A 42,154-nucleotide genomic window follows, 5' to 3' on the forward strand; every position below is an offset into this window, starting at 1 on the left:
AACCACGCTCGATCACCCACCGCTCACCCTCGACCAGACGAGAACCAGGCATACCCACCTCCAGTAGTCACATCGTCTTGCAACTACCGGTTGAGACCACCGTCGGTTTGACCGCGACTACTTCGGACAAGTGGAGCAACCTCCGACGACTGGTCGTGGAGCAGTCTGTCCGCAGCAAGTACGACGGAAAAATGGAGCCCTTGCTCGAAGCAACCGATCCCTATGCGGCTTTCAGCAGCGGAGAGTGGACCGCCCAAGTCCTAGCCCGTTCGGCGCGGGAGGCGATGGGGTTCGCAGATGCTATGACCCAGTTCGCCCAGAAGGAGGTCGGCAAATACCACACTCCCGCGGCGGAGTGGCTGCACCACATCTTGCGGCCTCACTTCCGAGATCTGCTTCCCGACGATGAAACTTACGACCAAGAATGGGACCGCGCCGAGGTCGTACTCGGTGTGCTCGCGCAGGACATCGTGTTGACTCGTCGAGCCACCGCCGAAGACGGACGCTACTACGGTCGGTCTCACTGGTTTGGTCGATCCGCTTGGCGCGGCGCCCACAGCCGAGGCAACGCGGTCGAGGACATCGCGCAGGAGCTGCGTGTCGAAGGTTCCTCGTGGGGCCCTCTGCGGGCGGGACTCTTCGGGGGGGTGACGCCGACCGCGCGCGAGTGGCGATCGAGGCCTACGCAGAATCGTTCGCCGGGATGTCCCGGAGCATGTGGTGATCCACAACAGCTCCAGCAAGGCCTTGCGGGTGTCATGCGGCGTCCTGCCTGGCGTACGCGACGAAACCCCTGCAGGAGGCGTGACGACGCCCGCCGGCCAGACTGCCCAATTCCGACGCTGCCGCGATCGTCCTGACGCTTGCCATGAGCGACCGCGTCGACTCTTCCAGGGCTTCTTGAGTCTGCCCGTGCGGGAATTCCTCGCGAGAGCTTTCTATGCTAAATGAGCGACGCCAGTGGATCTAGATGACAGGCTGTTGGCGTGGATCCTGCGACGGCGTTGAAGCCAAGATTCGAAGAGGGGGAGTATTCCTGCACATGGCTCATCCCCAACGGCGTGTCCGACGAATCGCCAGCCCGAGTCCCTGGAACGCTCACTCTCGAAGGCGGCCGGGTTCCGACTGGACACGGCTACGGACCAGAGGTTCCGACTTCAGTCTCAGCTAGCGGTCTGACGTCGCTTCCTCAAACGACTTATCACCCGGCGCTGAAGTGCGAACTTGCGATCGGCGCGGTAGCCACACTCTTGAACGCCCGCCTGCGCGTCTGGGCGCCGGAGCGCGTCAATATCTCGGCGTCGGCCGTCCTAGTTGGGCAGGGCTACCCGGCTGACTCTTCCGCGCGAATCTGCCAGATTAAAACACAGGTGACTGGCCTCGAATCGATCACTGCGACAGCCCCACTCGACCGCGCCATTCAGATACCTCGCAACGGGGAACGCGTCACCTTCGAGCTAGCCCCCAGTCCGTCAGCGCGACTCGCTTGGGAAGACGAGTCGGCCATTCTCATCGCCGATTATGCTTCTAGCGCAGCTTCTGCCGACTTGTACGGAACTCGTCATCTCTTTAGCCCCACTCTCCAGCTGGACATCGACGAGCCCCTGCCTTTCCTCGAATTCTCGGCGCTATGGATCGATCCGATCCATCGCCTGGCGGCTGTTTCCATTGGGCAACGTCAAGCGATCACGCACGTCACGGCGGTAGGTGAAGATGAGGACGGCAATGATGGAAAATGGGAGGTTTTCGCGAAGGGTGTCACACAGGCCCCGTATGCCTCAGTAGAGAAGGAGGTCAGGGAGACCAAATCGGCTCTTGCGCTAGGACCGGATGGCGACAGTCTCCTAGCAATCATTCGCAAGTGGAACGATCTTGACGCGATGCGACATCCCATCATTCACTCTTTCGGTCGCGAAGTTGGAAGCTTGACCGACCAGACCCCAAGAGCGCAGTTCCTTACACTGATCCAGGCCCTGGAAGGCACGCATCGGAGCGAAGAGGCAGCGAAGACAGCTGCCGAGGAAGACAAATTCACGCTGAAACGTGAGGACTTCTTGAACTCAACGCCGCTAACGTATCTCTCCACAGCGGAGCGCAAGTTTCTCAAGAAGAATCTCGCGCGCAAGCCACCTTCGGGATTAGATCGAGCGCTTCATTGGATCGACGAAGGGAGCACAGGTAGCCTTGGTGAGGCAGTCGGGTCACTTGACATCATCCAAGCGAAACTCGACGAAAAATCTGCTACCTCTTGGGCTGACGCAATACGCGTTATTCGGAATGACTATTCACACGCGAACAGGTCCTACGACCCTTACGAGCTCCATGAACTTGTCGAAGTGCTGAGGCGCTTCGCTACGGAGACATGCCTTCGATTACTCGGCGCAAGCATTGCATCCCGCACTCGAGCCATACGGCCTACCGTTTGAGTCCTGAGCGGGTATCGTCGGCAATATTCAAAGGATGGCAGCGCCGACCATCGGACACCACAGTGCTCCCGGTGGGGGTCGAACTCCGAACGCGGTCAGTCCTCTCCTTGCCCCCTCGCTCCCTGCGGTGCGGACTTGCAGTCCTGAGTGCGTCCCGACCGGGAGCCTCGTTCCCCTCGGTGTCCGTCGAGTGCTGTCAGTCGGTGACCGCATCCGTGACCAGGCCTCGCCCCGACCGCCCCGCTGATTGGGATAGGTTCCGAGCTCCCGCCACCCCCTGCCGGTGGCGCCGGCTCATCATCAGGAGGCCCTCGATGACCGATCTGCCTGTCCGACTGACGGTCGAGGAAGCCGCAGCGATCACACGCGAGTCCGCGTTCACCATCCGCAAGCGATGCCGCGACGGCGTCCTGCCCGCAGCCAAGCACGGCCGCTCCTGGTGGATCCTCCGCGCCGACCTCGACCGCTACATGCAGGCCACCAACACGCCGTCCAGCGAACCGGAGCGCGCGCCTTTCATGACAACCGAATTGCGTCGACAAACGCGACAGTCCGCTTCGCAGGCCTCCGTCTTCCGGACCGCTGACCAGAAGCGGCGCAGGAACGGGGGTGGGAAGCACTAAACGCAGGACGGCCCCGCCGCGTGTTCCAGCACAACGGCGAGGCCTTGACCCAACCAACCTTGGACTAGAAGGAGGACGGATCCATGAAGGACCGTACCCGTAACACCCGACAGCACGACGATGCGACGGTGGGGAAGCCGTCGACGCCGTCGGACCCCTTCGCCGACTTTACGATCGACGAGCTCAAGGCGGCGCTCGCCTGGCATCGCGGCGACCGCAGCGGTGAGCCGCCGACGCCCCTGCTCGCGTTCATCGAGTACCGTCTCGCCGCCCAGGAGCACCTGACCGAAGAGGAGGCCGCGCTCGTCGCCTCGACGACCGACCTCGAGCAGCGCTTCAAGATCCTCGACCGCGCCTACGCCAGGACAGCGTCATGAGCGCGTTGACGTGCCCGTTCTGGTGCCTCGTGCACGGCGACGGTGTCACTCTCGCCGACAGGCCTCATGAGGGCATGCGAACGGTGCTGAACGGGCTCGAGGGCGGGTCGCTCGCGGTAGTGCTCTTGCAGCACGAGCGGAGGGCAGCAGCGGAGCTTGAGTTCGACATCGACGGACGATCAGTGCTGCTCCGACCCGGAGAAGGGCAGCGGATCATCGATGCGATCCGGGACGCGGTCGGGGTCGCCATGCGGGCCGCACGATGAGCGTCCAGGCGACCGAGACGTCCGCAACGGGAAGGGGGCAGCTCCCTGTCGGTCCTCTCGTCGCGCGAATTGCGGCACGAGGCGGCATCGGGGCCTGTCTCGAGCGGGAGCCGGACCTCGACCGGGTTCGTCTGGAGCGGAAGTTGAACCGCGGCATCGTCCGAGGGCATCTGTCTTTCCGCACTGCTGACACCCTCGCGATCAAGATGCTTGGACTGCATCCGATGTCTGTCTGGGGAGACGACTGGCTCGACTAGCAGGTCAGGGGGTGGTGAGGCGGGGGGGTCCGTTCGACCGGCTCCTCGCCTTCCTCGCCCGCATCACAGACGGAGACGGCGTCCCGAGCAACTCCCCCCGTCGCCGTCCTACGCAACCGCGTCATCAAGATGCGCGTCTCCGGCGGCAGGGTCAACGAGACCGAAGCCCTCGCTCTCGTCATCTACGCCTGGAACGCGCACCGAGCCGGCGAGACCAGGACCAAGCTTCAGATGCCTAAGGGCGGGCTGACGCCGGAGAACTTTACCGAGCCGCGCTAGACCTCGACGGCGAGCCTCGTCCAGTGCGCGACCCATTTCTGGTGGAAAAGGTCAACAGCTTCGGAGGTCAGACGCTGAGACCTATCAGAGTTGGTCGCACCCGTGAGCCGACGTTCCTCCCCTTGAAACTCTCTGAGGAAAGCTTGGAAAACCGACACCTCATGGGTTAGGGGCTGCCCGAGGTCCACAAAAGCTTCTCCGAAGCCGTCGACCTCCCCGAGGTACATCACGCGGTAGGGCTGGACATCGTCAGCCATGCGGCGCAGCATCGCCGCGCGCTCTTGCGGTTGCTTCGCCACATCGATCAGCCGCAGAAACGTCATGTGATCAGCCTGGGACTCACCACGTGCGTTCTGCTTGTCGAGCACGCACCCGTGCGTCACCAGGACCGCGTAGCCGCGCGGTAGGGCTGCCAGACCCACTCCCGGCCCGATCGCCGTGTCCACCAGCGGCATTGAACTAAAGATGTCGCCCTGGGAAAACCACCAGTCCGCCGATTCAAGCCGGCCGTTCGCAGTCACCAATCAATGTCGTCGACGGTGATTGGCACCAGCTTGACGTGCTTTACGCCAACTTCGGGTTCGCAGTCAAAGCGCGGCTGCTGCGAACGAGGATCTTGGAACAAGCGCGAAGCGGCGATCCGGCGAGCTCGGAATGCGTCTAACTCGAGACCACGGCGACCGGCCACCTGCCGCTGCGCGGTGGGAGCCGATCCGTCTTGCGAATACGCAAGAATGGAGAGCTGAGCGTGGTCGACCCGCGGGTTTACTGCCACCATTACTCGATCAACCTCCGTGTTGCGTCGGTGATGCTTGCTTCGAAGACATAGTTCTTGGCATTCCGGAGTGTTTCCAGTCTGCCACGCAGGTTTGCATCAAATTCAGGGTCCCGGACGTCGAGCGCAACGCTTGAGCGAGCCTCGATGTCGAGCAGGAGGGAGGTGTGCCCATCCAAGGCCTGGGGCGCCAGTGCAGAAACTATACCCACCACCGCCCCATGCTTGGGCAGCGGGACGTCGATTCGCATGAACAAACTAGTGACGGACTGGGGAAGGTAGGAAGACACATCCACGGAAGTCCGCAGGTAGTCCTTGAACTCGATGGACTCGCTTGGGACGTCAATGCGATTCACAAAGCGGACGGCAATCCCGCTGACAAACCGCGGTTCGGCGAGCTCCTTGTAGCGCGACCAGTACGCTTCCAAGTTGCTCGAAAACTTCTCCCACGTCTCATAGGTACTGAACGACGACCCGATGAATGCATCGCGCATCGTGCCGATTCGCACAGCTGAGTCATCCGATCGAAAAACGTAACCGTTCACCTCGCCGGTCGTCGTCCCAATGACCTGGTCGCCGATGACCTCAAACTCATTGGAGACGTCGAAAGCTGGTTCGCGAGTGAAGCCCTCGGTGAAAGCGCTCTCGAGCACGGACGCGTCGCTCAGTGTCTCGCTGATCGCGATCGCGATGGATGCTTCAACGATCGGCGCACGTGCGTATCGTCGCCCGCCCTCGGGCATAAGGGCGGCCAGGTCTCCCCAGTCGTGCTGAGCGTTCAGAGCGGCGCCTCCTATGCTGCTTACTGCGAGCGTACCAACACCCATGATGCGCGCGTCGCACGCCATCCGCTGAGCGTGTCCGGCTAGTGGACCGCGCTGCGCGCAGTCGTGTGGCGCCCGCCCACTGCACGCCGAGCCCGACCAGCGAACCCAGCCTCGAGCGTCCAGTCCGCGCCGGCTTCGAGCAGTAGCGCCGGGGCGTGCAGGTCCTGCGGGTGATAGATGCCTGGCTGAGCCAGGAACCCGCCCAGTGCCATCCCACACGCCTCAGAGAGGATGTCAGCTCTCCCGGCGGCGATCTCGCGAAGCTCAGCAACGGCCGCGGCCCGATTCGCACCCTCGCGAGCTAGCCGGCGAGCGGTCGTCGTCAGACGGATCTCGAGATGCCGGTCGGGGCTGAGTCGTTGGCGCGCCATGGGGGCAACCTACGGAGCCCCACCGACTCTTCCTCTCAGAGGCGCAGGCGGGACCTTGGTCAAGTCCGATTCCGCTGCGACCACTCTCGAAGTATCGCGGGGTCCATTCGGCCGACCTCGGGCCACCGCAGCTTCACTCCCGCGGCGACGCGCTGGCAGAGCTTGTACGCCTCAGCTGCGTCCTCTGGACGGCATCCCTTCTCCAACATGTGGGCCCGCACTTGCTCAGGCGGCATCGCAAGGCGCGCGTCGGCCAGGATCTTGATGGTGGACTTCACCATGCCGTAGCCCAGCGTCCCGCCTAAATTGCCAGCGAGACTCTCCAAGCCAGCTCTGACCGCCCTGTCTAGGCCTACGTTTCCGGACGGCACGAACGCCTCTCCCAGCAGTTCCGCCTTGGATCCGTTCGCCCATGCCGTCACCCACGGCAATGGCGACGTGGGCGCTTGCCAGGGCAGCAGGCACATCGCTCGGATGTCGTGATCGTGGGACAAGAGCTCTGTGAAAGCCTTCGCCGTGGGCCACACGGCCAGCACCGGTCCGTTCGGGAAACCGCGCCCACGCTTCGAAACTCTGACATTCGGCATCTTCGCTAGAGCGGAGACCCCCTGCCATTCGCTCAACACATAGGCGTTCGGAACGTCGAGCAAGATCTCCCCACCGAGTTCTCGCTGTTGCCGCAGGATCCATCGGACCCCAAGACGCACCGCGCCGGACTTGTCCTCGGCGCCAGGGGTGATTGCACACGGATACTGGCTCACTGGTCCAGGCTAAAGCGAAGATCTGACGAATTGTCGGGTCCGAACCCTACGATCGACTCATGCCCCCATCTCGCGACGCTCAGCGGAAGCACGTCGTCATCGGGCTCGCTCTCGGGGTGCTGCTCGAGGGCGTCGACGCAGTGTCGTCCGACAAGATGAAGTTCGCATTCGCCTTCAACCGTGCCTGGAGCGCATGGCCCAAAGCCAACAACTTTCGAGGAATCTCGGGTCCTTTTCCCGGCGACTTCATCTGGGGTGGACTCAGCAAGTCCGCCAACAGGCAGATGGCGTTCGCGGCCTGGGACGGCTCGCAGCGCGGTTGGTGGATCGCCTACTCGCCCATGGAAGGCATCACGCTTCAGGATGCCGTGGAGATTCACTCAGATGAGCGGGCGATTGAAGCCGACTGGCGCCACCTAGCTCGACTCTTCATCGAAGCGCTCGGTGATGAAGGCGTCGGCGTTATCGACGACTGAGCGCGAACCGTGCTCATCCGCGACCCGCCCTTCGGTTGCTGTCGTTGAATCGCTCACGAACCGCGATCCCGTAGAGGCCGATGCCGTAGTGCCCCAGACCGTAGGCCGTCATCCGAGCACCCCCACCCTCTGCTGACCGGCATCCAGGTTGTGCTGGACCAGGCGGGCGACCTCGCGAGCCAGGGACGTCTCGTCGAACTTCATCGTGACCGTCTGCTCGAGCTTCGTGACCTGCTGACGCTGCGCAGCCGACAGATTCCCCGACCAACCCCGAGCAGCCATCCACGCCGGATCCGTCGTCAACTGGCCGTAGGCGCCAGCCACCCCCTGCAGGGTCGGGACCTGAGCGTTCACACGCCGCAACGCGTTCGCGTCGGACAAGTAATGCCGGGCCAGCTTGATCGCCGACTTCGACGGACCCGCCGCCTGCAGCTGCTGCAGCAGCCACGGAGCCGCGCCATGCTTCTTCAACTGGAACAGCAGACTCGTCAGCGTCGCCATGTCCGCGATCGACCGGTCCAACGCCCGCTCCACCTGCTCAGGCGTAGACAGCCCCTCGATCGACGTGTTGCTACTGATGAACGAGTCGGTCGCCTGGCGGCGGTCCTCGCGCAGCTGACGGCGCTGCTCGGCGCGGTTGTCGCGGTACTCGTTGTACTGATCGGGGCTCATGCCCCGGCGACGGGCATCCCGCGACGCGCGCAGCGTGCCCGCGTACTCGCGGCGGGTCTCGATCAGATCCTGCCGCGCCTCCACCCGATCCAGGCCACGCAGCACGTACCGCGTCGGGCGGGTGTCCTTGCCCTTCGGCTTCTCGCCGTACTTCTCCCGCTCGTTCAACGACCGCTGCAGGTCCCGCATGCGGATCCGCAGCCGGGTCAGCTCGAGGGAGGAGACCGCGTCGACCTGTCCACCCGACGCGAACCCGGGGACGTCGCCCAGCAGGTCCGACAGGTTCAGGCCAGCGTTGATCGCGGCCAGCCACTCGTCGTTCTCGCGCGAGGACCGCTCGTTGATGATCCACTCACCAGAACGCACCATGAGCGTCTTCCCCGCGGGGCCACGAGCGATGACGTTGTCCAGCATCGGGTTCGACGGGGGCCGACCGGGCACCACTCCACCGGATGCGAAACCCTGCGGCACGACTCCGCCGGTGGCTGCAGCCGGCTGGATGGGGATGCTGATCCCAGGCAGGCTGTTCGCGAAGGACAGCAGCCCTCCTACGGCCTGCCGCGCGGCTTGCGTGTTCGCGTCGACCTTGAGCGTGGCCGAGTCGCCGTCGACGGAGTAGAGGTAGCCGATGGCCTCTTGGATGTCGCGTGTGGCGAAGTCCTTCGCCCGCATGATCGTCTCGACCTCTTCGGGCGTCAGACCGTACTGCCGCGACAGGGCGACCACGTCCTCGATCGACTTCACGGCGCCCGGCGTGGCGATCCTGGTCGTGACTTCGGCCGGCAGCTTGATCAGTTCGTCGGCGTACTTCCCCAGGCCAGCGGAGGCGAGCCTGGTCCGTTCGCCAAGGTCCTCGAACTGCCACAGCGCTCCACGGGTGCCTCCACCACCGCCGAGGTCCTCGCCGAAGATCTGGTTGCGGAGTTCGAGCGTCTCGCGTTGCTTCTCGTTCGCCGTCATCGCCGACTGGCGCAGATCCTCGTACCGCTTCGGCAGGGACTCGAGGAGCTTGTCGTTGTAGATCTCGCCCAGGATCCCGGCGATGCCGATCACCCCGGCGGACCGGCCCAGTGCGGTCTTGGAGACGGCACCCAGTGCGGTCCCTCGCGCTGCGCCTCCTGCGGCCGACCCGGCGGCGCTGGCGCCGGCTCCGGCAGCCGCGGCGCCGGCAGCTCCCGGCAGGACCTTCGGTACGGCGTAGCGCGCGAACGCCCCGGTCACGAGGGCGGTCTGAGCCCACTCCGGCATCGCGTTGAAGGCGTCGGCGACGGCTTTCACGGCTGGGGCGAGTGCTTCAGCTGCGTCGGCTGCGATGCCCATCGTCGTGGCGACAGCGGGCAGTGTGGACTCCGCGGCCGGTCCGAGCGTGTCGACGAGCCAGACCGCTGCGTCCCCGGCCTTGCGTCCCCATTCCTCGAAGTCTCCGTCGGCGGCCAAGTCCGAGAGCCGGTCCGCGACCTCGACGATCGCGGGCGCCAGACCCTTGCCGAACTGGATCTTCGCGGTCTCGATCTGCCCGGACAGATTCTCCAGCGCTCCCGAAGTGCCCGACATCGACGCATCCGCGAGACGCTGCGCCGCGCCCAGGTCCGACGTCTGCCGAATGTAGCCCTCAAGCCCTTCAGCGCCCTCCTGGATGAGGACGTTCGCCGCGCGGCGGGCATCAGCACCGAAGATGGTCGTCAACGCGGCCGTCCGCTCCTTCGCGGACATGCCGCCGAAGGTGCGCTGGAGCCGCTCGGCGATCTGCGTCGCGGACACGAACTCGCCGTTGCTGTCGGTGAACGTCAGCCCCAGCTCGGCCATCGCCTGAGCCTGTTCCTTCGTCTGCGGCACCAGACGCGTCAACATGGTCCGCAGCGACGTGCCCGCGTCCGAACCCTGGATGCCCGCGTTCCAGAAAGCCGCCAGGATGCCCGTGGTCTCCTGCACCGACAGGCTCGCCGAGTTGGCCTCCGTGCCGGCCTGAGCGAGCGCCTGCGTGATGTCCGAGACGTCCGCGCTCGAGGCGTTCGCGGCGCCCGCGAGAGCCGACACCGCCTCGTCGGTCTGCGACGCCTCCAACCGGAACGCGCCCATCGTGTTGACGACCGAGTTCGCCGCCACGTCCAGGTCCAGGCTACCCGCCGCCGCCAGGGTGAGCGAGTTCTTCAACGCGCCAGCCTGGATCTGCGCCGGCGACAGGCCACCCTTCGCAAGCTCGAGCATCGCCGACGCGGACTCCTGAGCGGAGAACACCGTGTCGGCGCCGAGCTTCATCGCCAGGTCGTCCAGTTCGGCCATCGCAGCCTTGGGCGCCTTCGTCTGCTGCGCGACCTGACGCATGGTCCGCGAGTACGCGGCCTCCAGCTGCACCGAGTCCTTGACGAGCTTCGCGATGCCGACCGTCGCGACCGACCCGGCTGCGATCTTGAGAGCACTGGAGACCTGTCCGCCGGACCTCTGTCCTTGGACACCGAGAGCTGCGGTGTCGCGCGAGGCTTGCTGCATCGCCGTCCGGTACTGCGACATGTCTGCCGTGACGAGCACGGTCACCTTGCGATCGCTCATGACCACCACTCCCCAGCGGACTGGGCCACTGCATCGGCAAACGGACCGACGTGGCGGTCGAACGCCGGCCCCATGAAGGGCTGCGGAGCCTGGGTGGAGGTTCCGTACTCGACGTAAACGCCGTAGTCCGCGTCCGCGCGGACCCGACAGGTGACTGCCCAAGCTCGGTCAATCGTCAAGCGATGGATTGACGACCGCAGGTTGCCGGTGTCGACCGGTGCAAGCGCCTGCGCGTCGCGCTTGATGTCATCGGAGGTCTTCTGCACGGCGACACGAACCCGCGCTCGCGCGGCCGCAGGGACCAGGACTGCGAGCTCGACCGCCAGCCGGTCGAGGTCGGAGGTGTCCACGTTCACCGACGCCATTGCTCAGCCCTCCCTCGCGTAAACGAAGAGAAGACGCGCCCGCAGAACCCCCACGACCGTGGCCTCCGTTTGACCGACAGCCGAAGCGAGTTCTCGGACCGCGACGGAAGCCATGCCTGCGAGCACGTAGGCCAGGTCGAGGCTGCTGTCGTCGCTGATCGCTTTCTCGAGCGGGGCACCCAGCGACCGAGTTCCCTCCGCGCCATCCGCGAGAGCGAGAAGCATCTCGGTCGCGCGCTCTATTGACACACGCGTCAGACCCACCACGCGCGCGGGTCTCCCCTCGAGGTCGGAGGTCGAGGTGTCGTTGAGGTCGTTCATCGCGCGCTCCGCCCTCGAGCGGCGGGCCTGGGCGACGTCATGAGACTGCTACTAGGTCAGGGCGCCGCGTTACCGCTTCGCCGACTGTCCAGATCGCGGCATCGCCGGCCACCGCCGGGGGCCAGAACTCGCTCGCAGGTACTCCGAAGACCTTCCCGTCAACCATGGATGCGACAGCGGAGACTTCCGGTCGAGGGTCGTCGCCCGCAATGAGCATCCTCAGCACCCGGGCGCGCAGATCGGTGCGTTGGAGGCGCTCGATGATCATGGACGACTTCGACCGCTTCTGGACGGAGTAGCGCGAGTCGAGGAACAGAGATTCTGTGGACGACGCGATGTCCTGGATCGTGCTGATGTGTTGCTCGACCGAGACGAACTCGCCCTCGTGCCGTCGCAGCTGCGCCAGCAGGCGCGTGGTCTTGGACTGGTGCGCTTCCAGCTCGACACGGATCGCGGAGGCTTCGGCCTCGTACGCGGCTGCGTCATGTTCGAGCACCGCGATCCGCGCGGCAACGAGCCGAGGGGCGACCGCCAGTCGGGATGCCTCGGCGACTTCACGGGATGCGCGAGCGGCAGCGAGCTTCGTGGCAAGCTCAGTGGCCCGCTCGGGTGCGTCGAGTACGTCACCACCCATCGACCGGCTCAGATCGTCGGCCTCAGCCTCTGCCTCGCGAACCTTCGACGCCCATTCGCGCTCGGCGGCGAGCCACCGCTGGACCCCGCTGAGGAGCGCCTCGCGCTCGACGCTCATCGTCCATCCACCAACTGACGCAGCGTCTTGAACGACTCGGCCACCTCGGCGCGCTTCTCCGCGGGCACCACAGCGGCTTCGCCACCTGGCGATTGGCCGAGCAGGGCCGCCTCGATCCTGCTCAGCAGCGACTGCGCCTGCGCAGCGGACTTGCCCTGCAGTGCCTCATGGATGTGGCGAGAGACGTCGTCGGAGACACGGCGGGCACGGCCCACGCTCTCGACCAGCTCGTGGTCCAGCGCCCCGGAAGTCGTCGAGAAAGCCGACGTCAGCGACGCAGCCTCCGCGAACGAGGAGTACACGCCTCGCTCCAGGCCACTCGCTGCCTTCGCAGCGTCCGCTTCGCTCAGACCGACACGACGGAAGTCCGCGGTCGCCCCCGCCGCAGGGGCCGCAACCGCCGGACTCTCGCGGCCGACCATGTGCGCGATCGCGCGATCGACCTCAGCTTCCGAGACCTTCCCCATCCGCTTGCTCCTTTGTGTGCTTCAGCTCAACGACCGACGCCGCGTCGATCAGCCACCGTCCCCCGACCCGTTGCCCCCTGAGGGCCCCGCGGTTGACCAGCTGCCCGATGTACTGCCGCGTGACCCCCAGGAGGTCGGCGGCCTCCGAACTCGACAGCGAGCCCGCAGGATCCGAGGAGGGACACTCCGACTTTCCCTCGTGATCGACCTGTTGCGCGCCCGGAGTTTCCTTCGGGAAACCGCCCCGCTGCTGCAGCATCGACATCCACTGATCCGCCGACGCCTGAAGCTGATCCCTGGCGCGTTCAAGGTCCCGCGACAACCCCGGCGGCGCATTCACCTGCGCAGCGACGATCGCCTCTCGCCACACCTGCGGCGGCACCTTCCCGAGAAGCCAGTTCGCGACGTAGGGAGGCACCGCGGCGTACCTCGTAGCCTCACGCACCCTCGCTCACCTCCACCGAAGCTACGAGCTTGGCGAACACTTCGTTGGTGAGCAGTCGCGAAGCCGACTCCCGGAACCCGTCACGCGATGAACCCCCCGACAGCGCCGCGATCACCGCAAGGTGCAAAGACGCGCGGACCGCAACATCGACACTCGTCCGCTCGAGCACCTCGTACGCAGCCTGGATCGCTGAGCCAGGGTCATCACCGCGAGTCGCGGCGATCACCATCCGCAACGCCACCTGCAACGGATCCTCCAGACCAGGTGCCGCTCGCATTGGAGGATCCAGACGATCACCCATCCACCGGACCAACTTCGCCAAGCGAGCCCGAACGTCGGACCTCAGACGTAGCCTCAACATCCCGACACCACCTCAGGAGCCGTCATGAACCAGCCCGCGCCCACGATCTGGGAGACGCTGCACAAGCCAGTGCTGCAGTCCGTTGTAGGGCTGATCAACGCCGACCGGTCAGACACCGGTGTCCAGATCCTCGAGATCATGCAGGACACAGACCTGCCCTCAGATGACGTGCTCGCCGCTCTACGCCGGCTGGAAGATGCAGGTCTTGTCGAGACGCGACTGGTCAGCCCAGTCCACGCAGGTCGGGTCGTCGCGGTCAGCGGCGGCGCCCAACAGCTCGCCGAGGCGTGGCCCTCAGCCGACTCCGTCGCCGATCGACTCCTAGCAATCCTCGAGGACGCGCGCAAGGCGCTCGACGCCCTGGGCAGCCTCGGCCGGGACCTGCTCGTCTCCGTCGCGGGCGCCGCAGCCGGCGTGGCGATGCAATGAGCGAGACGCTCCTGGCCGGGCTCGGTGGTGGTGTGCTTGCCCTGCTCGGCGGCTTCGGGGTGCAGTGGTTGGGGGGCAGACAAGCCCGCCGGTCTCGACGCTCCACTATCGCGGCCTCCTTTCTCGCCGACGTCAACGCGTTCTTGATCGTCACCATCAAGGCCAGCTCCCGCAACGAGTGGACCGATGTCGAATCCGCTCGCTCCTGGTTCGACGCCACCACATCGGCGCTCGACCCTCTTCGTCGATCCGGCCACGAACTTGCGCTCCTGACGCCTCGACTCCGCCAAGACATCATCGATTTGATGGAAGCCTGTGAGGATCTTCTGCTTCTCGCCGCCGAGGCGCCCAGGGCAGATGCGCCGCACGACGGAACGGACGAGTTCGGCAACTTGTCGATGGAGGTCCGCGGACGGACCGACCAATTGGCGAAGGCTCTCGCCGAACAGCGGTGACGAGGCAGCACGCTCACGCGCCATCGTCGACACCGCCTCGCTGGATCGACCCTGCCGGGACGACGACGGGCGACTGCATGACCCGCACCCACTCCTGCGCGACCCACTCGCGCATCGCTGCCCGCGACCGCTTCGGCATACGTCGCCACACGATCTGCACGGCAAGGTAGGTCGCCGCACGACGAGCAAGCTCAGGTGACATGTCGGCCGCCTCGGCACGGACTGCCTGCACAGCCTCGTCTCCGGTCTTCGCTCCGACAGCGGCCGTGATCAACCCGAGCGCGCGAGCAATGACGACCTGCGACGTGGCGGTCACGACACACCACACGCCATCGCGCGTCGACCCTCCGGTGTGACACCAAGCCACATTCGGCGGACATCGCCGCAGGTCAGCCGACCAGTGGTCACGGCGTGGTCACGCCGAAGCGCACTCATGCCCCGCCCTGGATCGCGCGCAGTTCCGACTGGCCCGAGTACTTGCGAAGCACCTCGGGAGCGACCACAGGCACCAGCGCCGCCTGCCGCGCATCCAGACCGAGGCGACCCAGGATCTCCTGGATAATCAAAGCCATCTGCCGCGCCTGCTCCTCGGTGACGCGCACCCGTCTCTCCTCGAACCCGGACCGCATCAGCACGTCCAAGAACTTCCCCGCGCGATCCATGGACCGCTCGTACAGGGCGACCTCGGCGCGAGTCTGCTCCGTGCCTGCCCCTGACGCTTCGTACCGGATCGCGTTCAGCGCATTCACCCGCTGCGCACATGCCGCCTGGAACGCGCGAGCCTCCGACGCCAGCAACGCCATCTCGTTGTACGGGTCCTCGATCGGCTTGAGGCCCTCGTGAGCCAGTACAGCGTTCAGCTCGGCCACAGCTGCCCGAGTCGCCAGCCGGCGCTCGCCAGCCTTCCGCGCCTGCGGACTCGAGCCGCCATGCATCCGGCAACGACGCTGACCACGCATCGCCCACGACCCACACTGCGAACCCGACCGCGTCTTCGCCTCGCAGCGCGACGCATGGGGTGCCTCGTCAGCGCCGAACCGCATGGGGTTGCTCGACGGCTCGCGGGGGTCAGTCATGGGTTTCTCCTTCGGCCGGGTGCTTCGCTGCTCGTCGTCGTGGTCGGCGTTCACGGGCTCGCGCTCGGATGAGGTCGATGCTCTGGCGTTGCGCCTGTCGGGCGCTGGTCGTCCGGTAGGGGGTCGAGGTGGATTTCATCGGTTGGCTCCTGCGTCGCTGCGATTCCGGTGGTCGAGGGACGTCGACCCTCGTCCTCGACCTATAGGCCGGGTCGAGGGGTCGAGGTCTCGACTCCCTGTCTGGGTCGAGGGGGGTCGAGGTGGGGGTCGAGGGGTCGAAGTTGGTCATTCGGATCCGCCTCCGTAGGGCTTGAGGAGCGCGTGTGGTGTGGCCTCGCTGAGGTAGCCGTCGAGCTGGAGGTAGGCGAGGGCCTTGCGGTTCTTCTCGGCCTTGCCTCCGAGAAGGGCCTGGACCTTGTTGGCAGAGAGAGGGCCGTGTTCTTCGATGGCGCGCACGATCTGTGTCATGACGTCGACAGGTCGGCGGTTGGGGTCGCCCTCGTGTGCGGCTTCGATGTAGACCTCGGCCCAGGTGTCGTTGTGGACCTCGACGACGAGGTCTCCGAACCAGTGGAGGCCGCTCTTGGAGGGCAGGGCGTGGCGGCGGAGGCCGCCGGGGCGGTCCTTGGCGATGCGGATGGTTGATCGGCCGGTGACGCCTTCGCCGAAGGCTGTGCGGTTCTCGAGGAGGAACGCGGCGCCGTCGAGGGCGTTGAGCTTGTGGACGCCGCCGATGGCGTAGCGGCCGCGGGTCTCGCGGTCCTTCGTGACGTGGTCGAGGCAGAGCACAGCGGGGCCCCAGGCGGAGAGCCTGCGGGGCAGGAGCCGTCCGAACTCGGCGATGTCGGCGTTGTCGAGCGGGTTCAGGCCGTGAAGGGTCATGGCTTCGGTGACTCCGTCAACGACGATGAAGGTGGTGGCGCTGGTGACGGCGCCGCGGAGGTCGTCGACGTTGATGGCGTGGCCGAGCTGAGTGGTCGGTCGGATGTAGCGGAAGTGGTCGTTGATCACCTGAGGGGCGACCTGCATGGTGAGGAGTCGTCCGACCACGCCTCCCTCGTCGTCTTCGAAGTCGAGGTATACGACGTCTCGGCCGTCGCGGATCTCCTGGGCAGCGAGCTCGAGGGCGAACCAGGTCTTGCCGGCTTCGGACTCGCTGGAAAGGGTGTGGACCTTGCCGGGGTAGAGGATGCCGATGCCATCCATGCGGCGACCGACCGACGGTTTGGGGCGCTCGTAGCGGCCGGAGAGGACGTCGGTGAGGTCGACGGGCTGCCAGGTGCGTTCGAAGCCGGGCATGGTCACCTCGCCGGCTTCGACGGCGCGCATGTATTCGTCGGCGTCCCAGTCGTTGGCGGTCACGCAGCCCCCGCTCCGAGCTGGCGTGCGATCTCGTCCACGAGCGTCGGGCTGATCTCGTTCACGTCGCAGACGTACGCGCGCATCCTGAAGACTTCAGCCAGGGTCGCGAGCCTGCGGTCGAGCGCAAGAATGCGTGGGTCGTCGGGGATGTGGTCGAGTCGGCCCCACCGGGCGCCGAAGTAGTCACCGGGCTTCGGGCGGGCGGCGTCGAGGCGGTCCGCTCGGTTCCGCCAGTGGGCGGCTGTGGCGCCGGCGAGGGCGTCCTGAACGATGCGGGAAGGGTGATCGAAGAGGATGTCGGCGAGGAAGTTGGCGGCTTCGCGCGCGGTGGGGGTCGTAGTCATGCGGACTGGTCACCGCCGCCCTCGCCGTAGATGAGACGCAGCGGCTGCGGCTCGAACTCGTGCGGCCGGGAGGGCCGCGGTCGGTAGTTTGTGTAGAAGGGTCGGGCGGCGTCGCGGGAAGCGCCCCAGGTAGCGCGATCCCACTGCTCGCGGGACATGTCGCAGGTGTCGAGCGCTGCGGCGAGGTCTTCCGCGGCCTGGGTTAGGCGCTTCTGGGCGTCGAAGATCGCGAGGAGGGGCGCGAGCTCGTCGTCCTGTTCAGGCGGCGTGGAGGGGCGTAGGCTCATCTCGACTTCCGTTCTGCTCGCCGGTGGACGTGGTCTGAGATGCCGTCTCCGTTGCTGCGGGGGCGGCATCACTTCGCGCGGGGTCGATGCCGGCCATGCGCCAGAGCTCGACGGTGGGGACGAGGACGTAGCGGCCAACCCGGACGGACTTGATCTGTCCGTTGTCGATGGCAGCGCGGACGGCCTTCTCGCTGATTCCGTCGGGCAGGTAGGCGGCGACCTCCGCGACCTTGAGAAGCGGCCTCTTGCGCGGATCGGGCAGCGCGGTCACGAGGCCGCGGCCTTCTGCTGTTGGAGCCATGCGTCGACGTCCGTGAGGTCGTAGAGGACGCGGCGCCCGATCTTGAACGACCGCGGACCCTTCCGTACCCGACGGAAGTACCGCAGGGTCTCTGTGGGCGTGCGGATGTACTCCGCGACCTCGTCTTCGGTCATGTAGGTAGCCATGCTGTCTGCCATCTCGGCCTCTCTTGGTGGTTCCTGTTGACAGCCTGTAGTTCGCGGTGAGAGAGTTCAAGCAATCAGCCAGGGACACCTAGGGACACAAGGGTGGGACATGCAGAACCAGCTCGTTCTGACCACGATGGAGTGGGCGGTCTGGCGCTATCCGTCGGCCGAGCTCTCAGCCGACGGGGCATGGGTGCTGTTCAGCGGAGAAGCCGAGTCGGTCCTGCCGAGCGACGTCTTCGAGGACGACGGCGACTTCGAGCCACGGCCTCGTCGTCTTCGACACTCAGTGGGCGACGCGTTCGATCATTTCCGTGCGCTCGCTGTCCTCAACGAAGGTCGGGCCGACCATCTCGTGGAGCACGTCCGTCGATTCGGGCTGTCGGTACTGTGCCGGGATCACGGCCTCCCGATGTGGCATCGAGTGCCGGACCGGACATCCCTCGAGGATGGCCGCGGTCCCGGACGTGGAGGGAGTTGCCTGGCGGGCGGGCCGTCGAAAAGCAGTCCGATCGCGGGAGTCCGGGTGGAAGAGGCTGTACGTCTCGCCACCTTCTTCGAAACGGTGTTGGACCTCGCCTACACCATTCGGCGCGGTCGGGTGATTGCACCGTGGCATGTCGAGGGTGTGAGCGTGCCGGGATACCCCGGTCGTGACATCGTTCAACGGCTTGCGTTGGAGGAGATCCAGCGCGACGGGAAGCCTCTGCCCGGCCGGTCGAGAGACCTGGTCTCTCGTGCCTCCGAGCGATTTCTTTCTCAGTGCGGCGTTCAAGCTGGTGTCTCTTGGCTGGAGCGACGACGTCCTGAGTTGGTGATGAAGGTTCAGGACTCGTGGGGGATGTACACCTTGGAGCTCGTCCGTCGCTTGAGCACGGACGGTGAGCGTCGGTCAATTTTCCAATGCGTGAACTGCGGGACGCCGGTCCAGTTGCCCCGTCGCCCACGCGACGGCGACCTCGTCTACTGCACAGCGGCGGACTGCCGTCGCGAAAAGGAACGCCAGCGCAAAGCTGCTCAGCGAGCAAGGAAGAGGAACGACTCATGAGCGACGGACGTCGCGGCAGCGTGAAGCAAGCCGCCAACGGAACGTGGGGCTTTATCGTCGACGTCGAGAGCGACGAGATCCTGCCTTCCGGCAAGCCGAAGCGCAAGCAGACCCGCCGCCGCGGGTTCGCGACCAAGAAGGCCGCGCAGGCCGAGCTCACGCGAGTCCTCACGTCACTCGAGCACGCGGAATACGTCGCCCCGAGCCGGCAGACCGTCGCCGAGTTCCTCCAGACCACGTGGCTGCCGTCAGTGCGGCACACGCTCAAGAGCTCGACGTACGACTCCTACGCTCGCAACATCCGTCTGCATGTCGCCGGCCGCTTTCTCGGTGCCCGGCAGCTGCAGAAGGTCGACGGCCAGTCCCTGAACCTGCTGTACTCGCTGCTCCTCGACGGGGACGACGATCATCGCAAGCTCTCGGTGAAATCGGTCCGCTACATCGCGATGATCCTGCACCGCGCATTCCGCGATGCGCAGAAGTGGGGCGCGCTCAGTCACAACCCCGTCGACCGGTCCGACCCGCCGGCACTGACGGCCGCGCGCGAGATGAAGACGTGGACGACCGAGCAGGCACGCACGTTCCTCGCCTTTGTGAGGGACGACAGGAACTATGGCGCCTACCAGTTGATGCTTTACACGGGCATGCGCCGCGGAGAGGCGCTCGGCCTGAAGTGGTCTGACATCGACCTCGACGCGCGGCACCTGCGAATCGTCCGCAGCTACGTCTCCACCGGCGCGCAGCGCAAGGGCGACATTGCGGCCGAGTTCAGCAGCCCGAAGACCGCGAAGGGGCGGCGACAGCTTGCGCTCGACGACGGCACGATCGCCGCGCTGCGCGCCCACCGCGCGCGGCAGAACCAGGAGCGCCTCGCCCTTGGGATCGGGTACGACGACCAGGACATGGTGTTCGCCGCCGCTGACGGTCGGCCGATCCACCCGAAGGTGTTCAGTGACAAGTTCCGTCGTGACGTCCTCGCCTCGGGCGTTCCACTGATCCGCCTGCACGACCTGCGCCACACCTATGCCACGGTCGCGCTCAACGCTGGCGTGCACCCGAAGATCGTCCAGGAGCGCCTGGGGCACTCGAGCATCAGCGTGACGCTGGACATCTACAGCCACGTGGACCTTGAGATGCAGTCTGTGGCGGCGGCGCGGGTCGCGGCCCTTCTGACAGGAGATCCCTCATGAGCGACAACATCCATGCCGAAGTCGTCGACGCGATCGTGAAGGCGTGGACGGCCCTCGATCCCAGCGCGCTGCAGGGGCTGTCGGAGGTGACTCGCGAAGAGAAGGAGGCGGCCGATGCGCTCATCCTCGAGGCGTTCTCGTTGCGTCAGCCACAGGGCGAAGCGTTCCTGAAGGTGTACGAGGTCTTCCAAGACGCCGGCCTCAAGGTTGCGGGCATGTCCTGGCCCGAGGTCTTCGACCGGCTCGACGACTCACACATTGCGAGACTGCGCGAGCTCTACCCGGCCATCCCTCAGGGCGGCCGTGCTGAGTTCGACCGCCGATTCGGAAGGCCCGATCTGTGAGCCCGCGTGACCACTTCGTGACCACCGAGCCCTTCACGGCCTCAGGATCACAAACGAACTTGCCTCTGACCTGCGGCAATGTGCCGTTCAGGTCCGTGCTCCCGGTGGGGGTCGAACCCACACTGGGGCGGGTTTAAGCCGCCTGCCTCTGCCATTGGGCTACGGGAGCGCGATGTCAGACTAGGCGTTCCAAGCGCCGAGGAGGAACGGCTACTCCTGTGGCCACACGGACACGATGCCCTTGCCGCCAGGCTTGACCCAAAGGGCCACGGTTGCCTCCCCGCTCTTTGTACCTAGGGTCCTTCGGTACTCAGCAGCGTTCGCGCGCGACAGGTAGGCGACGACGTGGTTGTCGACGACCACAGCAACGGCGTTCGGGTCGTGAGGGTTGCGGGCCTCGGGAGTCAGGTGAGCGACGAAAGACTCGTTGATCGGCAAGCGACAGTTCTTGAGGGACGCAGGCGCGTGCCCCCGGGCCTTCAACAGGCCGACGAGTGCCGATTGATAGAACGACTCCCCCACGAACAGCTGCTCACCACGCACCGGCGTGAAGGTCACTGATGGCGGTGGCTGCTTGAACAGCTCGCTGAAAAATCCCATCCCCGGAACCTACGTGCCTTCGTCCACTCAGGAGGCTGTATCGCAAATTCACCGTTTGATGTAGGCGGCGCAACCGAATCGAGGCGGCAATCAAGCCTCGAGCCGACGTGCGATCGCGTCGAACGCGCGCTTGTCGTAGGCGACGAGCCGGGCCCAAGCGACCTGCGTAGGGGTGGAGCGGAGGGTGTCGACGGCTGCCGCGACGGCGTCGTCGAACGGCCAGCCGTAGGAGCCCGCGCTGATCAGCGGGAAGGCGATCGATGTGGCGCCGAGCTCGTCGGCCACGGTCAGGGCTTTGGCGTAGCACGACGTCAGCAGCGTGCGGTCGCGCTCGCCGCGGTTGTGGTTCGGTCCCACGACGTGGATCACCCACCTCGACGGCATGCGGCCGGCCGTCGTCCAACCGGCCTGGCCCGTCTCCAGACCGTGCGGGAAGCGGCGACGGCAGTCCTCCAGCACCTCCGGGCCGCCCGCGCGGTGGATCGCGCCGTCCACCCCTCCCCCGCCACGCATGGCACGGTTCGCCGCGTTGACCACGGCGTCGACGTCCTGGGCCGTGATGTCGCCCTGCACCACCTCGAGTTCCATCCCCCTACTACACCACCCACGGCGGTGAGGTGAAGCGTCGTTCACGAGTTCGAGAGGTGCGGTCGGGGTTGCCGCCGGCGTCGGCGGAAAGTGGCACCCTTGCCGAGGAGCACCGACCAACGCGTGCCCGGAGGGAGATCCGTGGACGTCAAGCGAGCGCACGTCGCGGTCGTCGTCGTGGCTGCCGCCAGCGCAGCCACCGTGTGGACCGTGACCGGACGAGCCGAAGGTCTCGGGGCGCTCACCACTGCCGTGGCCGTCGCCGCCTGGACGGCGTGGGTGATCGTCGGTCGACGCCGACGGGACGCGCGACGCTCGCTCGCGGACGGCGGGACCGCCCGACGCGACGACCTGAGTGTCGACGACTGCCTGAACATCCTCTTCGTCGTGGTCATGTGCCAGCCCCTCCTGCGCTACGTCGCGCGCGCCGAGGCCGCGGCGGACGGCGCCCTCTGGGTCGGTACCGCGGTCGCCGCCTATCTCGTCTGGGCCTACTACGGACGCCCTCGACTCAAGCGACGGTCAGTTTCCGCACCCGCAGCCGACTCCTGACGGTCAGACCCCGCCGACGCACGCGAAGAACTCGTCGGCCGAGGTGTCCTTCTGACGACCCTGCGCGCCTTGGCTGCCCCGAGCAGCACACGACTCGGTCAGCCGTTACCTGATGAAGCACGGGATCGGAAGAGTTCTTCACGAACTCGAGAAGACGGGGCCGCGCGCTCGCGCGAGGGGTGGTCCCTCCGGCAGCGTGACCCGCGAGCACGAGAGTCGAGGGAGAGCTGCATGAGCGTCACCAAGAGTCGCGCGACGGTCGCCGCCGTCACCGTCGCCGCCGGCATCGGACTGTGGACGTCGAACGGAACCGCTGAAACCGTCGCAGCGGCTGCTGCCGTCACGCTGTTGGTCGCATGCAGCGTTGCTGACCGACCCGGATGGTCCCGACACCGACCCGTGAAGATCACGCGAACGGACGCATGGGTCGGGAGGTCGAAACCTCTTCTCACGAGTGGTCTCGTCACCGGGACGGCCCTGGCGCTCGTGTGCGTCACCGGGGTGAATGCGGGTGCCGCCTCGAGAGAGGACCCGACGGAGTCGTTCACCCATGCCATCTCCGACGGCACGACGAGGGCGGGCTCGACTGTCGCGCAGCCGAACGCTGAGGTTGACGTCCCGACGTCGGGCGAGAGTGAGATCGTCGCGGCCGGTGTCGGCGGGACCGTCACCATCGACACGCCAGCGAAGGGCCGCGGGGAGGTCGCCGACGACGAGCTCACTCGCGTCTACAACGGAGAGCACGACGACAGCCGCGTCGCCGTCCAGCCCACCGCCGACGGGGTGCGCGCAGCCATCGCGATCGACTCCGCCGACGCTCCTGAGCGCTACCCGTTCGAGCTCGGCGGCGACGCCGAACGGCTCGTGCTGGACGAGCAGGACGGCAGCGTCTGGGTGTTCGGGAACGGCAAGGAACCGCTCGGCCACTTCGAGTCTCCCTGGGCCTACGACGCGGCCGGCAGGCCCGTTCCCACCCACTACGAGGTCAGCGGCACGACGCTCACCCAGGTCGTGGAGCACAAGGCGGGCAACTTCAGCTACGGGATCACTGCAGACCCGAAGTGGAGCAAGAAGTGGATCAAGAAGTTCAAGAAGCTCTTCAAGGTGTGCCTGGGCCTCACGCTCAGTACCGAGGCGCTCCTGCAGCTGGTCAGCTCGCCAAACAAGGCAGCGAAGTTCATGGTCCGCCGTCTCGGCCTGTTCGGCGCGGTGTACTGCGGCGGAGGAATCATCGAGGAGCTCCTGTGACCAAGACACCCCCACACCACGACGCCACCACCACGTTCTTCGGCGCCTCCATGATCCTCATGGCAGCGATCATCGGGCCCGGCCTGATCGCGATGTTCCTGACCGACGACTTCTGGCTGATCCTCGCGACGATGGCGGTCGGAGCGTTCGTCGGGCTCGTCATCCGGGCGCGGATGGACCAGCCTCCGCGAGGCTGAGCCGACCGCACCATCCCGACGGTGTCGTCAGACCACGCCCACCCACGCGAAGAACTCGTCCGCGGAGATCACCGGCTTGCCGTACTCGCGGGCCTTGCGCGCCTTGCCCGACTGGGTGCCGACCTCGGCGACGACGAGGAGGTCGCACCTCGTCTTCGTCACGTTGGCGGCGGGGGCGAGGCCGGCGTCGCGGGCGAGGCGCTCCATCTCGTCGCGCCCGTAGGTCCGCCCCGACGGCGACGTGGCGGTGCCGGTGAAGCACACGCGCGCGCCGGGCTGTAGCACGTCGGACGCCGACGGGTTGGCTGCATCGATGGTCGCGACGAGGTCGTCGACGAAGCGCTCGTCCAGCAGCTTCTCGACCATCCGCAGGCGCTCGACGAGCTGGGGCGAGAGGCGCGACGCCTTCGTCGCGACGTTGGCCAGCCGCGCGACCACCGCGTCGGCCACCACCCGCGGAGGGCGCTCCCCCGACGGCACAGAAGCACCGCCGAGCAGCGTCGCGCTCACCCCGACGCTGGCCTCCACGAGCGCGGAGAGGGTGGGGAGGCGGTCGGTCGACGGGGGCGTGAGGTCGGGGTCCCGCGTGAGCAGGTAGCTCGGGTCGGGCAGGCCCTCGGCCGGCTCGAACGGCGTGCTGGCGGCGACGGCCAGGCCCTCGTCGCGCATCCGCGTGAACGCCGACAGCGCCGCGCGCGCCTGGTCGGCCGCACGCCCCGACGACATCGCCATCCGCTCCGCCGACGACAACCCGCCGAACGGCAGCTCGACGCCGAAACCCATCGGCACCACGTGCTGCAGTCGCTTGAGCTCGAAGTCGACCTTGCCGAGGGCGTCGTCCACCCGCGAGCCGACCAGCGTGACGCCCTCCAGCAGCGGCGCCAGCACCGCCCACGCCTCCGGCAGGGTCGGCGCCAGCAGCACGTCGTCGGCGGAGATGCCGAAGCGGGCGCGCGCGTCGGCGAGGTCGCGCTCGGGGTTCACGAGCGTGCTCACCGCGGTGCCGTCGTCGAACGCGACCGCCAGCTCCACGGGTCGGGGCCGCGAGAACGTGCCCTCGTCGCCGACGAAGCAGACCCCCAGCGCCGCGAAGCGGTCCGGCGCCGTGCGCGCCACCTCGCCCGACAGGAACCGCGTGACCCGACGGTCGGTGCGCAGGTGCCGCGGCTCGATCGGCCGCTTCAGCACCAGCCCCGCCATCGACGTCGCCCGGCTCAGCGCCACGTACACCTGGCCGGTCGCGAACACGCCGCCCGTCAGGTCGACGACGAGCCGGTCGAGCGTCTGCCCCTGGCTCTTGTGGATCGTGATCGCCCACGCCAACCGGCACGGCAGCTGCCGGTACGTGCCCACGACCCCGCGGGTCAGCGTGCCGCCGTCGACGACCGGCCGCGTCACCTCCCACGTGTACTCATCGACCGTGACGACCGAGCCGTCGGCCAGCTCCACCTCCAGCTCGACGTCGCCCGAGACGTCGTCGGCCTCGATGCCCACGACGCGCGCGAGCGAGCCGTTGACCCACCGGTCGCTGGGGTCGTTGGTGAGCATCATGACCTGCGCGCCGACCTTCAGCCGCAGCACCGTGTCGGTGGGCGGGTCGAACCCGCCGAGGTCGCCACTCTCCCGCGCGACGCTCGTGACGACCTCGCCCGGGAGCCGCTCCAGCCGCTCGCGGTTGCGGGCCGTGACGATCGAGTTCGACGGCGCGAGCGTCAGCCACAGCTCGTCCTCCGGCGGCTCGAAGTCGCGATCGACGCGGCTGTTCAGCTCCTCGCGCGCCTGCTCCAGCAGCACCCCCTCGCGCACCGCGTTGAGCAGCCCGGTGAGGGTATCGTCGCCGAGCTGGCGGAACACCGTCGTGAGCGCGACGGTCGGGAACGCGTCGCGGTCGAAGCAGTGCGCCGAGTAGAAGTACTCGGTGTCGTAGTGGGTGCGGAAGAACTCGGTCTCGCGGTCGCCGACGATCGGCGGCAGCTGCAGAAGGTCACCGACGAGCACCACCTGCACCCCACCGAACGGCTCCCCCTCGCGCGGCCCGAAGCGACGCAGCGCGGCCTCGACCATGTCGAGCACGTCGGCGCGCACCATCGACGCCTCGTCGACGACGAGCGTCTGCAGACCGCGGATCGCGCGCGTGAACCGTCCCGGCCGGTAGCTGCCGGAGCGGACGTCGTCGAGCGTCGTGGTCGGGCGGAAGCCGAACAGCCGATGGATCGTGTAGCCGTCGACGTTCAGCGCGGCGATGCCGGTCGGTGCGGCCACCACCACGCGGCGCTCCGTCGTCTCCAGGAAGTGCCGCACGAGCGTCGACTTGCCGGTGCCCGCCTTGCCCGTAAGGAACAGGTGGCTGCCCGACTCCAGGAGCTCCAGCGCGCGCTCGATCTCCGGCGTGATGGTCAGGTCGGGCACGAGGTCAGGGTGTCACGCGAGGGTCAGGAGTCGGTCGCGAACGTGTACGCGACGTCGGCGCCGGGGTCGATGCTGGTGATGAGTCGTCCGTAGAACGCCTTCGTCTGCTCCTCGAGGGCCTCGCGGTTCTTCGCGACGTACTCCGCCTGTTGGCCGTCGCCGAGGATCTTGTTGACCAGCTCGAACCGGTCGACGTCCGCCGTCACAAAGCTGAGCACGCCGCCGTCAGTCACGGCCTCCTCGAACTTCGGCTGGTCGTAGCCGATGAACGTGAACGCCGGCACCGACACCGAGTAGCCGTCGGCGCCGTCCCGGGAGACGTCGACCTTCGCACCATCGATCCCCAGCTTCGCGGTGAACTCGTACTGGACGTACACCGTCTCGCTCGTACCGGGCACGCTCCGCCCGAAGATCGTGGAGCTGCGCTTCTCGCTGGTGATCCCCTGGATGTTCAGGCCCACCAGCGCGACCTCCTCGGTCCGCTCCACGGCCTGGATCACCTGGGAGTCCCTGCTCCTGGACTCGATCCCGAAGGGCGACAGGAACCCGGCGTTCCTCGACACGACGAGCCCGCCGACCAGCAGCGCAAGCACACCTACGACGGCAAGGACGCGTGTCAACCACTTCACTGCGAGGCTCCCGGGGAGGTTGGCGACGAAGCACGGGGCCGCGGGCTCCGGCGTCGCTCGAGGCGAGTCTCCACGGTATCGGCCGACCACGTGGTTGTCGTTCCGAACGTCCGTCGGTGCCGACGCCCTGCGACGGCACACGACCCCGTCGAGCGGGCCCGACACGAGCACAGCCCATCCCCTCGTCCGTCCATCGCGGCGCGACGCATACCCCATCGCAGCCGTCGACGGAAGGCTTCTTCAGGAGATCGAGAGAAGGGCGCGCCGAGCCTGCCGGCCCTGCGAGTGTCGCGATCGCAGCGCCGCTCACCCGGTGGCGCCCGATCACGAGAGAGCGGCCCCCATGCCCCCTTCCGCCCCCTTGACCGCGGTCACGACGGTCACCGCCACCGCGGTGCTCGCCGGCCTGCTCGCGGCCCCGTCCACCCGTCCCCCCGTCCTGCACGGCGCGTCCGACACCTCCGTCTTACCCACCACGCAGCGCATCGACGACGGGTCCACCCGCACCGTCGACACGACCGACCCGTCCGACGAGCGACTCCCTCTCAACGGCGACCTGACCCCCACCACCCCCACACCGGCGCCGGTCTACCCGGGCGGCTCGGGCTGGGAACCGATCCGTCGCTCGACCACGCAGCAGATCACCATCGGCGGGGTCGGCACCGTGCCCGCCGACGCCTTCGGCGCGCGGCTCAAGATCAGCGGCCGCTGGCTGACGAAGAAGGACGCCGGCGTGCTCGCGGTCCGCGACCCCGAGCTGGCCGGCGACGTCATGTGGATCGAACGTCCCCCCGCGTCGAGCTACGTCTCGACCGAGACCTTCGCGACGACCCTCTCGCAGGACGGCACGATCGAGATCCAGAACTCCTCCCGCACCGACATCGACGTCAAGGTCGAGGTGCTCGGCTGGTACACCGACCCCGACCCGCAGAGCGACGTCGGCGCCGGCGTCGAGGACGGCTTCGCGCTGATCGAGCAGATCCCCGACGCCGAGACCACCACGCAGGACGACATCGACGCCTGGCTCGCCGACCAGGGCCTGGCCCGCGAGGAGTCCGTGTCCGACGCGGACTCCACCGAGGCGAGCCCCGCGGTCTTCGACCCGCGCACCGACCGCTCGGCCCTCGCGACCGGCGCGGCCGCGTGCGTCCGCTCGATCGTCATCGCCGTCATCAGCAACATCTTCCTCGTCGCCAAGCTGGCGAAGGTGAAGGCGGCGATCAAGGCCGTGGGCGGTGCGAAGAAGGCCTACCGCGCGCTGCGCAAGGCGTACAAGGCCTACCGCAAGGCGGGCTACGGCCGGTCGTCGTCGGCCAAGTACGCCTTCCGGAAGGTGTTCAAGCGCGACGGCGTGGGCAAGGAGGCGCAGGCCGTCCTGCTCGAGATCGCGTCCGTCCAGGGCGTCATCGACAACTGCTTCTAGGGGGCACCGCGTCATGAAGAGCATCGACGACTACATCGGCGTCCTCGCCGTCACCGCGGTCACGTGCGTCGTGATCGGCTACGTCGACAGCAACGAGGCGGCGTCGGGCGCCTACACGCTCGCCTGCGTCATCGCGATCTACCTGCTGGTGCTCTACGTCGTACGACGACTGCGAGCCCACCGGTCTGCCGACGACGAGCCGCCCGCGACGTAGCGCTCGACTCCCCCGACGGCCCCGTCCTCCCCCGAGGGCGGGGCCGCCGGGCGTCGTGGAGGAGCCGAGGACCTGGACGTCCCACCCACTACGCTCGCCGCGTGGACACTGCGACGCTGCCCCTGCTGGGCCTCCTCCTCGTGGCCTGCGTCGGCCTCAAGCAGCTGGTCGACATCAAGCGGGCGTCGCGGGCGGCTGCGAGCGCCGCCTACGTGCAGCGGTACTGGCAGATCGCCGACGACCTCCGTCGGGCTGGCAGCGACCCGCTCGAGATCCACGGGGACCCTCGCTACCTGCAGCTCCTGGAGGACGAGCTCGCCGTCGCCGCGATCGGTCTGCTCGACGAGCAGCAGTGGGCCACCTGGCACGGCGTCCTCGACGAGGAGCCGGCGCGGACGAGGGTCCTCGACGCGCTCCAGGTCTGCGACCCCCGGACGGTCGCGTTCTCTCGCCTGCGCCGCTGCCTCGACCAGCGGCAGCGCGACGGCGCACGTCACGACATCTCGCGCTGCGCCGGCGCCTGAACGCACCGCGGCCCCGCCCCCGAGGAGGACGGGGCCGCGCTAGGGACTACGTCAGGCGTCGAGGCCGGACTCGATCGTCGTGAGCTCGTCCTCGGTGAGCTCGAGGTCGGCTGCCTCGGCCGAGTTCTTCGCCGACTCCGGACGCGAGGCGCCGGGGATCGGGACCACGACAGGCGCCTGGGCGAGGTGCCACGCGAGCGCGACCTGGTGCGGGCTCACGCCACGCGCGTCGGCCACCTCCTGGAACGCCGAGTGGTCCGAGCCGAAGTCGCCGGCCTTCTTGATGCCGCCGAACGGGCTCCACGGCAGGAACGCGACGCCGATCTCGGCGCAGTGCCGCAGCTCGTCACGGCTCGACAGGAACGCCGGGCTGAACTGGTTCTGCACCGACACGAGCCGGCCGTCGAGCACCTCGTTGGCCTCGTCGATCTGCGCGACCGTGGCGTTGGAGATGCCGGCCTGCTGGATGACGCCCTCGTCGAGCAGCTCCTTCAGCGCGCCGATCGACTCCGCGTACGGCACCTCCGGGTCAGGGCGGTGGAACTGGTAGAGGCCGATCGACTCGACGCCGAGCCGCTTCGCCGACGCCTTCGCAGCGTCCTTGAGGTAGTCGGGGTGACCGTTCTGCGTCCACGAGCCGTCGCCGGGGCGCAGGTGGCCGCCCTTCGTCGCGACGAGCACGTCCTTGCCGGCCGCGTGGCCCTTCAGCGCCTCCGCGATGAGCTCCTCGTTGTGACCGACCTCGTTCGCGTCGCGGTGGTACGCGTCGGCGGTGTCGATGAAGGTCACGCCGGCGTCAAGCGAGGCGTGGATCGTGGCGATGGAGCGCTCACGGTCTGGCCGCCCCTCGATCGACATCGGCATGCCGCCGAGTCCGATCGCGCTGACGGTCGCGGTGCCGATGGTGCGCTGCTGCACTGGGTCCTCCTGAGGGTCGATGGACGTCGTTGAACCTTCACCTTCGACCGTACGCCTCGTGCGCGAGCGCGCCAGCCGAGCGGGTCAGGACCCCGAGACGTCAACGACGTTCGTCAGCGGCTCCCCCGCCGCGATCCGTCGCACCTGTTCCCGCACGAGGGGCTCGATGCGCTCGAGCCGCGTCGCCACCGCTCCCCCGACGTGGGGCGCGACGAGCACGCCCGGGGTGGTCCACAGCGGGTGGTCGTCGGGCAGCGGCTCGGGGTCGACGACGTCGAGCGCGAGGCGCACGTGGCCCGACGTGGCGTGCCGCACGAGCGCGTCGGTGTCGGCGACCTTGCCGCGCGCGACGTTCACCAGCAGGGCGCCGTCCTGCATCGCGGCGAGGAAGGCGTCGTCGACGAGGTGGTGCGTCGACTCGCCGTAGGGCACCGCGACGACCACGACGTCGACGTCGGCCAGCAGGTCGTGCACCTCGTCGATGCCGTGCACGTGGCCGCGCTCGTCGTCACGCGCCGACGACGCGACCCGCACGAGGTCGACGCCGAACCCGTCGAGGCGGCGTTCGACCTGGTGGCCGATGCCGCCGACGCCGAGCAGGAGCACCCGCTTGCCGAGCAGGCCGGGTCGGGCCGTGCCCTTGTCCCACCGGTCGTCGTCGCGGGCGGCGTTGCGCACGAAGTCGTCGAGCCCGCGCAGCGACGCCAGGGTGAGCGCGACGGCCAGCTCGGCGGTCGGCTCCTCGTGCACGTCGACCGCGTTGCACCAGGTGATGCCGTCGGGCACGTGGCCGATCGCGTCGTCGTAGCCGAGCGACTGCGCCTGCACGGCCTTGATCCGGTCGGCGTCGAGGACGGAGAGGTCGCCGGTGAGCACGTACGGACGGACGGCGAGGTCGAGCACCACGTCGGCCGGGGGTGGTCCGGCGAAGTCCCACACGTGGAGCTCGGCCGTCCCGTCGGACTCCAGGTCGGCGAACAGGTCGCGGGTCTCGTCGTCGGGGAGGCTCAGCTGCACGGGCATGGGTCCGATCATGCCGGTCCCTCGCCGACGTGCACGCCGTCGGTGCGCCCACCTACCGTGGCTGCATGAGCACCTGGAGCATCGTCGCGGCCGTGGTCGGCGGCCTCGTGCTGCTCTGGGCTGTCCTCGTCGGGCTGCTGTGGGTCGCGGCACGACGCACGTCGCAGCGGGTCGACCTGCGCGACCTGCTGCGCCTCGTGCCCGACCTCGTCCGACTCACGCACCGTCTCGCCCGCGACCCGTCCCTGCCGCGCGGCGTCCGCGTGCGGCTCGTCGCCCTCCTCGTCTACCTCGCCCTCCCGATCGACCTCGTCCCCGACGTCATCCCCGTGGTCGGGTACGCCGACGACGTGGTCGTGGTCGCGCTGGTGCTGCGGTCGGTGGTGCGGCGGGCCGGGCCCGAGGCCATCGAGCGCCACTGGCCGGGCACCGACGCTGGGCTCGCCGCGGTGCTGCGCCTGGCCGGCGTCACGTCGGGGGCTGCGTCGTGACCGACGCGGCCGCACGTCTGGAGGAGGAGCGTCGACGCCTGCTCGCGTCGATCACGTCACGCGACGCCGACGTCGCCGGCATCGTCGCCGCCCGCGAAGGGTCCAACGTCGACGACGAGCACGACCCGGAGGGTGCCACGATCGCCTTCGAGCGGTCGCAGGCCGACCACGCCGCCGACAGCGCACGTCGCCGGCTCGTCGCCGTCGAGTCAGCGCTGCGCCGCGTCGAGGACGGCACCTACGGCGTCTGCGAGGTGTGCGGTCGCCCGATCGGCGAGGGTCGACTCGAGGCCCTCCCGGCCACCACCCTCTGCGTCGTCTGCGCGTCCCGACCCCGCTGAGTGTGACGTTTGGGGCCCGGATCGGGCCGATCCGGGCCCCAAACGTCACACTCAGCGGGGTGGGGGGGTGCGCCGCGGGGTCAGGGCCAGCGCTGCGCGGCGCCCCAAGCGATGCCGTCGAGGATGTCGTGCTCGCTCACCAGCACCTCGTCGGTGGCGAGGGGGACGGAGCCAAGGACGGCGTCGAGGATCATCGCGCCGGCGCCGATCACGTCGGCGCGACCCGGGTGCATGAACGGCAGGGCGCGACGGTCCGCCACCGACATGCGCAGCAGCGACAGGCAGGCGGTGCGGACGTCGTCGACGGAGATGCGGGCGCCGTGGATCTGCGACGAGTCGTACGACGGGAGCTCCAGGGCGTGGGCGGCGACCGTCGTGATGGTCCCCGCCACCCCCACGAGGTTGCTCACCGGGTCGAGCCCTGACAGCCGGGGTGTCAGCACGTCGTCGAGGTAGGACTCGAGTGCGGTCACCTCGTCGATCGAGGCGGGGTCGCTGCGCAGGAACCGCTCGGTCAGCCGCACCGATCCGACGTCGAAGGAGTGCGACCAGCCGACGTCGCCGTCGGCACCGACCACCAGCTCCGTCGAGCCGCCGCCGATGTCGACGACGAGGGCCGGTCCCGCCAGCGAGCGCGTCGCCCCGAGGAACGAGGCGCGGGCCTCCTCCTCGCCCGACAGCACCTCGAGGTCGATGCCCAGCACCGAGCGCACGCCGTCGCTCAGCTCGTCGGCGTTCGACGCGTCACGGGCGGCCGACGTCGCGCAGAAGCGCACCCGCTCGGCGCCGAGCACGGTGGCCAGCTCGCCGAACTCGCGGGTGACGGCGAGCGTGCGCTCCAGCGCGTCGGGGTGGAAGCGACCGGTCTCGTCGACGCCCTGCCCGAGGCGGACGACCCGCATCTCGCGCACGACGTCGCGCTTCTGGTCGCCACGCACGTCGGTGACGAGCAGGCGCAACGAGTTCGTCCCACAGTCCATCGCGGCCACGCGGAGGGCATCCGGCATGCCCCGACCCTACCGACGACACAGGGCCCGGACGGTGTCCGGGCCCTGTGGGTCGTCCCACGTCGCGTCAGCGTGCGACGTCGAGCTCTTCGTCCTTGCGGGGCGTGTAGCCGTGGTCGTCGTCGACCATCGTCGTCTCGTCGAACGGGTCGTCGCCGGCCAGGACGGCGTCGAGCTTCTGCCGGTCGATCGAGTGGGTCCAGGTGCCGATGAGCACCGTCGCGACCGCGTTGCCGGCGAAGTTCGTCAGCGCACGCGCCTCGGACATGAAGCGGTCGATGCCGACGATGAGGCCGACGCCGTCGACGAGGTCGGGGCGGTGCGACTGCAGGCCGCCGGCCAGCGTCGCGAGACCGGCACCGGTCACGCCTGCCGCACCCTTGGAGGCGATCATCATGAACAGCAGCAGGGAGAGCTGCTCGCCGAAGCTCAGCGGGTCGCCGGTGGCCGACGCGACGAACAGGGTCGCCATCGTCAGGTAGATCGCGGTGCCGTCGAGGTTGAAGGAGTAGCCGGTCGGCACCACGACGCCGACGGTCGACTGGTGCACGCCCGCGTGCTCCATCTTGGCGATGAGGCGCGGCAGGGCCGACTCCGACGACGACGTCGACACGATGAGCAGGAACTCACGACCCAGGTACTTCAGCAGGCTGAAGATGTTGATGCCGGTGACGGCCTTGAGCAGCGCGCCGAGGATGCCGAAGACGAACAGGAAGCACGTGATGTAGAAGCCGACCATGAGGACGGCGAGGCTGCGCAGGGCGTCCATGCCGGTCTCGCCGACCACGGCGGCGATCGCGCCGAACGCGCCGATGGGGGCCAGCCACATGATCATGGCGAGCACGCGGAAGACGAGCTTCTGCAGGTACCCGACGCCGACGAGGATCGGCTCGCCCGCGCGACCCATGGCCTGCAGCGCGAAGCCGACGAGCAGGGCGACGAACAGCGCCTGCAGCACGTCGCCGGACGTGAGGGAGGAGACCATCGTGTCGGGGATCATGTGCAGGATGAACTCGGCGGTCGTCTGCTTCTCACCGCCGGCGGACTCGGCCGCCTTCGCCGCGCCCTCCGGGGTGATCTGCAGGCCCTCGCCCGGGTGCAGGATGTTGCCGACGGCCAGGCCGATGGCCAGGGCGAACGTCGACATCGTGATGAAGTAGCCGAGCGCCATGCCGCCGACCTTGCCCACCTGCGCGGCGCTGCGGACCGAGCCGACGCCGAGCACGATGGTGCAGAAGATGACGGGGCCGATCATCATCTTGATCAGCTTGACGAAGCCCTCGCCGAGCGGCTTGAGCTCCTTCGCGAAGTCGGGCGCCGCGAAGCCGACGGCGATGCCGGCGAGCACCGCGGCGATGACCGCGATGTAGAGGTAGTGCGTGCGGTCGCGCCGGGTGCGCGCCTGCGGGGTGGTGCTGGTCATGGTTCCTCCTGTGGGACGACCTGCCCACCGTGCCCGGTCACGTGACCCGGGTCACCGTTGCGTACATAGAGTTCGGTGACCGCGGTCACAGCGGCTTCGTCGAGGTGGGACGATGCGGTCGTGCCCCGCCCGTCGTCCGTCGCGCGCCAGATCCTGCTCTGGCAGGTCGTCGTCGTGTGCGTGCTGGTGCTCGGTGGCGTGGCCGCCGCCTGGTTCGACGCCCGCGCCGACGCGACGGCCTCGGCACGCCAGCGCGCGCTCGACCTCGCGGTCGCGGTCGCCGACTCCCCGACGGTGCGCGAGGCCGTCCGCACGACGGACCCGTCGACGACGCTCCAGCCGTTCGCCGAGCAGGTGCGTCGCGACAGCGGCACCGACTTCGTCGTCATCATGTCGCGCGACGGCATCCGCTACTCCCACCCCGACCCGGCCAACATCGGCAAGCGCTTCCTCGGGTCGATCACCCAGGCCCAGGCGGGCCGGACGTACAGCGAGGAGTACGTCGGCACGCTCGGACCGTCGGTGCGGGCCGTCGTGCCGGTGCGCGCGGGGGCCGGCGACGACGACGTCGTGGCGCTCGTGTCGGTCGGGATCCGCACGGCGAAGCAGCGCGACGAGGTCGTCGACGCGCTCCCCCGGATCCTCGGCGCCGCCGCGCTGGCCGCGCTCGTGGGCATCCTCGGCGCGTGGCTCATCCACCGGCGCCTGCGCCGCCAGACGCACGGGCTCGGCGAGCAGGAGATCACCCGCATGTACGAGTACTACGACGCGGTGCTGCGGGCGGTGCGCGAGGGACTCGTGCTGGTCGACTCCGGCGGCCGGGTGAGCCTCGTGAACCGCGAGGCCGAGCGTCTGCTCGACGTGGAGGCGTCGCGGGCGGTAGGCCGCGACGTCGCGGAGCTCGGCCTGGAACCCACGCTGACCGACGCGGTGCGCGCGGGCGGACCGCTCTCCGACGTCGTGGTGGCGCTCGCCGACCGCGTGCTCATCGTCAACGCGGCGCGCGCCCGCTGGGAGGGTCGCGACGTCGGCACGGTGCTCACGGTGCGCGACCGCACGGAGCTGCAGGGCGTGACGGCCGAGCTCGACACCGTGCGCAGCCTGGCCGACTCGCTGCGGTCGCAGAGCCACGAGACGGCGAACCGGCTGCACACGATGGTCTCCCTCGTCGAGATGGGCCGCACGCAGGAGGCGGTCGAGTTCGCGACGCACGAGATGCGCCTGGCGCAGGGGCTGACCGACCAGATGGTGGCTGCGGTCGAGGAGCCCGTGGTGTCGGCGCTGCTGCTGGGCAAGTCGGCGCAGGCGCACGAGCGCGGCGTGCGGCTCGACGTCGACCCGGGCTCCGCCGTCACGGGGCTCCCGCTCGGCCCGCACGACGCGGTGACGGTGCTGGGCAACCTGCTCGACAACGCGATCGACGCGGCGCAGGGCACGGCGGACGCGACCGTGGCGGTGCACCTGCACGCCAGCGACACGCACCTCGATGTCGTGGTCGAGGACTCCGGCCCCGGCATCCCCGAGGACGCGCGCGAGCAGGTCTTCGAGCGGGGCTGGTCGACGAAGGTCGACGACCGTCTGCACGGCCGAGGCCTGGGTCTGGCGCTGGTGGGTCAGGTGGTGCGCCGCCACGGCGGTAGCGTGCGCGTCGGCTCGGGTGCGCTCGGCGGGGCCATGGTCGAGGTGGAGATCGGGGAGGACGCGTGATCCGCACGCTGGTCGTCGAGGACGAGAGAGTCGCGGCGCAGGCGCACGCGCAGTACGTGCGCGACGTGCCGGGCTTCGAGCTCGTAGCCGTCGCGATGTCGGCGCAGGACGCGGCGCGGGTGCTGCGGGAGGAGCCGGTCGACCTGGTGCTGCTCGACATGCACCTGCCCGACGGTCACGGCCTGCAGCTGCTGCGCCGGCTGAGGGCGGCCGGCAGCCGGGTCGACGTGATCGCCGTGACGTCGGCGCGCGACGCGGAGGTGGTGCGCGACGCGGTGGCGCAGGGCGTGGTCGGCTACCTCATCAAGCCCTTCGCGTTCGGCGCGCTGCGCGAGCGGCTGCTCGCCTACCGGACCTTCCACGAGGGCCTGCAGGGCTCGGACGACCTCGACCAGAGTGCGGTCGACCGGATGCTCGAGTCGCTGCGGCACACGTCCCGACCCGCCCTGCCGAAGGGGCTGGGCGCGGAGACGCTGGAGCAGGTGCGCGCGGTCCTGGCCGAGCACGGTCCGTCGTCGGCGAGCGAGGTCGGCGAGCACCTGGGCTCGTCACGGGTGACGGCGCGCCGCTACCTGGAGCACCTCGCCGAGACCGGCGAGGTCGCGCGGGTCACGCGCCTGGGTCGGGCTGGTCGTCCTGAGGTCGAGTACCGGCCGGGGCGCAGCTAGAGCTGCCCCAGTAGTCGCCGAGCAGCTCGACGGCCTCGTCGCCGAGCGGATTGACGCCAGGGCCCTTGGCGAGGGCGTGGCCGACGAGCACGTGCAGGCACTTGACCCGCGTGGGCATGCCGCCGGCGCTGATGCCGTCGATCTCGGGCACGTGGGCGACGGCCTCCCGCTCGGCGAGGTACTCGGCGTGGGCCCGTGCGTAGTGGTCGGCGAGGTCGGCGTCGTGGGTGAGCCGCTCGCTCATCTCGGCCATCAGGCCGGACGCCTCGAGGGTGCCGATGGCGCCGGCGAGCCTCGGGCAGGTCACGTAGTAGAGCGTCGGGAACGGCGTGCCGTCGGGCAGCCGCGGCTCGGTGCGCACCACGTTGGGGGGGCCGGACGGGCAGCGCGCGGCGATGCCGAGGACACCGCGGGCGGGCCGCCCGAGCTGCTCGGCGACGATCTGCAGGTCGCTCGGGCTCGGGTCAGTCACGGTTCTTCAGCACCTCGTCGGGGTCGGGGACGGGCTGCTGGGCCGACGAGGTGCGTCCGGACGCCTCGACGCTGCCCCACAGCGTGTCGTACCACTGCTTCTGGGTGGGGTCCGGCGGGTCGTCGAGCCGGGGCGCGTCGCCCTCGACGGTGCCGTCGGCGCCGATGACGCGGTAGCCGACCTCGCCGGGCATGACCCAGCCGAACCGTTCACGCGCCTGCTGGCGGACGTAGGCGTCGTCGTTCCAGCGCGCCTTGGTGTCGCCGAGGTCCTCGATGGACGCCTGCCGGGTGGCGATCTCGGCCTTCAGCTGCTGCACCTCGCCGCGCTGCTGCCACCACGCGTGCAGCGCCGACGTGTACGACGCGAGCAGCAGGAGCAGCACCGCGAGCAGCAGGACGGCGCGGGTGGTGAACCGCGACCCGACGCCGCGGGCGGTGGTCGTGCCCGACCGGGGTCGGGTCGGGCCGGGGCGGCTGGCCCCCGCGGCACCGGACGGCCGCCCCGCAGGACGTCGTGTCCTGGGGGTGGGTCGTCCGGGTCCGCGGGAGCCGGCCATGCTCAGAGCGCGAGGCGCGGGAAGGCCGACGCGCCGGCGTACACCGCGGCGGACCCGAGGGCCTCCTCGATGCGCAGGAGCTGGTTGTACTTGGCGACCCGGTCGGAGCGGGCGGGGGCGCCGGTCTTGATCTGGCCGCAGTTGGTGGCGACGGCGAGGTCGGCGATCGTGACGTCCTCGGTCTCGCCCGAGCGGTGGCTCATCATGTTGCTGAAGCCGTGGCGGTGGGCGAGCTCGACAGCGTCGAGCGTCTCGGTGAGCGAGCCGATCTGGTTCACCTTGACGAGCATCGCGTTCGCGGCGCCCTGCTCGAGGCCACGCGTGAGCCGCTCGACGTTGGTGACGAACAGGTCGTCGCCGACGAGCTGGACCTGGTCGCCGATGCGCTCGGTGAGCGCGACCCAGCCGTCCCAGTCCTCCTCGTCGAGCGGGTCCTCGATGGACACGATCGGGTAGGCGGCGACGAGCTCGGCGTAGTAGTCGGCCATCTCCCCGGAGGTCTTGGGCGCGGCCTCGAAGGTGTAGCTGCCGTTCTCGAAGAACTCCGAGCTGGCGACGTCGAGCGCGAGCGCGATGTCCGTGCCGAGCGTGAGGCCGGTCTTCTCGACGGCCGTGGCGAAGGCTCGGGGCGAAACCGCCCTCGTCGCCGAGGCCGGTCGACAGGCCGTCCTTCTTCAGGACCGACTTGAGCGCGTGGTAGACCTCGGTGCCCTGGCGCAGCGCCTCGGCGAACGTGGGCGCGCCGATCGGCGCGATCATGAACTCCTGGACGTCGACGTTGGAGTCGGCGTGGGCGCCACCGTTCAGGATGTTCATCATCGGGACGGGCAGTACGTGGGCGTTGGGGCCGCCGACGTAGCGGAACAGCGGGAGGCCGGCGGAGTCGGCGGCGGCCTTGGAGAGCGCGAGGGAGACGCCGAGGATGGCGTTGGCGCCGAGCTTCGCCTTGTTGGGCGTGCCGTCGAGGGCGATCATGGCGGCGTCGACGGCGCGCTGGTCGTCGGCGTCGAAGCCGACGATCTCGGCGGCGATGGTCGTGTTGACGGCCTCGACGGCCTTGCGGACGCCCTTGCCGAGGTAGCGGTCGCCACCGTCACGCAGCTCGACGGCCTCGAACTGGCCGGTGGAGGCACCGGAGGGGACGGCGGCGCGTCCGATGGTCCCGTCGTCGAGGGCGACCTCGACCTCGACGGTGGGGTTGCCGCGCGAGTCGAGGATCTCGCGTGCTCCGACGGCTTCGATGCTGGCCATGCTGCTCCTGCTGCTGTGGTGGTGCGGTCGGTGCCCAGCCTAGTGCCGGGGGCCGTCCGTCCGTGACAGGCGAGGCGGTCGACATCCTTGGGATAGTCGACGGGTTCGGCATCGTTGTACTTGCCATCCTCGGGACAGCCGGGGGTGGTCTCGTCGTCGTGGGCTGTTGCCCGCGGCTCTGATGTCGACGCGGCCGACGAGAGCGTCCTCCCAGCGCGGGAGGACGCTCTCGTTCGACGATGTCGGCCACGACGGGCACGGTGGGCGTGTGCTGTCGCGGTCGAGACGTCGGTCGTGGCCGGTCTCCCGCACGAGACAGGCGTCATCTCGGGCCGCGCGCGGGAGGGTGGTATCAGCAGAGAGTCTTGCGCGTGTAGTTCGTCGTGCCCCAGTACTTCGCCTTGGTGTTGCCGAAGTAGATGACCTGGTCGTCGTTGTTCCAGCGCTGTTCGTAGTGCAGGTGTGCGGACGGCTGGCCCCCGCTCTTGCCGACGCGGCCGATGCCGGTCCTTGCTGTCACGACCTGGCCCTTGTCCACGGCGATCTCCTTCAGGTGCGCGTACCGCGTCGACCAGCCTCCCTTGTGGTAGATGTCGACCGTGTTGCCGTAGCCCGGGCCCTTGTTGCCGGCGAAGGTGACTGTGCCGGCATTGCTGGCCTGGACCCACCGGCCCAAGTCGCTGTCACCTCCGGTTGGAAGGTTGAAGTCGATGGCCAAGAGCGGATTGTGGGGGTGGGGGTCGTCAGCGCCCCGCGTCTGGCCGCTCCACACGTCGCCGCAGGGGAAAGGGACCTCGAGGGCCGGACGGTTGGCGCCCGGGTCGTTGGAGCCGCTCGCGGGCGCTGCAGCGGCGGTGGCTGCGGTCGTGAGCCCGGCGGCGGCGCAGAGCGCCAGTGTCGCTGCAGCCGTTCGCACCGTGGTGATCTTGCGCATGGGGATTCCATCCTCGTCTGAGTAGAAGCGTCGTCTGTGGTCACGATCGTTGCGACGAGCGCTGCGAAACTGCTGCGAGATCCTCGTCGCCTGGACGAGTAGCGAAGACGTTGGAGGACTTGGTCGATCCCTGTCGATGAGCACGGTGTCGATGAGCAGGTCTGCCCCTTCGAGAGGGCCCGGAGTCGCCACTGCTTTGCCAGGTAGGAGGACTCGTCGTGGACAAGCGCGGCGAGCTCGCGCGGAGAGAATCGATATCGCGGACGCGGTCCCGACGCGCGTGGGAGCATCCAGCATGACCTGGACCCGTGGACGACTCGTCGGCGTTGCCTGCGCCGCTCTGTCAGTGCTGCTGCTCGTGGGTGTCGGCGTCACCTACGTCCTGTCGACGCGCGCCGCTGTCGACGTCCGCGTGACGCCGGCGTCGCTCCAGTGCATCAGACCATCGGACGACGCGTACCGACCGATGCCCTGGGTGGTCGACACCACGCAGATCCCCGGCAAGGACGCCACCTCGACGGCTGCGTTCGCGGAGCGGGGCGAGCCGCGTGATCCCGGCTTCTTCCTCACCGTCGACACGCGAGACATGCAGTGCACCATGGTCCTCGACGTGACCAACAGGGGGTCGATCCCGGTGAAGGTCCGCGCCGTCAGGTTCTACGGATGGGCGGACGAGCCCTCGACGAGGGACGACTGGGTGGTCTCGGACGAGGGGACCGGCGCCGCCGTGCGAGCCGTGGGCGAGGAGCGCCAGGACGCCGCGTACGTGGTCGACGAGACGCTGGGCGCCGGAGACTTCGCTCGCGTGGAGATGGACTTCCAGCGTCGCCACGGGGTCTGTCGGAGCGGGGGACAGTTCGTCTCCCGCCAACGTCCCGAGATCGAGGTGTCGACCCTGGGCTGGCGGAGCTCCCTCGACTCCGACCTCACGCTGGCGACCTGGTTCGTGCCTTCGCTCATGTGCTGAGCAGGACGTCACGCCAGCCGGTCGCGGACGGCGCGGCGCAGCGCCTCCTCGGCGTCGACGCCCTGCTCGCGGGCCTCGGCGACGAGACGCAGGAGCCGGGAGCCGAGGTCGTCGCCGCTGGTGTCGAGGTCAGGGACGCGGTCGAGGGCCTTGCGGGCCGTGGCGAGGGCCGGCAGGTCGCGGGCGATGCCGTCGAGCGGGTGCGCCTCACGCGCTCCCGATGCCGCCTTCTCCTGCGCCTTGACCGCCTGCCAGGCGGCGTCGATCTCCTCGGGAGTGCGGGCAGTGCCGTCGGCGAAGACGTGCGGGTTGCGCCGCACGAGCTTGTCGGTGATCCCCGCGGCGACGTCGTCGACGTCCCACCCCTCCCCCGTGTCGGCGGCGACGGCGGCGTGGAAGACGACCTGCATGAGGAGGTCGCCGAGCTCCTCGCGGAGCAGGTCGGTGTCGCCGTCGTCGAGCGCCTCGAGGGTCGGAGCGCTACCGCCGAGACCGGTGAGCATGGTGACGTAGTTGGAGCGCATCAGGCCCAGCCAGGAGTGCTCGGGGTCGCCGGGAGCACCGGGCAGGTCGTCGTCACGCAGCGTGTCCTCGTAGCGCGCACCGGTGGCGCGGCCGATCTCCTCGAGCGCGTCGGAGGGGAAGACCTCCGAGCCGAAGATCGTCGGCACCTCCTGCTCACGGACCTGGTCGATGAGCCGCGCGACCTCCTTCGGCGTCGGCTCGGCGAAGTCCTCGGGCTGGATGGCGCCGATCACCTGCCAGTCGTAGGTCTCGGCGAAGTAGGCGTAGGCGTCGTGGTAGGTCAGCAGCACCCGCTCGTCGGCGGGCACCGACTCCTGGTCGGCGCGCAGCGCGTCGGAGAGCTCGGTGGCCTGCTCCTCGAAGGAGGCGAGGTTGGCGTCGTACGTCGCCTCGCCCTCGGGGTCGAGGTGTACGAGGTTCTCGTGGACGAGCTCGGCGTAGCGGATCGCCCAGGTCGGGTCGGTCCACAGGTGGGGGTTGGGCTTGCCGTCCTCCTCGGGGAAGGAGAAGTCGTAGAGGTAGTCCGACTCCGGGAGCACCTCGGTGCCGAGCTCGACCAGCCGCCCGTCCTCGCTCATCGTGGCCTCGGCCAACTCCACCGTCGGCTCCTCGAGCCGGAGCCCGTTGACCAGCACCAGGTCGGCCCGCTCCAGCAGCGCGGAGGCGCTCGGCGGCGGCTCGAAGGTGTGGGAGTTGGTGCCCTCCGGCACCAGGCCATCGATCGTGGCGCGGTTGCCGGCCACGGCGGCGGTGATCGAGGTGATCGGCGCGACGGTCGTGACGATGCGCAGCTCGCCGTCCTCGGCCACGTCGGAGTCGGTGCCGCAGGCGGTGAGGGACAGGGCGAGGACGGCAGCGGCCGCCAGGGCGGCGCGGGGGGCACGGGAGGGGCTCATGCCCCGAACCCTAGACGAGACCCACTTGCTCCTGCGAAGGGGTTGCAACAAGTGGGACGTCGACGTCGGACGAGGGTGCCCGGCTACGGCAGCTCGCCGGTCAGCCGGGCGTGCCGCTCGGCGCTGGCGTCGTTGAGGCCGACGATCTCCACGGTCTTGCCCTTGCGGGCGTACTTGGTGGTGATGGCGTCGAGGGAGGCGACGGTGGAGGTGATCTGAAAGGTGCGGGCCAGCCC

The 42,154-nt window shown here is 68.6% G+C and carries 50 protein-coding genes, 1 tRNA gene and 1 pseudogene; 21 read left to right on the forward strand and 31 right to left on the reverse strand.

Annotated elements, in window-relative coordinates; all coding sequences use genetic code 11:
- The first annotated feature begins 986 nt into the window (after positions 1–986).
- From A6Q79_RS01855 to A6Q79_RS01870, 4 genes are all read left to right on the forward strand, one after another.
- Positions 987–2,426, forward strand: coding sequence for a HEPN domain-containing protein (locus tag A6Q79_RS01855; RefSeq protein ID WP_286690005.1), 1,440 nt, complete (start codon positions 987–989; stop codon positions 2,424–2,426).
- Positions 2,427–2,740: 314 nt separating this feature from the next.
- Entirely contained in the window at positions 2,741–3,049 is a 309-nt protein-coding gene (locus A6Q79_RS01860) for a helix-turn-helix domain-containing protein (protein WP_286690006.1), read from the forward strand.
- A 128-nt stretch (positions 3,050–3,177) separates the two neighbouring features.
- Positions 3,178–3,426, forward strand: a complete 249-nt coding sequence (locus A6Q79_RS01865) for a hypothetical protein (RefSeq protein ID WP_286690007.1) — start codon at positions 3,178–3,180, stop codon at positions 3,424–3,426.
- Complete coding sequence (locus A6Q79_RS01870; protein ID WP_286690008.1) at positions 3,423–3,692, forward strand: hypothetical protein; 270 nt, start codon at positions 3,423–3,425, stop codon at positions 3,690–3,692. Before A6Q79_RS01865 ends, A6Q79_RS01870 begins: the two co-directional genes overlap by 4 nt.
- A 532-nt stretch (positions 3,693–4,224) precedes the next feature.
- Here A6Q79_RS01870 and A6Q79_RS01875 read toward each other — a convergent pair.
- The 3 genes from A6Q79_RS01875 to A6Q79_RS01885 all read right to left on the reverse strand — a co-directional run bounded on the left by A6Q79_RS01875 (position 4,225) and on the right by A6Q79_RS01885 (position 6,962).
- A complete protein-coding gene (locus A6Q79_RS01875) occupies positions 4,225–4,749 on the reverse strand; it encodes a hypothetical protein (protein WP_286690009.1) in 525 nt (174 codons plus the stop codon).
- Positions 4,750–5,005: 256 nt separating this feature from the next.
- Positions 5,006–5,851, reverse strand: a complete 846-nt coding sequence (locus A6Q79_RS01880) for a TIGR04255 family protein (RefSeq protein WP_286690010.1) — start codon at positions 5,849–5,851, stop codon at positions 5,006–5,008.
- Positions 5,852–6,260: 409 nt separating this feature from the next.
- Positions 6,261–6,962, reverse strand: a complete 702-nt coding sequence (locus A6Q79_RS01885) for a hypothetical protein (RefSeq protein ID WP_286690011.1) — start codon at positions 6,960–6,962, stop codon at positions 6,261–6,263.
- A gap of 59 nt (positions 6,963–7,021) precedes the next feature.
- On the opposite strand from A6Q79_RS01885, the gene A6Q79_RS01890 reads away from it, so the two are divergent.
- Complete coding sequence (locus A6Q79_RS01890; RefSeq protein WP_286690012.1) at positions 7,022–7,438, forward strand: hypothetical protein; 417 nt, start codon at positions 7,022–7,024, stop codon at positions 7,436–7,438.
- 108 nt (positions 7,439–7,546) lie between these two features.
- On the opposite strand, the gene A6Q79_RS01895 is transcribed toward A6Q79_RS01890, so the two are convergent.
- Genes A6Q79_RS01895 through A6Q79_RS01925 form a run of 7 tightly spaced genes read right to left on the reverse strand, consistent with a single transcriptional unit; the run spans position 7,547 to position 13,250 of the window.
- Positions 7,547–10,660: a phage tail tape measure protein gene (locus A6Q79_RS01895; protein ID WP_286690013.1), complete on the reverse strand. Its 3,114-nt coding sequence runs from the start codon at positions 10,658–10,660 to the stop codon at positions 7,547–7,549.
- Positions 10,657–11,025, reverse strand: coding sequence for an HK97-gp10 family putative phage morphogenesis protein (locus tag A6Q79_RS01900; protein ID WP_286690014.1), 369 nt, complete (start codon positions 11,023–11,025; stop codon positions 10,657–10,659). Before A6Q79_RS01900 ends, A6Q79_RS01895 begins: the two co-directional genes overlap by 4 nt.
- A gap of 3 nt (positions 11,026–11,028) precedes the next feature.
- Complete coding sequence (locus tag A6Q79_RS01905) at positions 11,029–11,346, reverse strand: hypothetical protein (RefSeq protein WP_286690015.1); 318 nt, start codon at positions 11,344–11,346, stop codon at positions 11,029–11,031.
- Positions 11,347–11,383: 37 nt separating this feature from the next.
- The gene (locus A6Q79_RS01910; protein ID WP_286690016.1) at positions 11,384–12,097 is read right to left on the reverse strand and encodes a hypothetical protein; all 714 of its coding nucleotides are present in this window, start codon (positions 12,095–12,097) and stop codon (positions 11,384–11,386) included.
- The gene (locus A6Q79_RS01915; RefSeq protein ID WP_286690017.1) at positions 12,094–12,564 is read right to left on the reverse strand and encodes a hypothetical protein; all 471 of its coding nucleotides are present in this window, start codon (positions 12,562–12,564) and stop codon (positions 12,094–12,096) included. Before A6Q79_RS01915 ends, A6Q79_RS01910 begins: the two co-directional genes overlap by 4 nt.
- Entirely contained in the window at positions 12,542–12,982 is a 441-nt protein-coding gene (locus tag A6Q79_RS01920) for a helix-turn-helix domain-containing protein (RefSeq protein WP_286690018.1), read from the reverse strand. Before A6Q79_RS01920 ends, A6Q79_RS01915 begins: the two co-directional genes overlap by 23 nt.
- A 19-nt stretch (positions 12,983–13,001) precedes the next feature.
- Positions 13,002–13,250: a hypothetical protein gene (locus A6Q79_RS01925; protein WP_286690019.1), complete on the reverse strand. Its 249-nt coding sequence runs from the start codon at positions 13,248–13,250 to the stop codon at positions 13,002–13,004.
- A gap of 144 nt (positions 13,251–13,394) precedes the next feature.
- On the opposite strand from A6Q79_RS01925, the gene A6Q79_RS01930 reads away from it, so the two are divergent.
- Together A6Q79_RS01930 and A6Q79_RS01935 are read left to right on the forward strand one after the other, a co-directional pair.
- A complete protein-coding gene (locus tag A6Q79_RS01930) occupies positions 13,395–13,799 on the forward strand; it encodes a hypothetical protein (protein WP_317695799.1) in 405 nt (134 codons plus the stop codon).
- Positions 13,796–14,254 (forward strand): hypothetical protein, encoded by a 459-nt coding sequence (locus A6Q79_RS01935; protein ID WP_286690021.1) that lies wholly within the window; start codon positions 13,796–13,798, stop codon positions 14,252–14,254. Before A6Q79_RS01930 ends, A6Q79_RS01935 begins: the two co-directional genes overlap by 4 nt.
- Before the next feature lie 13 nt (positions 14,255–14,267).
- On the opposite strand, the gene A6Q79_RS01940 is transcribed toward A6Q79_RS01935, so the two are convergent.
- From A6Q79_RS01940 to A6Q79_RS01970, 7 genes are all read right to left on the reverse strand, one after another.
- A complete protein-coding gene (locus tag A6Q79_RS01940) occupies positions 14,268–14,570 on the reverse strand; it encodes a hypothetical protein (RefSeq protein WP_286690022.1) in 303 nt (100 codons plus the stop codon).
- A gap of 115 nt (positions 14,571–14,685) precedes the next feature.
- Positions 14,686–15,330, reverse strand: coding sequence for an HGGxSTG domain-containing protein (locus A6Q79_RS01945; RefSeq protein WP_286690023.1), 645 nt, complete (start codon positions 15,328–15,330; stop codon positions 14,686–14,688).
- A 285-nt stretch (positions 15,331–15,615) separates the two neighbouring features.
- Entirely contained in the window at positions 15,616–16,692 is a 1,077-nt protein-coding gene (locus A6Q79_RS01950) for an AAA family ATPase (protein WP_286690024.1), read from the reverse strand.
- Positions 16,689–17,036, reverse strand: coding sequence for a hypothetical protein (locus A6Q79_RS01955; RefSeq protein WP_286690025.1), 348 nt, complete (start codon positions 17,034–17,036; stop codon positions 16,689–16,691). Before A6Q79_RS01955 ends, A6Q79_RS01950 begins: the two co-directional genes overlap by 4 nt.
- Positions 17,033–17,323: a hypothetical protein gene (locus A6Q79_RS01960; protein ID WP_286690026.1), complete on the reverse strand. Its 291-nt coding sequence runs from the start codon at positions 17,321–17,323 to the stop codon at positions 17,033–17,035. Before A6Q79_RS01960 ends, A6Q79_RS01955 begins: the two co-directional genes overlap by 4 nt.
- Positions 17,295–17,594, reverse strand: a complete 300-nt coding sequence (locus A6Q79_RS01965; RefSeq protein ID WP_286690027.1) for a helix-turn-helix domain-containing protein — start codon at positions 17,592–17,594, stop codon at positions 17,295–17,297. The genes A6Q79_RS01960 and A6Q79_RS01965 overlap by 29 nt, the downstream gene beginning before the upstream one ends.
- Entirely contained in the window at positions 17,591–17,758 is a 168-nt protein-coding gene (locus A6Q79_RS01970) for an AlpA family transcriptional regulator (RefSeq protein WP_286690028.1), read from the reverse strand. The genes A6Q79_RS01965 and A6Q79_RS01970 overlap by 4 nt, the downstream gene beginning before the upstream one ends.
- A 121-nt stretch (positions 17,759–17,879) precedes the next feature.
- Between A6Q79_RS01970 and A6Q79_RS01975 the strand changes: the two genes are divergently transcribed.
- Genes A6Q79_RS01975 through A6Q79_RS01985 form a run of 3 tightly spaced genes read left to right on the forward strand, consistent with a single transcriptional unit; the run spans position 17,880 to position 20,352 of the window.
- On the forward strand, positions 17,880–18,818 hold the full coding sequence (locus A6Q79_RS01975) for a hypothetical protein (protein ID WP_286690029.1): 939 nt from the start codon (positions 17,880–17,882) through the stop codon (positions 18,816–18,818).
- Positions 18,815–20,008 carry a site-specific integrase gene (locus tag A6Q79_RS01980; RefSeq protein ID WP_286690030.1) on the forward strand — a complete coding sequence of 398 codons (1,194 nt, stop codon included), beginning with the start codon at positions 18,815–18,817 and terminating at the stop codon, positions 20,006–20,008. The genes A6Q79_RS01975 and A6Q79_RS01980 overlap by 4 nt, the downstream gene beginning before the upstream one ends.
- Positions 20,005–20,352, forward strand: a complete 348-nt coding sequence (locus A6Q79_RS01985) for a hypothetical protein (RefSeq protein WP_286690031.1) — start codon at positions 20,005–20,007, stop codon at positions 20,350–20,352. The genes A6Q79_RS01980 and A6Q79_RS01985 overlap by 4 nt, the downstream gene beginning before the upstream one ends.
- 96 nt (positions 20,353–20,448) lie before the next feature.
- On the opposite strand, the gene A6Q79_RS01990 is transcribed toward A6Q79_RS01985, so the two are convergent.
- The 3 genes from A6Q79_RS01990 to A6Q79_RS02000 all read right to left on the reverse strand — a co-directional run bounded on the left by A6Q79_RS01990 (position 20,449) and on the right by A6Q79_RS02000 (position 21,540).
- Positions 20,449–20,521 (reverse strand) — tRNA-Leu (locus A6Q79_RS01990).
- A gap of 41 nt (positions 20,522–20,562) precedes the next feature.
- Complete coding sequence (locus A6Q79_RS01995; RefSeq protein WP_286690032.1) at positions 20,563–20,952, reverse strand: hypothetical protein; 390 nt, start codon at positions 20,950–20,952, stop codon at positions 20,563–20,565.
- A 90-nt stretch (positions 20,953–21,042) separates the two neighbouring features.
- Complete coding sequence (locus tag A6Q79_RS02000; protein WP_286690033.1) at positions 21,043–21,540, reverse strand: O-acetyl-ADP-ribose deacetylase; 498 nt, start codon at positions 21,538–21,540, stop codon at positions 21,043–21,045.
- A 141-nt stretch (positions 21,541–21,681) separates the two neighbouring features.
- Between A6Q79_RS02000 and A6Q79_RS02005 the strand changes: the two genes are divergently transcribed.
- From A6Q79_RS02005 to A6Q79_RS02015, 3 genes are all read left to right on the forward strand, one after another.
- On the forward strand, positions 21,682–22,092 hold the full coding sequence (locus A6Q79_RS02005; RefSeq protein ID WP_286690034.1) for a hypothetical protein: 411 nt from the start codon (positions 21,682–21,684) through the stop codon (positions 22,090–22,092).
- 69 nt (positions 22,093–22,161) lie between these two features.
- A complete protein-coding gene (locus A6Q79_RS02010; protein WP_286690035.1) occupies positions 22,162–23,340 on the forward strand; it encodes a hypothetical protein in 1,179 nt (392 codons plus the stop codon).
- Positions 23,337–23,537 carry a hypothetical protein gene (locus A6Q79_RS02015; protein ID WP_286690036.1) on the forward strand — a complete coding sequence of 67 codons (201 nt, stop codon included), beginning with the start codon at positions 23,337–23,339 and terminating at the stop codon, positions 23,535–23,537. The genes A6Q79_RS02010 and A6Q79_RS02015 overlap by 4 nt, the downstream gene beginning before the upstream one ends.
- Positions 23,538–23,564: 27 nt before the next feature.
- Here A6Q79_RS02015 and A6Q79_RS02020 read toward each other — a convergent pair whose 3' ends face one another.
- Together A6Q79_RS02020 and A6Q79_RS02025 are read right to left on the reverse strand one after the other, a co-directional pair.
- Positions 23,565–25,946 (reverse strand): AAA family ATPase, encoded by a 2,382-nt coding sequence (locus A6Q79_RS02020; RefSeq protein ID WP_286690037.1) that lies wholly within the window; start codon positions 25,944–25,946, stop codon positions 23,565–23,567.
- Positions 25,947–25,969: 23 nt separating this feature from the next.
- On the reverse strand, positions 25,970–26,539 hold the full coding sequence (locus A6Q79_RS02025; RefSeq protein ID WP_286690038.1) for a hypothetical protein: 570 nt from the start codon (positions 26,537–26,539) through the stop codon (positions 25,970–25,972).
- A gap of 379 nt (positions 26,540–26,918) precedes the next feature.
- Between A6Q79_RS02025 and A6Q79_RS02030 the strand changes: the two genes are divergently transcribed.
- The 3 genes from A6Q79_RS02030 to A6Q79_RS02040 all read left to right on the forward strand — a co-directional run bounded on the left by A6Q79_RS02030 (position 26,919) and on the right by A6Q79_RS02040 (position 28,736).
- Positions 26,919–27,998, forward strand: a complete 1,080-nt coding sequence (locus A6Q79_RS02030) for a hypothetical protein (RefSeq protein WP_286690039.1) — start codon at positions 26,919–26,921, stop codon at positions 27,996–27,998.
- Between the two features lie 13 nt (positions 27,999–28,011).
- Positions 28,012–28,212: a hypothetical protein gene (locus A6Q79_RS02035; protein WP_286690040.1), complete on the forward strand. Its 201-nt coding sequence runs from the start codon at positions 28,012–28,014 to the stop codon at positions 28,210–28,212.
- A gap of 101 nt (positions 28,213–28,313) precedes the next feature.
- Positions 28,314–28,736 (forward strand): hypothetical protein, encoded by a 423-nt coding sequence (locus A6Q79_RS02040; RefSeq protein ID WP_286690041.1) that lies wholly within the window; start codon positions 28,314–28,316, stop codon positions 28,734–28,736.
- Between the two features lie 51 nt (positions 28,737–28,787).
- On the opposite strand, the gene A6Q79_RS02045 is transcribed toward A6Q79_RS02040, so the two are convergent.
- Both A6Q79_RS02045 and A6Q79_RS02050 read right to left on the reverse strand, forming a co-directional pair.
- Positions 28,788–29,654, reverse strand: a complete 867-nt coding sequence (locus A6Q79_RS02045) for an aldo/keto reductase (protein ID WP_286690042.1) — start codon at positions 29,652–29,654, stop codon at positions 28,788–28,790.
- An 84-nt stretch (positions 29,655–29,738) separates the two neighbouring features.
- On the reverse strand, positions 29,739–30,677 hold the full coding sequence (locus A6Q79_RS02050) for an NAD(P)-dependent oxidoreductase (RefSeq protein ID WP_286690043.1): 939 nt from the start codon (positions 30,675–30,677) through the stop codon (positions 29,739–29,741).
- A gap of 65 nt (positions 30,678–30,742) precedes the next feature.
- Here A6Q79_RS02050 and A6Q79_RS02055 point away from each other — a divergent pair, with 65 nt between their 5' ends.
- Both A6Q79_RS02055 and A6Q79_RS02060 read left to right on the forward strand, forming a co-directional pair.
- On the forward strand, positions 30,743–31,168 hold the full coding sequence (locus A6Q79_RS02055; RefSeq protein WP_286690044.1) for a DUF1232 domain-containing protein: 426 nt from the start codon (positions 30,743–30,745) through the stop codon (positions 31,166–31,168).
- A complete protein-coding gene (locus tag A6Q79_RS02060; protein ID WP_286690045.1) occupies positions 31,165–31,509 on the forward strand; it encodes a TraR/DksA C4-type zinc finger protein in 345 nt (114 codons plus the stop codon). The genes A6Q79_RS02055 and A6Q79_RS02060 overlap by 4 nt, the downstream gene beginning before the upstream one ends.
- 80 nt (positions 31,510–31,589) lie before the next feature.
- On the opposite strand, the gene A6Q79_RS02065 is transcribed toward A6Q79_RS02060, so the two are convergent.
- On the reverse strand, positions 31,590–32,516 hold the full coding sequence (locus tag A6Q79_RS02065) for a Ppx/GppA phosphatase family protein (protein WP_286690046.1): 927 nt from the start codon (positions 32,514–32,516) through the stop codon (positions 31,590–31,592).
- Between the two features lie 67 nt (positions 32,517–32,583).
- A complete protein-coding gene (locus A6Q79_RS02070; RefSeq protein WP_067859553.1) occupies positions 32,584–33,939 on the reverse strand; it encodes a cation:dicarboxylase symporter family transporter in 1,356 nt (451 codons plus the stop codon).
- A 120-nt stretch (positions 33,940–34,059) separates the two neighbouring features.
- Here A6Q79_RS02070 and A6Q79_RS02075 point away from each other — a divergent pair, with 120 nt between their 5' ends.
- Together A6Q79_RS02075 and A6Q79_RS02080 are read left to right on the forward strand one after the other, a co-directional pair.
- Positions 34,060–35,646: a sensor histidine kinase gene (locus tag A6Q79_RS02075; RefSeq protein WP_144433785.1), complete on the forward strand. Its 1,587-nt coding sequence runs from the start codon at positions 34,060–34,062 to the stop codon at positions 35,644–35,646.
- A complete protein-coding gene (locus A6Q79_RS02080) occupies positions 35,643–36,314 on the forward strand; it encodes a response regulator (protein ID WP_286690047.1) in 672 nt (223 codons plus the stop codon). Before A6Q79_RS02075 ends, A6Q79_RS02080 begins: the two co-directional genes overlap by 4 nt.
- On the opposite strand, the gene A6Q79_RS02085 is transcribed toward A6Q79_RS02080, so the two are convergent.
- The 4 genes and pseudogenes from A6Q79_RS02085 to A6Q79_RS02100 all read right to left on the reverse strand — a co-directional run bounded on the left by A6Q79_RS02085 (position 36,256) and on the right by A6Q79_RS02100 (position 39,530).
- Positions 36,256–36,786: a DUF501 domain-containing protein gene (locus A6Q79_RS02085; RefSeq protein ID WP_317695849.1), complete on the reverse strand. Its 531-nt coding sequence runs from the start codon at positions 36,784–36,786 to the stop codon at positions 36,256–36,258. The genes A6Q79_RS02080 and A6Q79_RS02085 overlap by 59 nt on opposite strands.
- Positions 36,779–37,345 (reverse strand): septum formation initiator family protein, encoded by a 567-nt coding sequence (locus tag A6Q79_RS02090; RefSeq protein ID WP_067859564.1) that lies wholly within the window; start codon positions 37,343–37,345, stop codon positions 36,779–36,781. The genes A6Q79_RS02085 and A6Q79_RS02090 overlap by 8 nt, the downstream gene beginning before the upstream one ends.
- 2 nt (positions 37,346–37,347) lie before the next feature.
- Positions 37,348–38,596: pseudogene (gene eno, locus A6Q79_RS02095) on the reverse strand (phosphopyruvate hydratase).
- Positions 38,597–38,948: 352 nt separating this feature from the next.
- Positions 38,949–39,530: a M23 family metallopeptidase gene (locus tag A6Q79_RS02100; RefSeq protein ID WP_067859568.1), complete on the reverse strand. Its 582-nt coding sequence runs from the start codon at positions 39,528–39,530 to the stop codon at positions 38,949–38,951.
- Positions 39,531–39,825: 295 nt separating this feature from the next.
- Between A6Q79_RS02100 and A6Q79_RS02105 the strand changes: the two genes are divergently transcribed.
- Positions 39,826–40,497 carry a hypothetical protein gene (locus tag A6Q79_RS02105; RefSeq protein WP_144433786.1) on the forward strand — a complete coding sequence of 224 codons (672 nt, stop codon included), beginning with the start codon at positions 39,826–39,828 and terminating at the stop codon, positions 40,495–40,497.
- A gap of 8 nt (positions 40,498–40,505) precedes the next feature.
- On the opposite strand, the gene A6Q79_RS02110 is transcribed toward A6Q79_RS02105, so the two are convergent.
- Positions 40,506–41,918, reverse strand: a complete 1,413-nt coding sequence (locus tag A6Q79_RS02110; protein WP_317695854.1) for a metal ABC transporter solute-binding protein, Zn/Mn family — start codon at positions 41,916–41,918, stop codon at positions 40,506–40,508.
- Positions 41,919–42,154: the final 236 nt, after the last annotated feature.

This window comes from Aeromicrobium sp. REDSEA-S32_B7 (genome assembly GCF_001626145.1).
Classification (GTDB): domain Bacteria; phylum Actinomycetota; class Actinomycetes; order Propionibacteriales; family Nocardioidaceae; genus Aeromicrobium; species Aeromicrobium erythreum.

Bases quoted from the DNA above. Each gene is read 5' to 3' on its own strand.
- A6Q79_RS01970 (WP_286690028.1), bottom strand. From the start codon at position 17,758: ATGACCGAAGACGAGGTCGCGGAGTACATCCGCACGCCCACAGAGACC.
- A6Q79_RS02055 (WP_286690044.1), top strand. From the start codon at position 30,743: ATGAGCACCTGGAGCATCGTCGCGGCCGTGGTCGGCGGCCTCGTGCTG.
- A6Q79_RS01955 (WP_286690025.1), bottom strand. From the start codon at position 17,036: ATGACTACGACCCCCACCGCGCGCGAAGCCGCCAACTTCCTCGCCGAC.
- A6Q79_RS01980 (WP_286690030.1), top strand. From the start codon at position 18,815: ATGAGCGACGGACGTCGCGGCAGCGTGAAGCAAGCCGCCAACGGAACG.
- A6Q79_RS01915 (WP_286690017.1), bottom strand. From the start codon at position 12,564: ATGGGGAAGGTCTCGGAAGCTGAGGTCGATCGCGCGATCGCGCACATG.
- A6Q79_RS01945 (WP_286690023.1), bottom strand. From the start codon at position 15,330: ATGACTGACCCCCGCGAGCCGTCGAGCAACCCCATGCGGTTCGGCGCT.
- A6Q79_RS01890 (WP_286690012.1), top strand. From the start codon at position 7,022: ATGCCCCCATCTCGCGACGCTCAGCGGAAGCACGTCGTCATCGGGCTC.
- A6Q79_RS02090 (WP_067859564.1), bottom strand. From the start codon at position 37,345: ATGGCCGGCTCCCGCGGACCCGGACGACCCACCCCCAGGACACGACGT.
- A6Q79_RS01900 (WP_286690014.1), bottom strand. From the start codon at position 11,025: ATGGCGTCGGTGAACGTGGACACCTCCGACCTCGACCGGCTGGCGGTC.
- A6Q79_RS02000 (WP_286690033.1), bottom strand. From the start codon at position 21,540: ATGGAACTCGAGGTGGTGCAGGGCGACATCACGGCCCAGGACGTCGAC.
- A6Q79_RS02065 (WP_286690046.1), bottom strand. From the start codon at position 32,516: ATGCCGGATGCCCTCCGCGTGGCCGCGATGGACTGTGGGACGAACTCG.
- A6Q79_RS02105 (WP_144433786.1), top strand. From the start codon at position 39,826: ATGACCTGGACCCGTGGACGACTCGTCGGCGTTGCCTGCGCCGCTCTG.
- A6Q79_RS02050 (WP_286690043.1), bottom strand. From the start codon at position 30,677: ATGCCCGTGCAGCTGAGCCTCCCCGACGACGAGACCCGCGACCTGTTC.
- A6Q79_RS02110 (WP_317695854.1), bottom strand. From the start codon at position 41,918: ATGAGCCCCTCCCGTGCCCCCCGCGCCGCCCTGGCGGCCGCTGCCGTC.
- A6Q79_RS01930 (WP_317695799.1), top strand. From the start codon at position 13,395: ATGAACCAGCCCGCGCCCACGATCTGGGAGACGCTGCACAAGCCAGTG.
- A6Q79_RS01880 (WP_286690010.1), bottom strand. From the start codon at position 5,851: ATGGCGTGCGACGCGCGCATCATGGGTGTTGGTACGCTCGCAGTAAGC.
- A6Q79_RS02030 (WP_286690039.1), top strand. From the start codon at position 26,919: ATGCCCCCTTCCGCCCCCTTGACCGCGGTCACGACGGTCACCGCCACC.
- A6Q79_RS01870 (WP_286690008.1), top strand. From the start codon at position 3,423: ATGAGCGCGTTGACGTGCCCGTTCTGGTGCCTCGTGCACGGCGACGGT.
- A6Q79_RS01975 (WP_286690029.1), top strand. From the start codon at position 17,880: ATGCAGAACCAGCTCGTTCTGACCACGATGGAGTGGGCGGTCTGGCGC.
- A6Q79_RS02035 (WP_286690040.1), top strand. From the start codon at position 28,012: ATGAAGAGCATCGACGACTACATCGGCGTCCTCGCCGTCACCGCGGTC.
- A6Q79_RS02070 (WP_067859553.1), bottom strand. From the start codon at position 33,939: ATGACCAGCACCACCCCGCAGGCGCGCACCCGGCGCGACCGCACGCAC.
- A6Q79_RS01895 (WP_286690013.1), bottom strand. From the start codon at position 10,660: ATGAGCGATCGCAAGGTGACCGTGCTCGTCACGGCAGACATGTCGCAG.
- A6Q79_RS01985 (WP_286690031.1), top strand. From the start codon at position 20,005: ATGAGCGACAACATCCATGCCGAAGTCGTCGACGCGATCGTGAAGGCG.
- A6Q79_RS01960 (WP_286690026.1), bottom strand. From the start codon at position 17,323: ATGAGCCTACGCCCCTCCACGCCGCCTGAACAGGACGACGAGCTCGCG.
- A6Q79_RS01905 (WP_286690015.1), bottom strand. From the start codon at position 11,346: ATGAACGACCTCAACGACACCTCGACCTCCGACCTCGAGGGGAGACCC.
- A6Q79_RS01860 (WP_286690006.1), top strand. From the start codon at position 2,741: ATGACCGATCTGCCTGTCCGACTGACGGTCGAGGAAGCCGCAGCGATC.
- A6Q79_RS01995 (WP_286690032.1), bottom strand. From the start codon at position 20,952: ATGGGATTTTTCAGCGAGCTGTTCAAGCAGCCACCGCCATCAGTGACC.
- A6Q79_RS01910 (WP_286690016.1), bottom strand. From the start codon at position 12,097: ATGAGCGTCGAGCGCGAGGCGCTCCTCAGCGGGGTCCAGCGGTGGCTC.
- A6Q79_RS01935 (WP_286690021.1), top strand. From the start codon at position 13,796: ATGAGCGAGACGCTCCTGGCCGGGCTCGGTGGTGGTGTGCTTGCCCTG.
- A6Q79_RS02100 (WP_067859568.1), bottom strand. From the start codon at position 39,530: ATGCGCAAGATCACCACGGTGCGAACGGCTGCAGCGACACTGGCGCTC.